General features: G+C 60.1%; 53 protein-coding genes, 3 tRNA genes and 1 riboswitch (2 of these 57 only partly in view). Of the genes, 37 read left to right on the top strand and 19 right to left on the bottom strand.

Going from position 1 to position 55,968, the window contains the following annotated elements:
- The 4 genes from J5J09_RS08475 to J5J09_RS08490 form a co-directional block, all read right to left on the bottom strand.
- Nucleotides 1–614, bottom strand: the 5' end (the start) of a protein-coding gene (locus tag J5J09_RS08475) for an O-antigen ligase family protein (RefSeq protein WP_208549213.1). 658 nt of this gene lie to the left of the window's left edge; only the first 614 of its 1,272 coding nucleotides appear in the window; the start codon lies at nt 612–614; the stop codon falls past the left edge of the window.
- Nucleotides 611–2,179: an undecaprenyl-phosphate glucose phosphotransferase gene (locus tag J5J09_RS08480; protein WP_208549214.1), complete on the bottom strand. Its 1,569-nt coding sequence runs from the start codon at nt 2,177–2,179 to the stop codon at nt 611–613. Before J5J09_RS08480 ends, J5J09_RS08475 begins: the two co-directional genes overlap by 4 nt.
- Nucleotides 2,180–2,287: 108 nt before the next feature.
- Complete coding sequence (locus tag J5J09_RS08485; RefSeq protein WP_208549215.1) at nt 2,288–3,430, bottom strand: glycosyltransferase family 4 protein; 1,143 nt, start codon at nt 3,428–3,430, stop codon at nt 2,288–2,290.
- 4 nt (nt 3,431–3,434) lie between these two features.
- A complete protein-coding gene (locus J5J09_RS08490) occupies nt 3,435–3,986 on the bottom strand; it encodes a polysaccharide biosynthesis/export family protein (RefSeq protein ID WP_246745939.1) in 552 nt (183 codons plus the stop codon).
- Between the two features lie 221 nt (nt 3,987–4,207).
- Between J5J09_RS08490 and J5J09_RS08495 the strand changes: the two genes are divergently transcribed.
- Nucleotides 4,208–6,361 carry a Wzz/FepE/Etk N-terminal domain-containing protein gene (locus J5J09_RS08495; RefSeq protein ID WP_208549217.1) on the top strand — a complete coding sequence of 718 codons (2,154 nt, stop codon included), beginning with the start codon at nt 4,208–4,210 and terminating at the stop codon, nt 6,359–6,361.
- A 6-nt stretch (nt 6,362–6,367) separates the two neighbouring features.
- Here the strand turns inward: J5J09_RS08495 and J5J09_RS08500 are convergent, their stop codons facing one another.
- On the bottom strand, nt 6,368–7,537 hold the full coding sequence (locus J5J09_RS08500; RefSeq protein ID WP_208549218.1) for a GNAT family N-acetyltransferase: 1,170 nt from the start codon (nt 7,535–7,537) through the stop codon (nt 6,368–6,370).
- 249 nt (nt 7,538–7,786) lie between these two features.
- Complete coding sequence (locus J5J09_RS08505; protein WP_208549219.1) at nt 7,787–7,996, bottom strand: DUF2842 domain-containing protein; 210 nt, start codon at nt 7,994–7,996, stop codon at nt 7,787–7,789.
- A 119-nt stretch (nt 7,997–8,115) separates the two neighbouring features.
- Here J5J09_RS08505 and J5J09_RS08510 point away from each other — a divergent pair, with 119 nt between their 5' ends.
- On the top strand, nt 8,116–9,216 hold the full coding sequence (locus J5J09_RS08510) for a COX15/CtaA family protein (RefSeq protein ID WP_208549220.1): 1,101 nt from the start codon (nt 8,116–8,118) through the stop codon (nt 9,214–9,216).
- A 1-nt stretch (nt 9,217) separates the two neighbouring features.
- Here the strand turns inward: J5J09_RS08510 and J5J09_RS08515 are convergent, their stop codons facing one another.
- The 5 genes from J5J09_RS08515 to rplM form a co-directional block, all read right to left on the bottom strand.
- Nucleotides 9,218–10,057, bottom strand: coding sequence for an aminoglycoside phosphotransferase family protein (locus J5J09_RS08515; RefSeq protein ID WP_208549221.1), 840 nt, complete (start codon nt 10,055–10,057; stop codon nt 9,218–9,220).
- A 2-nt stretch (nt 10,058–10,059) separates the two neighbouring features.
- Nucleotides 10,060–10,992, bottom strand: coding sequence for an N-acetyl-gamma-glutamyl-phosphate reductase (gene argC / locus J5J09_RS08520; protein WP_208549222.1), 933 nt, complete (start codon nt 10,990–10,992; stop codon nt 10,060–10,062).
- A 54-nt stretch (nt 10,993–11,046) separates the two neighbouring features.
- Complete coding sequence (speB, locus tag J5J09_RS08525; protein ID WP_208549223.1) at nt 11,047–12,000, bottom strand: agmatinase; 954 nt, start codon at nt 11,998–12,000, stop codon at nt 11,047–11,049.
- A gap of 140 nt (nt 12,001–12,140) precedes the next feature.
- Nucleotides 12,141–12,608: a 30S ribosomal protein S9 gene (gene rpsI, locus J5J09_RS08530; protein ID WP_208549224.1), complete on the bottom strand. Its 468-nt coding sequence runs from the start codon at nt 12,606–12,608 to the stop codon at nt 12,141–12,143.
- Nucleotides 12,609–12,610: 2 nt separating this feature from the next.
- A complete protein-coding gene (rplM, locus tag J5J09_RS08535) occupies nt 12,611–13,075 on the bottom strand; it encodes a 50S ribosomal protein L13 (RefSeq protein ID WP_208549225.1) in 465 nt (154 codons plus the stop codon).
- A gap of 623 nt (nt 13,076–13,698) precedes the next feature.
- On the opposite strand from rplM, the gene J5J09_RS08540 reads away from it, so the two are divergent.
- Together J5J09_RS08540 and J5J09_RS08545 are read left to right on the top strand one after the other, a co-directional pair.
- Complete coding sequence (locus J5J09_RS08540) at nt 13,699–14,148, top strand: CoA-binding protein (protein ID WP_208549226.1); 450 nt, start codon at nt 13,699–13,701, stop codon at nt 14,146–14,148.
- Between the two features lie 246 nt (nt 14,149–14,394).
- Complete coding sequence (locus J5J09_RS08545; protein ID WP_208549227.1) at nt 14,395–14,829, top strand: CoA-binding protein; 435 nt, start codon at nt 14,395–14,397, stop codon at nt 14,827–14,829.
- Nucleotides 14,830–14,835: 6 nt separating this feature from the next.
- On the opposite strand, the gene J5J09_RS08550 is transcribed toward J5J09_RS08545, so the two are convergent.
- A complete protein-coding gene (locus tag J5J09_RS08550) occupies nt 14,836–15,264 on the bottom strand; it encodes a DUF6455 family protein (protein ID WP_208549228.1) in 429 nt (142 codons plus the stop codon).
- A 156-nt stretch (nt 15,265–15,420) separates the two neighbouring features.
- On the opposite strand from J5J09_RS08550, the gene J5J09_RS08555 reads away from it, so the two are divergent.
- The 3 genes from J5J09_RS08555 (at nt 15,421) to J5J09_RS08565 (ending at nt 17,747) form a co-directional block, all read left to right on the top strand.
- Nucleotides 15,421–16,704 (top strand): O-acetylhomoserine aminocarboxypropyltransferase, encoded by a 1,284-nt coding sequence (locus J5J09_RS08555; protein WP_208549229.1) that lies wholly within the window; start codon nt 15,421–15,423, stop codon nt 16,702–16,704.
- A 113-nt stretch (nt 16,705–16,817) separates the two neighbouring features.
- Nucleotides 16,818–17,303 carry a GFA family protein gene (locus tag J5J09_RS08560; RefSeq protein WP_208549230.1) on the top strand — a complete coding sequence of 162 codons (486 nt, stop codon included), beginning with the start codon at nt 16,818–16,820 and terminating at the stop codon, nt 17,301–17,303.
- Between the two features lie 99 nt (nt 17,304–17,402).
- Nucleotides 17,403–17,747, top strand: coding sequence for a cupin domain-containing protein (locus J5J09_RS08565; RefSeq protein ID WP_208549231.1), 345 nt, complete (start codon nt 17,403–17,405; stop codon nt 17,745–17,747).
- Here J5J09_RS08565 and J5J09_RS08570 read toward each other — a convergent pair.
- Complete coding sequence (locus tag J5J09_RS08570) at nt 17,729–18,457, bottom strand: recombinase family protein (RefSeq protein ID WP_208549232.1); 729 nt, start codon at nt 18,455–18,457, stop codon at nt 17,729–17,731. The genes J5J09_RS08565 and J5J09_RS08570 overlap by 19 nt on opposite strands.
- Nucleotides 18,458–18,802: 345 nt before the next feature.
- Here J5J09_RS08570 and J5J09_RS08575 point away from each other — a divergent pair, with 345 nt between their 5' ends.
- Both J5J09_RS08575 and J5J09_RS08580 read left to right on the top strand, forming a co-directional pair.
- Entirely contained in the window at nt 18,803–19,450 is a 648-nt protein-coding gene (locus tag J5J09_RS08575; RefSeq protein ID WP_208549233.1) for a hypothetical protein, read from the top strand.
- Nucleotides 19,451–19,584: 134 nt separating this feature from the next.
- The gene (locus J5J09_RS08580; RefSeq protein ID WP_208549234.1) at nt 19,585–20,538 is read left to right on the top strand and encodes a trypsin-like serine protease; all 954 of its coding nucleotides are present in this window, start codon (nt 19,585–19,587) and stop codon (nt 20,536–20,538) included.
- Between the two features lie 15 nt (nt 20,539–20,553).
- On the opposite strand, the gene J5J09_RS08585 is transcribed toward J5J09_RS08580, so the two are convergent.
- Together J5J09_RS08585 and J5J09_RS08590 are read right to left on the bottom strand one after the other, a co-directional pair.
- Entirely contained in the window at nt 20,554–21,795 is a 1,242-nt protein-coding gene (locus J5J09_RS08585; protein WP_208549235.1) for a cytochrome P450, read from the bottom strand.
- A 71-nt stretch (nt 21,796–21,866) separates the two neighbouring features.
- Nucleotides 21,867–23,108, bottom strand: a complete 1,242-nt coding sequence (locus tag J5J09_RS08590) for a GGDEF domain-containing protein (RefSeq protein ID WP_208549236.1) — start codon at nt 23,106–23,108, stop codon at nt 21,867–21,869.
- Nucleotides 23,109–23,442: 334 nt separating this feature from the next.
- Between J5J09_RS08590 and clpP the strand changes: the two genes are divergently transcribed.
- The 6 genes from clpP to J5J09_RS08620 all read left to right on the top strand — a co-directional run bounded on the left by clpP (nt 23,443) and on the right by J5J09_RS08620 (nt 32,541).
- Entirely contained in the window at nt 23,443–24,075 is a 633-nt protein-coding gene (gene clpP, locus J5J09_RS08595) for an ATP-dependent Clp endopeptidase proteolytic subunit ClpP (RefSeq protein WP_208549237.1), read from the top strand.
- A gap of 280 nt (nt 24,076–24,355) precedes the next feature.
- Nucleotides 24,356–25,633 (top strand): ATP-dependent Clp protease ATP-binding subunit ClpX, encoded by a 1,278-nt coding sequence (gene clpX / locus J5J09_RS08600; RefSeq protein WP_208549238.1) that lies wholly within the window; start codon nt 24,356–24,358, stop codon nt 25,631–25,633.
- Between the two features lie 380 nt (nt 25,634–26,013).
- Entirely contained in the window at nt 26,014–28,434 is a 2,421-nt protein-coding gene (lon, locus tag J5J09_RS08605) for an endopeptidase La (RefSeq protein ID WP_208549239.1), read from the top strand.
- A gap of 207 nt (nt 28,435–28,641) precedes the next feature.
- Entirely contained in the window at nt 28,642–28,917 is a 276-nt protein-coding gene (gene hupB / locus J5J09_RS08610) for a DNA-binding protein HupB (RefSeq protein WP_246745810.1), read from the top strand.
- 140 nt (nt 28,918–29,057) lie between these two features.
- Nucleotides 29,058–29,204: riboswitch (FMN riboswitch) on the top strand.
- 144 nt (nt 29,205–29,348) lie between these two features.
- The gene (locus tag J5J09_RS08615; RefSeq protein ID WP_208549241.1) at nt 29,349–30,248 is read left to right on the top strand and encodes a DMT family transporter; all 900 of its coding nucleotides are present in this window, start codon (nt 29,349–29,351) and stop codon (nt 30,246–30,248) included.
- A gap of 94 nt (nt 30,249–30,342) precedes the next feature.
- Nucleotides 30,343–32,541: an esterase-like activity of phytase family protein gene (locus tag J5J09_RS08620; protein ID WP_208549242.1), complete on the top strand. Its 2,199-nt coding sequence runs from the start codon at nt 30,343–30,345 to the stop codon at nt 32,539–32,541.
- A gap of 68 nt (nt 32,542–32,609) precedes the next feature.
- Here J5J09_RS08620 and J5J09_RS08625 read toward each other — a convergent pair whose 3' ends face one another.
- From J5J09_RS08625 to J5J09_RS08635, 3 genes are all read right to left on the bottom strand, one after another.
- Nucleotides 32,610–33,362 carry an alpha/beta fold hydrolase gene (locus J5J09_RS08625; protein ID WP_208549243.1) on the bottom strand — a complete coding sequence of 251 codons (753 nt, stop codon included), beginning with the start codon at nt 33,360–33,362 and terminating at the stop codon, nt 32,610–32,612.
- Entirely contained in the window at nt 33,362–34,363 is a 1,002-nt protein-coding gene (locus J5J09_RS08630; RefSeq protein ID WP_208549244.1) for a 2-oxoglutarate and iron-dependent oxygenase domain-containing protein, read from the bottom strand. The genes J5J09_RS08625 and J5J09_RS08630 overlap by 1 nt, the downstream gene beginning before the upstream one ends.
- A gap of 144 nt (nt 34,364–34,507) precedes the next feature.
- Nucleotides 34,508–35,494 carry an aldo/keto reductase gene (locus tag J5J09_RS08635; protein ID WP_208549245.1) on the bottom strand — a complete coding sequence of 329 codons (987 nt, stop codon included), beginning with the start codon at nt 35,492–35,494 and terminating at the stop codon, nt 34,508–34,510.
- A gap of 507 nt (nt 35,495–36,001) precedes the next feature.
- Between J5J09_RS08635 and J5J09_RS08640 the strand changes: the two genes are divergently transcribed.
- Nucleotides 36,002–36,349 carry a hypothetical protein gene (locus J5J09_RS08640; protein ID WP_208549246.1) on the top strand — a complete coding sequence of 116 codons (348 nt, stop codon included), beginning with the start codon at nt 36,002–36,004 and terminating at the stop codon, nt 36,347–36,349.
- Between the two features lie 92 nt (nt 36,350–36,441).
- On the opposite strand, the gene J5J09_RS08645 is transcribed toward J5J09_RS08640, so the two are convergent.
- A tRNA-Val gene (locus J5J09_RS08645) sits at nt 36,442–36,517 on the bottom strand.
- Between the two features lie 302 nt (nt 36,518–36,819).
- Here J5J09_RS08645 and J5J09_RS08650 point away from each other — a divergent pair.
- From J5J09_RS08650 to mce, 21 genes are all read left to right on the top strand, one after another.
- Nucleotides 36,820–36,896, top strand: a tRNA-Asp gene (locus tag J5J09_RS08650).
- 70 nt (nt 36,897–36,966) lie between these two features.
- Nucleotides 36,967–37,043: transfer RNA gene (locus J5J09_RS08655), tRNA-Asp, on the top strand.
- A 243-nt stretch (nt 37,044–37,286) separates the two neighbouring features.
- Nucleotides 37,287–37,652: an NADH-quinone oxidoreductase subunit A gene (locus J5J09_RS08660; protein WP_208549247.1), complete on the top strand. Its 366-nt coding sequence runs from the start codon at nt 37,287–37,289 to the stop codon at nt 37,650–37,652.
- The gene (locus tag J5J09_RS08665) at nt 37,643–38,224 is read left to right on the top strand and encodes an NADH-quinone oxidoreductase subunit B (protein ID WP_208549248.1); all 582 of its coding nucleotides are present in this window, start codon (nt 37,643–37,645) and stop codon (nt 38,222–38,224) included. The genes J5J09_RS08660 and J5J09_RS08665 overlap by 10 nt, the downstream gene beginning before the upstream one ends.
- A gap of 18 nt (nt 38,225–38,242) precedes the next feature.
- Nucleotides 38,243–38,845, top strand: coding sequence for an NADH-quinone oxidoreductase subunit C (locus J5J09_RS08670; protein ID WP_208549249.1), 603 nt, complete (start codon nt 38,243–38,245; stop codon nt 38,843–38,845).
- 17 nt (nt 38,846–38,862) lie between these two features.
- Nucleotides 38,863–40,053: an NADH-quinone oxidoreductase subunit D gene (locus tag J5J09_RS08675; RefSeq protein ID WP_208549250.1), complete on the top strand. Its 1,191-nt coding sequence runs from the start codon at nt 38,863–38,865 to the stop codon at nt 40,051–40,053.
- The gene (locus tag J5J09_RS08680; RefSeq protein ID WP_208549251.1) at nt 40,053–40,295 is read left to right on the top strand and encodes a hypothetical protein; all 243 of its coding nucleotides are present in this window, start codon (nt 40,053–40,055) and stop codon (nt 40,293–40,295) included. Before J5J09_RS08675 ends, J5J09_RS08680 begins: the two co-directional genes overlap by 1 nt.
- 17 nt (nt 40,296–40,312) lie before the next feature.
- Nucleotides 40,313–41,476, top strand: a complete 1,164-nt coding sequence (gene nuoE / locus J5J09_RS08685) for an NADH-quinone oxidoreductase subunit NuoE (RefSeq protein WP_208549252.1) — start codon at nt 40,313–40,315, stop codon at nt 41,474–41,476.
- A gap of 13 nt (nt 41,477–41,489) precedes the next feature.
- Nucleotides 41,490–42,794, top strand: a complete 1,305-nt coding sequence (gene nuoF, locus J5J09_RS08690; protein ID WP_208553386.1) for an NADH-quinone oxidoreductase subunit NuoF — start codon at nt 41,490–41,492, stop codon at nt 42,792–42,794.
- A gap of 22 nt (nt 42,795–42,816) precedes the next feature.
- The gene (locus J5J09_RS08695) at nt 42,817–43,464 is read left to right on the top strand and encodes a 5' DNA nuclease (RefSeq protein ID WP_208549253.1); all 648 of its coding nucleotides are present in this window, start codon (nt 42,817–42,819) and stop codon (nt 43,462–43,464) included.
- Nucleotides 43,465–43,640: 176 nt separating this feature from the next.
- Entirely contained in the window at nt 43,641–45,722 is a 2,082-nt protein-coding gene (nuoG, locus tag J5J09_RS08700; RefSeq protein ID WP_208549254.1) for an NADH-quinone oxidoreductase subunit NuoG, read from the top strand.
- A gap of 12 nt (nt 45,723–45,734) precedes the next feature.
- Complete coding sequence (gene nuoH / locus J5J09_RS08705) at nt 45,735–46,778, top strand: NADH-quinone oxidoreductase subunit NuoH (RefSeq protein ID WP_208549255.1); 1,044 nt, start codon at nt 45,735–45,737, stop codon at nt 46,776–46,778.
- Nucleotides 46,779–46,818: 40 nt separating this feature from the next.
- On the top strand, nt 46,819–47,310 hold the full coding sequence (gene nuoI / locus J5J09_RS08710) for an NADH-quinone oxidoreductase subunit NuoI (RefSeq protein WP_208549256.1): 492 nt from the start codon (nt 46,819–46,821) through the stop codon (nt 47,308–47,310).
- A 146-nt stretch (nt 47,311–47,456) separates the two neighbouring features.
- On the top strand, nt 47,457–48,071 hold the full coding sequence (locus J5J09_RS08715) for an NADH-quinone oxidoreductase subunit J (RefSeq protein ID WP_208549257.1): 615 nt from the start codon (nt 47,457–47,459) through the stop codon (nt 48,069–48,071).
- A gap of 28 nt (nt 48,072–48,099) precedes the next feature.
- Nucleotides 48,100–48,408, top strand: a complete 309-nt coding sequence (gene nuoK / locus J5J09_RS08720; RefSeq protein WP_208549258.1) for an NADH-quinone oxidoreductase subunit NuoK — start codon at nt 48,100–48,102, stop codon at nt 48,406–48,408.
- A 7-nt stretch (nt 48,409–48,415) separates the two neighbouring features.
- Nucleotides 48,416–50,416 (top strand): NADH-quinone oxidoreductase subunit L, encoded by a 2,001-nt coding sequence (gene nuoL, locus J5J09_RS08725; RefSeq protein WP_208549259.1) that lies wholly within the window; start codon nt 48,416–48,418, stop codon nt 50,414–50,416.
- On the top strand, nt 50,416–51,927 hold the full coding sequence (locus tag J5J09_RS08730; RefSeq protein WP_208549260.1) for an NADH-quinone oxidoreductase subunit M: 1,512 nt from the start codon (nt 50,416–50,418) through the stop codon (nt 51,925–51,927). Before nuoL ends, J5J09_RS08730 begins: the two co-directional genes overlap by 1 nt.
- Nucleotides 51,928–51,945: 18 nt before the next feature.
- Complete coding sequence (gene nuoN, locus J5J09_RS08735) at nt 51,946–53,391, top strand: NADH-quinone oxidoreductase subunit NuoN (protein ID WP_208549261.1); 1,446 nt, start codon at nt 51,946–51,948, stop codon at nt 53,389–53,391.
- A gap of 5 nt (nt 53,392–53,396) precedes the next feature.
- Nucleotides 53,397–54,176 (top strand): biotin--[acetyl-CoA-carboxylase] ligase, encoded by a 780-nt coding sequence (locus J5J09_RS08740; RefSeq protein WP_208553394.1) that lies wholly within the window; start codon nt 53,397–53,399, stop codon nt 54,174–54,176.
- On the top strand, nt 54,173–55,840 hold the full coding sequence (locus tag J5J09_RS08745) for a ribonuclease J (protein ID WP_208549262.1): 1,668 nt from the start codon (nt 54,173–54,175) through the stop codon (nt 55,838–55,840). Before J5J09_RS08740 ends, J5J09_RS08745 begins: the two co-directional genes overlap by 4 nt.
- A 57-nt stretch (nt 55,841–55,897) precedes the next feature.
- Nucleotides 55,898–55,968, top strand: the 5' portion of a protein-coding gene (gene mce / locus J5J09_RS08750) for a methylmalonyl-CoA epimerase (RefSeq protein WP_208549263.1). The gene runs 334 nt beyond the window's last position; 71 of the gene's 405 nt are visible here — the first part of the coding sequence; it begins with the start codon at nt 55,898–55,900; its stop codon lies beyond the right edge, outside the window.

The following is a 55,968-nucleotide window of genomic DNA, read 5'->3' on the forward strand; positions in this document are numbered from 1 at the left end:
CCGAGCGACAGGATCAACAGTCCGGCGATCCGCATCGGTGCTCCGGCAAGTTTTCCGGTCAGAAGCCCGTGCATCAGGTAGAGCGACGGTGCGACGAGGAAGGGGCCGAAGACGTTGGGATCCTGGAACGCGCCCTTGGCGCGGTCGTAGAGTGTGAAGACATCAGAACCTGGGAAGGCGTGGAAATAGCCGAGAATGCCGAGCATGCCCGTGATAATGGCCGAGCCGACCCATGCCTGGAAGATCAGCTTCAGACGCTTGTGGCTGTCTTCGATGATGGCCGCATAGAAGACCGACGTCAGCGCCAAAAATGTTGAGACGGCAAGATACATCGGCCCGGTACCGAGATCGTCCATAACGGTCAGCGAGAGAAAGCCGCCAACATTGAAGACCATGAGTGCTGCGAGCAGAGGGGCCACGGTTCGCGAAATCTTGAGCCCGAACAGGAACCAGAGGGCGATCTGGACGACCATCAATAGTTCGTAAGGAGCCGGTTCAGAAATGACGAAGCCGGAGAGAAACACGCCGAACGCGACAAGCGCCGAGCCGAGCAGGCCAAGCGCTGCCAGTTGCGGTCTCGCAACGACCGGCCCTCGTATGTCCACCGCGCTCAATAGGCGTTCTCCGTGTTGAGCAGGCGGAACGGCGTCAGGAAAAGTATCTTGAGGTCGAACAGCAGGGACCAGTTCTCAATGTAGTAGAGATCATAGGCCGTTCGGAACTTGATCTTCTCATCGTTGTCGATCTCGCCGCGCCAGCCATTGATTTGCGCCCAGCCTGTGACGCCGGGCTTTACGCGATGACGGGCGAAGTAGCCTTCCACCACGTCCGAATAGGTTCGGTTGTGCGTTTGGGCATAGACCGCGTGTGGACGCGGGCCGACCAGCGAGAGATCGCCGCGGAGAACGTTGAAGAGCTGCGGTAGCTCGTCGATGGAAGACTTGCGGATGAACCTGCCGACGGGCGTGACACGTGGATCGTTCTTCGTCACGGCATTTCGTGCCGTGGGATCGCTCAATTCTGTATACATTGAGCGGAATTTCAGGACGTTGATGACCTCGTTATTGAAACCGTGCCGCTTCTGCACGAACAGGATCGGTCCCTTGGAGGTCATTTTTACCGCAATAGCCGTCGCGACCATGATCGGCCACAGGAGGGCGAGTGCGACGACGCTGAAGAAGATGTCGAAGCCCCGTTTAGCGACGGAATCCCAATCCCGGATCGGCTTGTCCAGGATGTCCAGCATCGGCACGGCGCCGACGTGGGAATAGGAACGCGGACGAAACCGCAAGCCGTTGGAATGCGCGGCGAGGCGAATATCGACCGGCAGGATCCAGAGCATCTTCAAGAGTTGCAGAATGCGTCCTTCGGCGGTTAGGGGCAGCGAGATGATCAGCATGTCGACGTGGGCAAGGCGTGCGAACTCGACGAGTTCCGTCACGTTGCCCAGTTTCGGATAACCGGCGATGATCGCCGGCGATCGGTCACCGGTCCGGTCGTCGAAGATGCCGCAGATGCGGATGTCATTGTCTTCTTGCTGCTCGAGGGCACGGATCAGGTCCTTTGCCGGCTGTCCGCCGCCCACGATGACAGCGCGACGCTCCATGATGCCGTTACGGGCCCACCGCCGGATGGCGAATGCGACGAGAAGCCGCTCGGCAATCAGAAAGGCGGCGCCATAGCCGTACCAGAGCATGAACCAATGCTGAAAATGCGGTGGTGTCGCATCCCCGAGAAAGAGGACGAGGCCGACAACGGCGCAGGCGAAGGTCCAGGAGGCGACGACCCGTGGAAGGAAATGCATGCGGGAACGAAGCGCCGGCAACTGATAGCAATCGCTCAACTGCATGGCGAGAACGGCGAGAAGCGCTCCGACGGTCGATACGCCAAATTGCACGATGTGATCGACCAAGGTGCCAGCCCCGATCCATGCATGCATCGCCATCCCGATGGCCAGAAGGCAGATCAATTCAAGAAGCCGGATCTGGCCGGTCACGATGATGGGAGAGTAGCTAGCCTCTTTGAATTGCTTCGCGATCTGTCGTGCCAGCGGGTTGATTTCGCCGGGTTCACCTGAAGGCTTGGCGGTTGTGTCGCCGGGTTCGTAGAGCCGCGCTTGGACGACCTTCTTACGCAGGGCCTCGGCGTCGAATTCGTCGTGATTGGGAAGCTGGCTCATTGCTAACGCACTCCTTCACCAATTTTGGTAGCATGAAGAGTCTAAGAAACGCTTATCTTCAAAGCCGGAATGGTCCCGATACGGGGCGCTTTGCTGAGGGCATAGGGATCAGTCGGTCTTGAGCCTCGACCGATAGACCTCCATGACATCGGCCGCCATGGTGGAAGCCGAAAACCGGGCGCGGAAGGTCTTTGCGTCGGGCATGATGCTTCTTGCCCATTCTGGCGAAGTGAGTGCTTTGGCCATCACGCGTGAAAGCTCCTCCGAGCTGCCGGGTGCGACGAGGGCCTCACTATCTTCACCGAGCACTTCCGGAATCCCGCCGACCCTTGTGGCGATGACGACTTTTCCGGCTCCCAGCGCCTCCAGCACGATATAGGGCATGGCCTCTGCCCTGGACGGGACGACGACGATATCGGATCGCGCGAAAGCGTCCCGAACGGGCATAGCCGGGAGCATGTCGATGCGAAGTCCAAGTCCCATCTGCGTCCGCATGCGTTCGTAGCGCTCCCGATCCGGTCCATCGCCGATGATCAATGCGGAAAGGGGGTGTCCGACGGCACGCTCGGCGCGGGCAAAGGCATCGACGAAGACGTCCGGTCCCTTCAAGTCTCGAAGCATCCCGACGTAGAGGAAACTGGCACCGTCGGGGCCTGTCGGAACGGGCGAAAGATCCTGTTCGCCGATCCCGTTGTAGACGACCTGCGCCGGGCAGCGTGGATTTCCGATCTTGCTCTCGTAGACGCTTTGTTCGTAACCGCAGACAAACAGCAACTGATCCGTAAGCCGTTCCAGCCGCCTTTCGATGAAGAAAACGGCGCGTCCCGAGAGCTTCGACGGGTCGAAATGCAGACTGCCTCCGTGAGGGGAATAAACGCGGGCGACGCGATACCTTTCGACCCGCAACACTGAGCCGATGGCGCGGGCCAGGACGCCACCCTTGGCGCCATGACCATGCAACACATCCGGCCGCAAACTTTTGATTGTCTTGTAGCTGTCCCAGACGGCCCGTACGTCGCGCACGCTGACAGACCGACGAATGGGCAGTCGGGTCAATCCGAGGGACAAATACGGTCTTATTTGCTCGAAGAGCCGCTCCTCGTGCTCTCCGCCCGTCGAGCTGTCGCACACAATTCCGACCTCGTGCCCGGCCTTACTGTGTTGCTCGGCGAGATCGCGGACGTGACGGAATATGCCGCCGACCGGTGAGCGAAAACAGTGGATGATGCGCAAAGGCTGTTCGGATGACATGATCTCAGAACAGCCGCTCGCGAATGTAGAGGGTATCTCCAGCGAGAAGGGGGTCGGTGACCGGAACAGTGCCGGTCAGGATTTCTCCGTTGATCCTGCGCGTCACATCGACGACGCGCTGGTTGGCGCGGGGCGAAAAGCCGCCGGCAACGGCGATTGCGTTAAGCACCGTCATTCCCGGGACATAGGCATACTGTCCAGGCTGCCCGACCTCTCCCATGACGAAGATGGAACGATAGCGATCGACTTCAATGCTCACGTCTGGATCGCGGAGATAACCCTGCTTGAGCTTCTGGGCGACGGCACCCTCGAGTTGCGTCAATGTGGCACCGCGAGCCGGAACCTGACCGATCAGCGGGAAGGCGATATAGCCCGCCTGATCCACCGTGTAGGTATTGCTGAGGCTTGGTTGTTCGAAGACGGTGACGCGCAGCCGGTCACCGCTGTCGAGCCGATACGGTTGGATCGTGGCTTCGTGAAAGACTTTGGGCGCGGGCCTGTAGGTGGCGCACCCGGAAATCGTCGCCAGGGCCAAGGCGGCAATCGCCACAGCCATCCATCTCGTCGCCACCGCTTTCATGCGCCGTTGCGCTCCCAGGTCAATTCATTCGAACCCGCCCGTTATCCTCCGATTAAGGTTAATGGGCGGTAAAGGCGCGGGCATGTGACGTGCGTTTCAAGTGGGCTGCCGCCCATGATTGCGGACTAAGTTTGGATTAACCCTTGAGTTACCATGTTCTTTTACGATCCGCGGATGTTTGTTGCGGGAGTGTGAGTATGACAGGCGTGGACAAGCGTCATCAGGACGTCGATATCGATTTGGTCCAACTGTTTCGTGCGGTCTGGCAGCGGAAGGCTGCCTTGCTCGCCGCAACGGCGATTGTCACGGTCGCGGCGTTTGCTGGCGCCAGCATGATTTCCCCCCGATACAAGGCGGAGACCCGCATACTCATTGAGGCGAGGCAGCCGGTGCTGACCGCGCCGGGTACGCTGAACATGGAAAACCAGCCTGTGCTGGACGAACTGAACATTGTCAGCCAGGTCCAGCTTCTTCGCTCCACGGATCTCATCCGTCAGGTGGCAAAGGATCTGAAACTCTTCGAGCTCAGGGAGTTCGATCCCGACACAGATCCGTCCGCCATATCCGATCTGCTCGTGATGCTCGGGCTCAAGAAAAATCCGCTCGACATGAAGCCTGAGGATCGCGTTCTCAAGGCCTTTCAGGAAAAGCTACAGGTCTACCAGGTCGAGAAATCGCGTGTGATCGGCATCGAGTTTACCTCAAAGGATGCGCAACTCGCGGCGGCGATTCCGAACAAGATGGCGGAAGTCTATCGGTCCGTTCAAAGCGGCGCCAAGCTCGACAGCACGTCTGAGGCGGCCCGCTGGCTTGAGCCGGAAATCGCGAATCTGCGCGAGAAGGTCGGGGAGGCGGAGAAGAAAGTCGCGGACTATCGCTCCTCCGCCGGACTGCTGCGGACCAGCGAAACGGCCAATTTTGCGACGACGCAACTGAATGACATCTCCGTCGAACTGTCTCGCGTCCGGGCGCAGCGTGCCGACGCGGAGGCAAAGGCTGAAAATCTGCGGACTGCACTCAAAGCCGGGCGGCCGACCGACACGCTGGATGTCGTTACCAATTCGCCGGTCGTGCAACGCCTGAAGGAGAACGAGTCACAGCTTCGCGCCCAGCTCAACGATCTCTCGACGACGTTGCTGGATGGACATCCGAGGTTGAAGGCGATTCGCGCCCAGCTCACCGGTTTAAGGGAGCAGATCGTAGCCGAGTCCAACAAGGTAGCAGCCTCTCTGGAGAATGAGGCGGCGGTTGCGAGGCTGCGTGAGCAGCAGTTGTTGGGTCAGCTCAATCAGGCGAAGGCAGAGTCCGCGCGCGCGGGCGACGAGGAAGTGGGGCTGAAGGCGCTCGAACGAGAGGCAGCCGCGCAGCGACAGTTGCTAGAAACCTACCTCGCGCGCTACCGGGAGGCCACCAGTAAGCTCGATCCGAATGCAAGCCCGGCGGACGCTCGCGTCATTTCACAGGCCACGCCGCCGCTGGAGCCTAGCTTTCCGAAAGTCATCCCCATCACCGTGGTTGCTGCGCTGGCGACATTGATCCTCGGCGCTGTGATTGTGATGCTGAGCGAGCTGTTCAGCGGCCGGGCTCTGCGGCCATCCGATTCCGATATGGAGGACGAGGCTGAGACTTCGGAGACAGTGCATCGCGAACCCGCACATGTGACGAAGACACCGCCGCCGAGGGACATGCCTGTGCCGTCGATCTTGAACGAGCTCGACCGGCCCCGAGCGGTGGAAGAGACGCTGGAGCCCGAGGAAGACGACCAGTTCTCGATCGAAACCGTTGCTCGATACATACTGGACGGTACGGCAAAGATCGTGTTCGCGATTTCGCCGACGGGCGACGACGGCGCCGCCGCGACGGTGATGCTCGTGCGGGAACTGGCGTCTGCCAACACACGTGTCATCCTCATCGACATGACGGGTTCCGGCTGCCCAACGGCATTGATGTCGCCTGACCCGGACTTGCCCGGGATTACGGACCTTCTGTGCGGAGAAGCGGCCTTTGCCGACGTTATCCATGCAGATCGGCTGTCGGAAGCCGATATCATTCCCCAGGGAATGAGCGACCCGCACCGCGCCATGCGTGCGGCCGAGCGCCTGTCGATGATTGCGGACGCCCTGGCTGATGCCTACGACGTGGTAATCGTCGAATGTGGACCTGCCAACGCGCAGGCTGTCGCGCGGCTATCCCGAAACGGCGAGCACGAAGTACTTTTGTCGGCGCCCGATCCGGACAAGCGGCAGCTGGCAGCGATCATGGATGAATTCGCCAAGGTTGGATACGACGATCTCGTGCTGATGACAGGCGGCAGCAAACGCGTTCGGCGGGGCAGGGCGCGCGCAGCCTGATCTGTGTCAGTCGCCTGTTCCCGTTGCCGCCGTTGGTGTTTCGTCGGCATAGGAACGCAGGCGCTGGATAATCGCGTAGAGCTGGGGATTTCCCTTGATGACGGCTTTGGTTCGGGTAACCCCGCGCTGCGCAATCGCGGCGAGCCGACCCGGCGCGGAGACCGGCAGCAGGACGTCGTGCTGGATCGTCTCCACCGTGCACCAACGTCTCTTGTAGTCCTGGTCGCCGACCCCGAAATCGAAAAGAGCAGCCCCTTCGGCACAGGACTTTTCGATCATCAGCCAAAATAGAAACTCACCGGGACTGGTATCGGCAACCAGCGTCTCGTCGATCGAGCCGAACTGGCAGATCACATGGTCGCCCTTCCGGGAGAGGCCGGCAATTGCTGCGATCTTGCCTTCGAGAGGTCCACAAAGCTCCAGCGCATGCAACTCGAGTGGCGTGTCTCTACCGTCCCGACCGGTGGCCAGGAGCATGCGGAAGAAGGCCTGCGTCTCGGGCGGTTGAAAGACATTGGGGATACCCATCGCCTTGAACCGTACCGCCTTCTGAAAAAAGAACAGATCCAGCAACCGGGTCTTGTCTGAATCGGACCGGGCGACGACATGTCTGTAACCGCCTGCGGCTTCAAGTTTGCGCTGCTGGTTACGGAAGTTCTTCCGGCGACGCTTGCCGTTCAACTGGTTGATAGTCGCCTCGAAATCTTCGAAGAGTGGGAGCTGGAAGGCGTGGTTCTGGTGCTCGATGACCGGCAGTGTCGAAAACGGATGCCGTTCTCCGCGCCAGTCGAGAGGGATGTTCTGCAGGCTGACGAGGTCGGCTTTGCCGTGAAGCTGCTTTACGATATCCGCCGTGACTTGTTCAGCCACTGCCTTGTCGCAACGTGCCCGAAAACCGCTGTCGAAGAGACCTGTATTGATGTTGTTGAAGCGGGACCCGATGAACTGGGCCGTCCGGATCATGTTATTGCGGACGATTTCCAGCGGGAGGATGAAGATGGAGCGTCCTTCCTCCATGCCGTGCAGAACCGCCAGCGGATTCGTATGTGTCTTCGCCCAGGAGGCACACCAGTCATAGCCCTGGTGCAGTGAATTCAGCCTGTCACGTTCAAGCAGTCGCCACGCGGCCTCAAGCGGCTCCACGCGCGTGTGCAGATGGACAGAAATGGGCCGCATGAAAATCTCGCGATTCGAAGTCACGGTCGGCTCCGACCACTCTTCTTCCGGGTGGTCTGGGGCGAGGCGATTAATATTCACTTGCGCGGGCTGCACGAACGTTTTCTCCGGGAAACGATTTCGCCCAAGCGTAAAACCGCCACCACTACATTGAGTTTATATCGCACGTCCCGCGCACATATTCCGAACATTGCAGTTAGTGCCGGGTTAACGGCAGCGAGCGACCGCGGCCGCTGGTCTGTCGGCGTCTCATTTCTGCACCGGTCCCGCCATCCACTTGATGATGAGCATTGCCGGAAGAATCCATAGCAGGCCGCTCAGAAGGAAGTATAGAAAGTGCACCCACCACGGCGAGGTCGCGAGCGTTGCCGAGGCGATCGCCGTGGCGACGACGGCGTATAGGAGCACAAGGACGATGATCAGGATGGTTCCGATGAACTTGCGGAGGCGAACAGGCATGAGGCGGATTCCCGATTGAGTCGGCGGGTGGCGCAGCGACGTGTTGCCGCGATCTGGACCCTTGTCTTCTATCGGCAACTGCTCCAAATCAACAAGTCGAAAAACTGAGGATTCCAAGCATGGCCAACGCTCCCGCCGCACCGGAAAACGCGATCGCACGCAAGGTCGACAAAGTCAGCCGCGACCGCGTGATGTTGCGGACGTGGTTGCTGGTGGTCGTGGCCACGTTGTTCTGTTTGGTGCTGGTGGGGGGCGCAACGCGTCTGACGGAATCGGGCCTGTCGATCACCGAATGGAAGCCGATTCATGGCGTGATCCCGCCGCTCTCGGCGGAGGAATGGGAAGAGGAATTTGCGCTCTACCAGCGCATTCCCCAGTACCAGCAGGTCAACAAGGGCATGACCGTCGAGGAATTCAAAACGATCTTCTGGTGGGAGTGGGCGCATCGCCTCCTGGCGCGGGGCATAGGCATCGTTTTTGCTATTCCCTTGCTTTTCTTCTGGCTCACGGGGCGCGTCGAACGTCGTCTGCGTGGGCCGCTGGTCGGGTTGCTGGCTCTGGGTGGATTCCAGGGTTTCATCGGCTGGTGGATGGTGTCCTCCGGCCTCGCCAACCTCGTCAGCGTGTCCCAGTACCGTCTTGCTGTTCACCTGACCATTGCCTGTCTGATCTTCGCCGGCTGTGTCTGGATCATGCGTGGACTGTCGCCCCACTCGCGCGATCGCGCGCCCGAGAGCATGCACCGTTGGGCAATGGTGATCGCCCTTCTCTGTATCTTTCAGATCTACCTTGGCGCTCTGGTCGCCGGTCTCGATGCCGGTTTGAGTTACAACACCTGGCCGCTTATGGACGGTGCCGTCGTGCCCTCTGATCTTTTTCTCCAGCAGCCCTGGTGGATCAATCTGTTCGAGAATCCGAAGACGGTGCAGTTCATCCACCGTCTTGGCGCCTACCTGCTCTGGACGGCGGTTCTGATCCACATGATCCTGTCTCTCCGGGCTGCTCCTGGAAGCACCCACGCACGTCGGACGATCGTTTTGTTCGGCCTCGTTACCATTCAGGCGCTCGTAGGGATCGTGACGCTCTTGACGCAGGTGCAGTTGCACTCGGCCTTGGCCCATCAGGGTGGTGCGCTCATCGTCCTTGGCTTCGCCGTTGCCCACTGGCGCGGCTTCATTGGCGAATATCCGCAAGAGACTCGGATTGAGGTTCGGGACTGAATTAGCTTTGACGCATCACGTTTCGGATTGCTGCGGCAACGGCAAGTTCATCGTCTCGCTCCCGACCGTGTCCGTCCTCCTCATACCATGCGGCTGACAGGCAGGCATATGCGAATGCGTAGCGAAGGATGGTTCGCGCGTCCCGTCGGAGCGTCGTTGAAAAGATGTCGGCCATCGATGCGATGCGCGTTTCGTCGCGCGTCAGGTCCTGTCGGTCGAGCGGATTGGAAAACATGTTGGCCACATCCAGCGCCGGATCACCGATCAGTCCGGCAGGATCGATAACCAGCCACCCCCGCCCGCCGCGCAGAATGTTTTCATGGTGCAGGTCACCATGAAGTGGCTTGAGGTCTTTCTGTTCGCCAAGAAGCATCTCTACCAGTTCGGCGGCTTCAACGAACAGGCTGTAGCCCTCGGCTGTCTTGTCCCGGGCCGCTCGTTTGAACAGGCTATCGAAATATCGGACCGCTGGCTGTAAGCTGATGGGCAGCAAGGCATCGGACGTGCTGTGGTAGATTTCGACAAGTTCCGCCGCGATGTGCGTCGCGTCGGTATCGCTGCTCGCAAACATCACACTGCGGAGTGTCTGGGAGCCGGCGTGCTCGAGAAGGACGGCGTCGTCCGTGCGCCCAAGAACCAGGATGGCACCAACTCCACCCCGCCATTCCAGAAAGTCGACACCGTGCTGGCTCTCGATCAGGGACTTCTTTCTGAATACCTTCACGATGTCCAGCCGGTCACCGGCGCGCTTCACTTCAAAGACGGTCCCGGCGGCGGTTTCGGCGATCTGCTTCGCTTCTTCTATCTCCCACTTGGGTGGGAACGTCGACAAATCAGCCATCCTCAGGCCGAAAGCATGAGGTCCATGTTCTGGACAGCAGCGCCGGACGCTCCTTTGCCGAGATTGTCGAGAAGCGCGACGAGATTGACATGGGCACCGCCCGGAGTTCCAAACACGAAGATCTTCATCGTGTCCTGTCCGACGAGGTCTTCGGCATCCACACGGGGAAGCTTGGCACTTTCCTCCAGTGGCACGATGCTGACGATGTTCTGACCGGCATAGTGCGCGACCAGCGCCCTATGAATGCTCTCGATCGTGGTGCCGTCCGCCATGTCGTCCAGAAACAGGGGAACCTGCACGATCATGCCCTGCGCGAAACGACCGACTGAGGGAGAGAAAAGTGGAGACCGGTCGAGCAGGCCGTGAACCTTCATTTCCGGAACGTGCTTGTGCTTGAGCGGCAGCCCATAGAGGAAGTTGTTGGCCGTGATGTGCTCCGGATGGCCTGCATCCTCCATCTGCGCAATCAACTGCTTCCCGCCACCTGTATAGCCGGAGACGGCATTCACGGTGACAGGATATCCGTCGGGAATAATCCCAGCCGCCCGGAGCGGACGCAGGAGGCCGATAGCCCCTGTCGGGTAGCATCCGGGATTGGCGACGTAACGAGCGGAGCGGATCTTCTCTGCCTGCGACTTGTCCATTTCGGCGAAACCGTAAGCCCAGTCATTGGCGACCCGAAACGCTGTCGACGTGTCGATGATGCGGACCTTGTTGTTCCCCGCCACCATCTTGACCGCCTCTTTCGAGGCATCGTCGGGAAGGCAGAGGATCGCGACATCCGCCGCGTTGAGCAGATCCTCGCGAAGCGCCGCATTCCGCCGCTCTGCTTCGGGGATCGACAGCAGTTCGACATCGCGACGGCCGGCCATGCGGGTGCGGATCTGCAACCCCGTTGTGCCGTGTTCACCGTCGATGAAGATCTTCGCTGTCATGTGTGTTGTCCTGAGAGGATTAGAGTGAGTCTCGAAGGATGGTGAATCAGTGTGTCAGCTACGTGTCGCGAGCTTCTCCGCGCGCAGGCCGAGCATATACATCGCGACCGTCGCGCCCGCAATTGCAGTGATGTCGGCATGGTCGTAGGCAGGCGCCACTTCGACGATGTCCGACCCGCGGATATCCAGCGGGCCAAGCTTCCGCAAGACGGAGAGCATCTTTGCCGACGACGGACCGCCTGCCACTGGCGTTCCGGTTCCCGGAGCATAGGCCGGATCGAGGCAGTCGATATCGAAGGTCAGGTAGCATGGAGTATCGCCGACATGCGCCAGTATCGCGTCGGCAATCGTCTGGGCCCCCATATCCTCGACCTCCCAGCCATGAATGATCCTAATTCCAAAATCCTCCGGGGCGTGCGTGCGGATGCCGATCTGGATCGAACGTTTCGGGTCGATCACGTTTTCCCGCACGGCACGGCACACGAACGAGCCGTGGTCGATGCGCTTGCCGTCATCGTCCCAGGTGTCCTGATGGGCGTCGAAGTGGACGAGAGCCAGCGGGCCGTGCTTGGCGGCGTGGGCCTTGAGCAGCGGCCAGGTCACGAAATGATCGCCGCCAAGTCCGAGAAGATAGGCGCCGGCCGCGATGATCTTCGCGGCTTCCTTCTCGATCAGGGCAGGGGTCTTCTGGTGGTTTCCGTAATCGAGCAGCACATCGCCGTAATCCACCACAGCCATCTGTTCGAAGAGGTCCCGCGAGAATGGATACTGCGGATCATTGTCGAAAATCGCGGAAGCGCGCCGGATCGCTTGTGGCCCGAAGCGGGCACCGGGCCGGTTTGAGACGGCGGCGTCGAAGGGAATGCCAAGCACCGCGGCATCCACGTCCTTGAGCGACTTGGAGTATTTCCGCCGCATAAAGGACAGGGCGCCCGCATAGGTGGGGTCGGTTGCCGCGCCCCGAACTGCTTTTGCGGTGAATGCATTGTCGATGGATTTGCTCGCCATGTTCCGTCTCTTGTTGCTCATGTCGCCTGACCATAGGCGAAGCTGGTTCGTCCACAAATTCCAAATCTCGATGAGCTGCTGAAAACAAAAAAGGCGGAGCCGAAGCCCCGCCTTGATTTCCGTTTCCGGCAGTCCAGCGATTAGCGCTTGGAGAACTGGAACGAACGACGGGCCTTCGCCTTGCCGTACTTCTTTCGCTCGACCACGCGGCTGTCGCGGGTCAGGAAGCCACCCTTCTTCAGAACCGAGCGCAGGCCCGGCTCGAAATAGGTGAGGGCCTTGGACAGGCCGTGACGAACTGCACCGGCCTGGCCGGAGAGGCCGCCGCCGGTGACGGTGGCGACGATGTCGAACTGGCCGTCACGTGCTACAGCGACGATCGGCTGCTGCAGGATCATCTGCAAAACCGGGCGTGCGAAATAGGTCTTGAATTCGCGACCGTTGATCGTGATCTTGCCGGTGCCGGGCTTGACCCAAACGCGGGCAACGGCGTTCTTGCGCTTGCCGGTGGCATAGGAGCGGCCGAGCGAATCGACCTTGCGGACGTGTGCCGGAGCAGCTGCTTCGGTCGTCGTGCCGAGGTCCTTCAGGGAAGAGAGGTCAGCCATTATCAGGCGCTCCTTACGTTCTTGCTGTTCAGCTTGGCGACGTCGAGAGCGACGGGCTGCTGTGCTTCATGGGGGTGGTTGGAACCGGCGTAGACGCGCAGGTTCTTCATCTGGCGACGGCCGAGCGGGCCGCGCGGGATCATGCGCTCGACGGCCTTCTCGAGGACACGTTCCGGGAAGCGGCCTTCGATGATGGCGCGCGCGGTGCGCTCCTTGATGCCGCCCGGGTAGCCGGTGTGCCAGTAGTACTTCTTGTCGGAATACTTCTTGCCGGTGAAGACGACCTTCTCGGCATTGATGACGATGACGTTGTCGCCGTCGTCAACGTGTGGGGTGTAGGTAGCCTTATGCTTGCCGCGCAGGCGCATGGCGATGAGGGAGGCAAGGCGACCAACAACGAGGCCTTCGGCGTCGATGATGACCCACTTCTTCTCCACCTCGGCGGGCTTCTGAACGAAGGTAGACATGGTTGTATCTTTCCATCTAATCCCTGGCATCCCGAAGGCCGCGAGGGCGTTTTTTGTTGCTTGGCTTTGCGGGCATCCGCTCACAAAGTAGTCGCCAACCCGAAGGTACGCGATCTGCGGCGTGTATATGTGGCAAACGTCTCCACGTCAATAATACGCGGATTGGCGAACGTTTATAAAAGCATTGTAAAATCAGTTGCTTATTGTTGCGGTATTATTTTACCGCTATTTTTTCTGTTTTGTACTGACAAAGAGCGCTCGCCTTTGGTGAGCCGACCTCCCGCTGTGTGTTCGGTTTACTTTCCCACTCTTGATGACGACCGCAGGTGGTGACCTCGGTATCGCTCGCGAAAAATAAGATCGATATCAACGACGACACCGAACTTGTTGTGTCGCATAACGATATCTCTTTTCGGGCATGCAACCATGAGGCGTTTCTAAAATTAACGAGAACGAATGATGTACAGATAGCGAACGCAAAGCGATCTTTGGTGCGGTTGCGTCAATTTCGGGCTGACAGCCATAGCTGGGTCTCAGGAAAAATTAAGAAATTACGAATATGGTGTCAATGGGACCGCGGATGGGAGTTTCGCTGATCCGGCCAAGGCCGGGGGAGGATTTCCATGGACCACGATCACTATACTGATGCCTATCTCGAAGCCGTGCTGGAGGATTGCAAATCAGTGGCAATCATCGGTGCGTCGATCGACGACAAGCGCCCGAGCTTCTGGGTCACCGGCTTCCTTCTTGGGAAGGGTTACACGGTTTACCCGGTCAACCCCTCGTACGCCGGGAAAACCATACTGGGCCGTCATATCTACGCATCGTTGGGCGACCTTCCCGAGCGGGTGGACCTTGTCGATGTTTTTCGACGTTTATCCGAATTCGCCGGTGTCGTGGAGGAGGTGCTGGCTCTTCGTCGCCGTCCGAAAGCTATATGGGCGCAACTTGGTGTCCGCGACGACGGTGCCGCCCGGAGAGCGGAAGAGTCCGGAATCCGGGTGGTGATGGATCGCGCGCTCGTGACTGAGTACGCCCTCGTCTACGGGAAGACCCACGGACAGGCGGCATGATCGCTGACGCTGATGCATGTGCTTAGCTGCGGGCCTAGCAAGAGCCAATGACCGATGCCGCCGCAGGGGGGGCGGTATCGCAGCATCTCTGCAACAGCGGTCCGGAAACTGGTCCTGACGTCAGGCATCCGGAATGGACGTCGGGATACGGCCGTGGGCATGATTGTCCTGTTGGCCCCATGGAGTCGGCGATGAGATATTGTCTTGTCTTCGTGGTGCCCGCGACCGATCTGGGACGAGGTGCGCATGTTGTTACCGCATGACCGATATGATGACGAACTGATCGCGACCATTCTTCGCGAGACAAGAACGATAGCTCTTCTCGGCGCGTCGCCCAATCCGGATCGGCCCAGCAACCGGGTCATGCGCTTTTTGCTGTCCAAAGGCTACGACGTCACCCCCGTTAATCCGGGGCAGGCGGGAACGGAGCTTCTGGGGCGAAAGGTATTTGCAACGCTCGGCGATATTCCCACGGCGATCGACATGGTCGACGTCTTCAGGGCGCCCGAATACCTCCCGGCAATCGTCGACGAGATGCTGGCCATGACCCCGATGCCCCGCTTCCTTTGGGGGCAACTCGGCGTCAGGGACGATGAGGCGGCTCTGAAGGCGGAGATGGCCGGTGTCGTGGTCGTAATGGACCGCTGTCCGGCGATCGAGTATCCGCGGCTGATTGGCTGACGCTCTTTATTCCGCCAGCACGGTCGGCGTTGCACGTAGCGCGTTGAGTTCGCCGGCGTTGTGGCAGTATCCGCTGAAGGCTTCCACGGCAGTGCCCTCCGCAAGATCGTGACGGCATTCCGCCTTGTTCGAACACTGCGCACAGGTGATCTGCATGTCCCGGAAGAGCGCCTTGAAGCGCGTCTCGACTTCCATAGGATCGATTCCGAGCTCGCGCATCATGTAGGGCATTTCGTCTGCCGCATCAGGACCTGCCTTCGCCAGTTCTAGAAGTTGGTCCGGCTGTATATTGCAATCCCTTGCGATCCGCCGGATCGTTTCGTCGTCCAGAGCGGCGATCAAGTCCGCCTCGGCCGTTGTTTCCCAAGCCTTCGCCACCCAGCCGAAAACGCGGGAAAGAAATGTTCCCCCTGCTTGCTCCAAAGATAGATTCATCGCCGACCTCCGTAGAATGCAGGAATTTTCACCGCTTACGGGCGGCGATGCATTGACTAAGATCAAAGGCGATCGCGGCATCGGAAATCGTGTTTGACACACGCCTCCGGACGGGCCACGGTCGCCGCCAAAGAATGAGGAAAAGGGAGGTTACACATGTCCAACGACAAGCCGGGATTTTCCACGCTTGCGATCCACGCCGGTGCCCAGCCGGACCCGACGACGGGAGCCCGGATTACGCCGATCTACCAAACAACGGCCTACGTCTTCAATGACGCGGACCATGCCGCAAACCTCTTTGCGCTCAAGGAGTTCGGCAATATCTACACCCGCATCATGAACCCCACCCAGGCGGTCCTGGAAGAGCGGGTCGCCGCGCTCGAAGGCGGCACCGCCGCTTTGGCCGTTGCCTCGGGGCATGCCGCCCAGATGCTGGTTTTCCACACGATCATGCAGCCAGGTGACAACTTCCTCGCCGCCAAAAAGCTCTATGGCGGCTCGATCAACCAGTTCGGCCACTCCTTCAAGAGTTTCGGCTGGGAAGTGCGCTGGGCCGATCCCTCTGATACGGCGAGCTTCGAATCGCAAATCGACGACCGCACCAAGGCGATCTTCATCGAGAGCCTCGCCAATCCCGGTGGCACTTTCGTGGACATCGCAGCGATTTCGGAAGTCGCCCGCAAGCACGGATTGCCGCTGATCGTCGACAACACGATGGCCAGTCCCTACCTCGTTCGTCCGCTCGAACATGGTGCCGATATCGTTGTCCACTCCGCCACGAAGTTCCTGGGTGGCCATGGAAATTCCATGGGCGGCGTCATCGTGGACGGCGGCACGTTCGATTGGTCGAAGTCGGGCAAATATCCGGCGCTCTCGGAGCCAAGGCCCGAGTACAACGGTGTCGTGCTGCATCAGGCGCTCGGCAATATCGCATTCGCCATCGCCTGCCGGGTGTTGGGTTTGCGGGATCTGGGACCCGCAATCGCCCCGATGAACGCTTTCCTGATCCTGACTGGCATCGAGACCCTGCCTCTGCGGATGCAGCGCCACTGCGACAACGCGCTGGCCGTGGCGAAGTGGCTGAAAAGTCACGACAAGGTCGCGTGGGTCAGTTATTCGGGCCTCGAAGACGATCCGAACCATGCGCTTCAGCAGCGGTATTCTCCGAAGGGTGGAGGAGCCGTCTTTACCTTCGGCGTGAAGGGCGGCTATGCGGCCGGAAAGGCGCTCGTCGAAGGGCTGCAACTTTTCTCGCATCTCGCCAACATCGGTGACACTCGCTCGTTGGTGATCCATCCAGCCTCCACGACCCATGCGCAGCTGACCGAGGCGCAGCAGGTCGCCGCCGGCGCTGGCCCGGACGTCGTTCGCCTGTCGATCGGCATCGAGGATGCGGAAGACATCATTGGCGATTTGGAGCAGTCGCTGGCGAAGGTCTGATCGGTCCACGCCAGCGCGCTGGCAAATGCGACGGCGCGTGCCTCCTCGGCCGCGCCGTCCATCTTGCCGGCGGTCAGCGCATGGCTTAACGCTTTGCTTGTCAGCGAAGAGGGATGGCGATGATCTCGGAAGGCGGCTGTTTCTGTGGCAAGGTGCGCTATCGGCTGAAGGCAGCGCCGATGTTCGTCAATTGCTGCCACTGCCGGGATTGCCAGCGGCAGAGCGGCAGTGCCTTTGTGGTCAACGGTATGATCGAGGCAGAAGAGGTGGAATTGCTGTCGGGCGAGCCGGAGCCCGTGTCGATGCGCACCGACAGCGGCCATCCCCACGATATCTTCCGCTGCCGGGAGTGCCGATCGGCGGTCTGGAGCGACTATGGCCGCCGCGGCTGGATGCTCTTCATTCGCCTGGCGACACTCGACGAACCGGGTCGGTTTCCGCCGGACGCCCACATCTTCACCTGTTCGCGGCTTCCATGGGTCAATCTGGATGGCGGTGCGCCAGCATTCGACATCTACTACGAGATGGAAAAGCTCTGGCCAGCCGAAAGCCTGGAACGTCGCCAGCGCGCGCGCCTCAGGGCCGGCGCCGAGCGCTGAGCGGCGAGGATAGCTGTTTGCGTTTACGGCGCGGACTGTTGCATGGTGCCTCAAACGGGCGGCGGGATTTGACCGGCCGAACCACGGACGGGGAGTTGCATGACGAACTATATGCGTTTCGATCTGGAGGGCGTTGTGCCTGAGGAGGGCGCGCCCGCGCCCGACAGGTTGATCGCCGGCGCGCCGCAATTCCTCACCTGGAATCTCGAGGAAGCGCCCGGCGGCATCTATGCCGGGGTGTGGCAGGCGACACCTGGAAAGTGGCGGATCAGCTATGACGAGTGGGAGTATTTCCACATCCTCGAAGGTCATTCCATCGTGACGGAGGACGGAGGTACGCCGATTCATTTGAAGGCGGGCGATCGGCTGATTCTCAGGCCGGGGTTCAACGGAACGTGGGAAGTGGTTGAAACGACTCGGAAAGACTACGTAATCCGTCTCTGACAGCTGGCGTCGGCCCGACGCCCCGGTTGACTTGCCCTTGAAGCCGCCGGTGGCGCGATCCTCGACGGAGGGGCGAGCCGTTGAAGCTGGAGCAGGAAGGCGATTTTCGCCAGCAGCAGCTCCAGCTTTGCATCTAGAAACGGTTCCTGGTCCTCGCCCAGACCTCCTCGCATGGCGCGGTACAAGGTGGCCCTGCTGACGCCAAGTCCGTGGGCTGCCGCCTTGATGCTGTCGCCCCCCTGGACCGCCGCCCGCGCCTGATCGACCTCCAGTCGCGAGAGTTTTGGAGGGCGCCCGATCGGACTGCCGCGCATCCTGGCGGCCGACATGCCCGCGCGCGTTCTCTCGGAAATCAGCGCGCGTTCGAACTCCGCGAGAGCGCCCATGATATGGAAGATGAGGATGCCGCCAGCCGATCCCGTGTCGATCGATTCCGTTACGGAATAAAGGCCGATGTCTCGGCGCCCCAGGTCACTCACCACGTCGATCAGGTGGGAGAGCGACCGCCCGAGGCGGTCCAGTCGCCAGATGACCAGCGTATCACCGGGACCGAGCATTTCCAGGGAGCTGTTGAGACCGGAGCGTGTCCGCGAGGCGCCGGAAGCGCCGTGGTCGGTGAATATCTGCTGACAGCCTGCCGCCTTCAGCGCCTGCAGTTGCATCTCGATGTTCTGATCGCTCGTTGAAACTCTCGCATAGCCGATGCGCATTGTTTGTCTCGCCGGTCGATGGATCGTGCGCCAGAAGCGTGTCGAATTCAGGAAGTGTATCAGAAAGGTTCCCTTTTGAGCACACGTTTAAGTTAAAGTCAATGATTAAAATGCACGCATAAATAAATTTGATCGAAGTTGCATAAACTTGAGCGGGCGGAGCTAACAGCCTGTTTCGAAGCCATATTTCTGGCAGCTCTGCACGGGATGGGTCTTTAAGCTTCGGTCTATGCGGCGATGTCGTCCGGTGCCGGGGAAGGCTGGGGCTTGCGCAAATAGGAACGCTTTAGAGACGGATTGGGCCGTCTCGGGCATTTCCGGCCAAGCTCTGCAAAGGAGGCAGCGATGACCACGTATTCCCTGACCCTGAACTTCGACCCGGTCGTCCTCACGAATATCAAGAGGGCGGATCAGCGCGTCGCGATCGCGAAACCCGTCAACTCGGGCGGCCCGAGCGTCATCTGGCTCGACATTGATCCATTCCCCTCGACAACGATCGAATGGGAGGAGGACTACTGGATCTATGCCTCCAACGACGAGGTTGTGAACGGCGCGACGATCACCAAGCTGACGGAGGTCTATCCGGGCCCGGCGCTGGACGCCGGTTACTATGTTCTCCAGGAAACCTGCGTCTTCGGTGGCTTCACCAAGAGCAACGGCATCCTGCCGGTCCCGCCCGGCACCTATGCCGCAATCAACCAGGTCCCGTATGACGACTACAACAGCCTCACCTTCGGGCTGGCCCAGACCGCGTTGATCAACAAGAAGCCGGAGGAACGCAAGCCGATCTCGGCTCAGTCCGTGCTCGCCACCCAGCACATCAAGATGACGCCGTTCGTCACGCTTTACATCTGGCTCGAGAGCGAGTTCCGCAGTCAGACGATTATCACCGACGTTGCCGGCAACGCGTCCTCGGCGGTTTTCGGTGGTGGCGTGACGGAACTGGATCTCACCTACGATCCCATCCACGGCATCTTCTCGCCGTCGTCCTAAGCTGTCGCGTCCCTGGCGATGTCTAAGCGATGGCCTGCGGAGGGCGGGCCATCGTCTCCCCAAAAACGAATATCAGCAACAGCGCGCAGCGTCGCGCCTAGCCGGCACGCGGCCGGCTACCAGGAGGATTTCCGATGCACTCAGTTCATTTTCATTCGCGACTGTCGACGATCGTATTGGCGGCAACCGCCGCGTTTTCGATGGCATTGCCAGGCGTTGCAGCCGACCTCAAGATCGATGACCTCGATAACACCGGTTCCCGCACGTTCTTCACGCAGAAGGAACTCGAAGGCGCCGAACCTGTCGAAGAGGTCGTCACGCCGGAAGAACTCGAGCAGATGAAGCAACGCTTCGAGGAACTGTACCCGCAGTCGACGACAATACCCGAACGCGATCACGGTGCCCTTGAAGACAAGGGTGTTCCGCAACCGGTTACCGATCCGGGTGCCGGCAGTCCCTATTGGAGCACGGGCAAGCTCGTCTTTAAGAAGCAGGGCGAAACCAGCCTCAAGCGTTGCACGGCGCAGTACGTCGCGAACAATGTCCTGATGACTGCCGCCCATTGCGTCTACAATATCGAAGCGCAGACGTGGAACTCTGACTTCAACTTCCTTCGCGCCTTCGATGATGGCACCTATCAGCAGTCGGTCGGCTGGATGTGTGTCTCCATCTTCGACGCATACCATACGCCTGCCAAGAACTATGCCTTTGACTACGCCTTTATCCTTGTGGATGCGCCGGACCAGAAGAAGCCGCTTGCGGTAAAGACCGGTGTGCCCGCGACAACGCCGCTGACGGCCGTCGGCTACCCGAGAAACTTCGGCGACGGCAAGAGACTCTACGAAGTGAATGGTGACTGGGGCTCGGTCGCTCGCGGGATCGTCACCATGAGCGGCAATCCCATGCGCAGCGGCAACAGCGGCGGCGCCTGGTTCAGCGAGTTCAAGGTGAACGGTGACGACAGCAACAATCTCATCGTAAGCCTGAACTCGCATCACTTGACTGGAAACACGACCGACGAGAATGGTCCGCTGCTGACGGCGGACACGGATCGGCTTTTCAAGCACGTTCAGGCCGGGTGCAAATAGACCTTTGTGAGCGGCTCACCAGGCCAGGTCGAGCCGCTCCAGCCCGTGGAAGTGATAGACGTCCTTGACTACTGGCGCCGCCGCGATGCGCAAGTTCGGCAGTCGCCGGAACAGCAGGGGTAACACGATGTTGAGCTCCAGCCGGGCGAGCGGCGCACCAATGCAGAAATGAATCCCGGCACCGAAGGACAGATTAGCGCCCTCGTTGCGGTCCGGCTTGAAGGTGAGCGGATCGCTGAACTTGAGCGGATCCAGGTTGGCGGCAGCGAGAATCAGCCCCACCTTGTCGCCGAACTGAAAGCGTATCCCGTCGATCTCGACCGGCTCCAGGCACCAGCGCTCGAAGATGTGCACGGGTGCGCAGATACGCAGCGTTTCCTCGACCGTCCGTTCAGTGGTCGATTCATCGGCAAAAAGAACGGCTGGATCGAGCCCGCTTTCCAGGATGATCCGCACCGAGTTTCCGATCTGGTGGACAGTTGCTTCGTGGCCTGCATTGAGAAGAACGATCGTTGTGGAAACGAGTTCGTCCTCGGTCAGGAACTGGCCCTTGTGTTCCGTGTGGATCATATGGCTGAGAAGGTCGTCCCGCGGAAGGGCGCGACGCTCCGCGATCACTTTGCGGACATAGTCGGCGAATTCCTTCGCCGAGCGGTCGGCAGCCTCTTCGTCGGCTCGGGTCCGCTTGAACATGTACATCCCGACATAGTCATGGCTCCATTTGAGGAGCTGCGGTCCCATGTCCTCGGGGATGCCGATCATCCTCGCGATCATGGTGACCGGGATGATGTCTGCGAATGTGGAAAGAAGTTCCGTTCCGTTTTTGCCGAAGCCGTCGATCAGCCTGTTGGCGAGCTCCTCGATCTCCGGCTTCATCTTTTCGACATGCCGCGACACAAAGGCTCTGTTGACGAGGGTGCGAAGCCGTGTGTGTTCCGGTGGTTCTATTTCCAGAAGGGAGTGTTCTTCCGCCTTGTCGAAATGCGCCGTGTGCGCTGCCGGCGTCGGCAGTCCCAACTGGTCTCGCGTCGCGACGTGGAGGACCTGGCGCCCGAAACGCCTGTCCCGCAGCAGCGCGTTGACGTGATCATAGGACGTGAAGAACCACTGCCGCTGTTCTTTCCAATAGAACGTCGGGCAGGCGGAATGGAGCGCTGCATAGGCTCTATTGGGATTGCAATAGAAGGCGGGGTCACGCGCATCGAGCCCAACCTCGCGGGTGGCGCGCTCGATGGAAAGAAAGGGGAGTTCGCTCATGGCGTTCTCTCTAGCTCACCGCCCACACGGACGAAAGCGCGTTGGCGACATTTCCAAGCTCGTGCGGCCCGTCAGGCGTGCTTCTCGCCGCCTGCAACGGACAACCGGCGAAGAACGGCAACCTGACGATCCGCGCGATCGTCGATTGCCTGTGCCAGGTCCTCGTGAATGTCCGTGGCCTTGTTGTCGTTCCAGATCGTCGTGCAGTTCCTGCCGCGCTCCTTCGCCCGATAGAGGGCACGGTCCGCATCCGACAACAGCTTGTCGAGACCGGCGTTTTCCGTGGCGACTGCCGCAATGCCTATACTGACAGTGACAGATACCGTCCTGCTCCTCGTGTTTACGGGCTGCGTCGCCAGAGAATGCCGGATCGCCTCCGCGTAAAGAGCGGCGTCCTTGACCCTCTCGATCGGCAAAGCGACCGCGAATTCTTCCCCACCGGTCCGGCCGAACACGCCGTCTTTCGGCAGAAGCTTGAGGCATAGGTCTGCAAAAGCAACGAGAACGTCGTCGCCCGTGTCGTGGCCGAAGGTGTCGTTGATCCGCTTGAAATGATCGAGATCGAAAATCGCGACGGCGGTAAGCGGGGAGGGAGCTTTCGACCGGATGGCGCGGAATGCATCGATGAACCCGCGTCGATTGAGCGCGCCGGTCAGCGGGTCTGTCCTGACGAGCGTCCGCAAATGTTCTTCGGACATCTCCATGAACATCTTCGTCAGAACGGCGATGGCCGCGACGAAACAGATGACGTTCACCACGCCCGCGCTCGTATTGTAGTGAACCTGTGTAAAGGTGAGCGGATCCGCCATGATCACGGAGACCCCGAGAAGCAGGCTGGTCGAGGACTGTATCGTCCAGATGCCGGCCAGCGCCCATCGCAGCTGGCGACTGCTTTCGCCATTCTTCAAGACCATGAAGGCGAGCAGGCCGAACCCGACGGCAGCGGCAACATTGAAAAGCGCCGCCCTGTTTGAAAGGTCATCGCGTATGAACGGCAGCAGATTGCCTGTCAGCCAGAGGGCAAGCGGTAGAAACGACAGTGGTCGTATCCGCTTCCGGTCCAGTTGCGCCAAGGCAGTACCCCAGAAGGCGAATGCCGCAAGGGAGAGGCTGTTCGCCAGCTGTATCGAGACCAGATCCGGGATCTGGCCGCGTAGCGCAACGAGCCCGAAGCCGATCCCGTGCGCGGCAAAACCAACGCCAAAATTGAGATAGAAGTATTTGCTTCGATCGTGAAGCCAGACGGCGACGAGCAACAGGGCGAGGGTGCCGGCCTGCGTGGTCCAGAGGAGAAAAGCCGTCTTTAGATCCATAAGGGATGCCGCTGGGAGAGTGAAAACGTCGGGCAAGTATGCCGTCCAATTGTTAATTCCGCGCTAGTGCCGACGTTGTTTTGAGGAGCGGGCCAAGGGTTGTATCGTAGCACTTCGTTCACCATATCCGCTGGCTGCTGTTGACCCGCTCGGCTGTCGCGTCGCTTCTCGGCGACATCAGGCGTATCTCCTTGTCAGGCGGCACGTGTGCATTAAGGATATCGGATGCTCGCGTCTTGAAGTGCAGGGCACTGACACTCTATGTAGGGATTGACAGGTTTTACGATGATTCCCGCCGCGCCACGCGATAGGAATGAGGCTACAAAGGACGGACATGAGAAATCCAGTAGATACCGCCATGGCACTCGTGCCGATGGTCGTGGAGCAGACCAATCGCGGCGAGCGGTCCTATGACATCTATTCGCGGCTGCTGAAGGAGCGGATCATCTTTTTGACCGGCCCGGTCGAGGACTACATGGCGTCGCTGGTTTGTGCGCAGCTTCTCTTCCTCGAAGCCGAAAACCCGAAGAAGGAAATCGCGATCTATATCAATTCTCCCGGTGGTGTTGTCACCGCCGGTATGGCGATCTACGACACGATGCAGTTCATCCGTCCTGCGGTTTCGACGCTGTGCATCGGACAAGCCGCATCGATGGGGTCGCTCCTGCTCGCCGCCGGCGAGAAGGGCATGCGTTTCACCACGCCGTATTCCCGCATCATGGTCCACCAGCCCTCGGGCGGTTTCCAGGGGCAGGCATCCGACATCGAGCGCCATGCCCGCGACATCATCAAGATGAAGCGCCGCCTCAACGAAGTGTACGTCAAGCATACTGGCCGTAGCTACGACGAGGTAGAGGCCACGCTAGACCGCGACCATTTCATGGAGGCGGAGGAGGCAAAGGAGTGGGGCCTGGTCGACAAGATCCTGACCTCGCGCCAGGAGATCGAGGGCGTGACCGGCGGCTGACGCCGCCGTACTCCCGCCGCTATTACTTTGTGTGATCGCGTGGGGGGTTTAAACGGTCGGCGAAAGCGCTAATAGTTGCATTAAGGCTATGTTGAATTTTTGTGACATAGTCTGCGATTTGGAGGGGTCTTGCGTTGCATCCGTTTGACGAGCCGGTCTCGGAGACGGAAATTGCCCCCGCCGATGTCGAAGCAGACCCGCTTCGCGAGTGCGCGGACCGGGTGAATAAGTGGACCGCCGCCCCTGGACTGGGCGTGTGGCGTGCTGGAAGGAAGAAGACATGAGCAAAGTCAGCGGAAGCAACGGCGGTGACTCGAAGAATACCCTCTATTGTTCTTTCTGCGGAAAGAGCCAGCACGAAGTCCGGAAGCTGATCGCCGGGCCGACCGTATTCATCTGCGATGAATGCGTCGAATTGTGCATGGACATCATCCGCGAGGAAAATAAGAGCTCGATGGTGAAGTCCCGTGACGGCGTTCCCACGCCGCAGGACATCATCAAGATACTCGACGAATACGTCATCGGCCAGCGTCAGGCGAAGAAGATCCTGTCGGTCGCCGTGCACAACCATTACAAGCGCCTGTCGCACGCCTCGAAGGGTGGTGATGTAGAACTGGCGAAGTCGAACATCCTGCTCGTCGGACCGACCGGTTGCGGTAAGACCTATCTTGCCCAGACGCTCGCGCGCATCATCGACGTCCCGTTCACGATGGCCGATGCCACGACGCTGACCGAGGCAGGTTACGTCGGCGAGGATGTCGAAAACATCATCCTGAAGCTTCTGCAGGCGGCCGACTACAACGTCGAACGCGCCCAGCGCGGCATTGTCTATATCGACGAGGTCGACAAGATTTCCCGCAAGTCGGACAATCCGTCGATCACCCGAGACGTCTCGGGCGAGGGTGTTCAGCAGGCGCTGCTCAAGATCATGGAAGGCACTGTCGCTTCGGTGCCGCCACAGGGCGGTCGGAAGCATCCGCAGCAGGAATTCCTGCAGGTCGACACGACGAACATCCTGTTTATCTGCGGCGGGGCATTTGCTGGCCTGGACAAGATCATCTCAGCCCGCGGCGAGAAGACCTCCATCGGCTTCGGTGCGACGGTGTCGGCTCCGGATGATCGACGTGTTGGCGAAGTCCTGCGTGAGCTCGAGCCCGAAGACCTGGTCAAGTTCGGCCTCATTCCCGAGTTCATCGGTCGTCTGCCCGTGCTGGCAACGCTCGAAGACCTCGATGAGGACGCGCTGATCCAGATCCTGTCGGAGCCGAAGAACGCGCTCGTGAAGCAGTACCAGCGCCTGTTCGAGATGGAAGACGTCGAGTTGACCTTCCACGAGGATGCCCTGCGCGAGATCGCTCGGAAGGCGATCATCCGCAAGACTGGCGCCCGCGGCCTGCGTTCGATCATGGAGAAGATCCTGCTCGACACGATGTTCGAACTGCCGGAACTCGAGGGCGTGCGCGAAGTCGTGATTTCCGACGAGGTCGTCAACGGCAACTCCCGGCCGCTCTACATCTATGCAGACCGTCAGGAAGAGAAGGCGAACGCCTCGGCGTGACGCTGTCCGTTTCGTGAATCAAAAGAGGCTCGCTTTGGCGGGCCTTTTTTTGTTTTGGGTCGGCTGTCGCATCTCTTTCACAAATCCGTTTGCTCCGCTGCTGCGTTGGGCTAGATAGAAGGGGACTGCTTCGTCGGCAGGCTGAGCGTTTGGCGCGGCATCACGTCGGAGCGCATTTGGGTCCACCAGTTTCGCGTCAGCTGGATCTGTCTAACTGTAATCTTGAGTATTGCTTCTCGATGGCTGTCGGTGGGGCGGCAGTTGCAAGGCTTGAATTCCTGCCGCCGGCACTCCATTTCAGCCGGGAACGAACCTAGTACCATCCTCTATCGAGGACAGGGTATCCGCTCCCGGAAACGGGACGATCGAAAGGAAATGAAATGACGAATGTGACGTCTGCTGCGGGCGAGACCAATGTCTATCCGGTACTGCCGCTGCGCGACATCGTGGTCTTCCCCCACATGATTGTGCCTCTCTTCGTCGGTCGTGAAAAATCCATTCGCGCGCTTGAGGAAGTGATGGGGTCCGACAAGCAGATCATGCTTGCCACCCAGATGAACGCAGGCGACGACGATCCGGAACCCGACGCGATTTACGCCGTCGGTACCGTCGCCAATGTCCTGCAACTGCTCAAGCTGCCGGACGGCACCGTGAAGGTGCTGATCGAAGGTCGCGCGCGCGCCAAGATAGAGACTTACACCAGTCGCGAGGATTTCTACGAAGCCGGTGCCACCATTCTCGCAGAACCTGCCGAGGATGCCGTGGAGATCGAGGCGCTGTCGCGCTCGGTCGTCTCGGAGTTCGAGAACTATGTGAAGCTCAACAAGAAGATATCTCCTGAAGTCGTTGGCGCTGCCAGTCAGATCGAGGACTACTCGAAGCTGGCGGATACCGTCGCATCGCATCTTTCGATCAAGCTGACGGAAAAGCAGGAGATGCTGGAAACCGTCAGCGTGAAGATGCGTCTGGAAAAGGCGCTCGGCTTCATGGAGGGCGAGATTTCTGTCCTGCAGGTGGAAAAGCGCATCCGCTCGCGCGTCAAGCGCCAGATGGAGAAGACCCAGCGCGAGTATTACCTCAATGAACAGATGAAGGCGATCCAGAAGGAACTCGGCGACGGCGAGGACGGCCGTGACGAGATGGCCGAACTGGAAGAGCGCATCTCCAAGACCAAGCTTTCCAAGGAAGCCCGCGAAAAGGCAGATGCGGAACTGAAGAAGCTGCGCCACATGAGCCCCATGTCGGCGGAAGCCACCGTTGTCCGCAATTATCTGGACTGGCTGCTTGGCCTTCCCTGGGGCAAGAAGTCCAAGGTCAAGGTCGATCTCAACGCCGCCGAGAAGATCCTGGACGAGGATCACTTCGGTCTGGACAAGGTCAAGGAACGCATCGTCGAGTATCTCGCCGTCCAGGCCCGTGCGACCAAGATCAAGGGGCCGATCCTGTGCCTCGTCGGTCCTCCCGGCGTCGGCAAGACCTCGCTTGCCCGTTCAATCGCCAAGGCGACCGGCCGCGAGTACGTTCGTATGGCGCTAGGTGGCGTCCGTGACGAAGCCGAAATCCGCGGTCACCGCCGCACCTATATCGGCTCGATGCCCGGCAAGATCGTGCAGTCGATGAAGAAGGCCAAGAAGTCGAACCCGCTCTTCCTGCTCGACGAGATCGACAAGATGGGCATGGATTTCCGTGGTGATCCGTCTTCGGCCCTGCTCGAGGTGCTGGATCCGGAACAGAACTCGACCTTCATGGATCACTACCTGGAAGTCGAATACGATCTGTCCAACGTGATGTTCGTCACGACGGCCAACACGCTGAACATCCCCGGCCCGTTGATGGACCGTATGGAGATCATCCGGATCGCCGGCTACACCGAGGATGAAAAGCGCGAGATCGCCAAGCGTCACCTGCTGCCGAAGGCGATCAAGGAACATGCCCTGCGCCCCGAAGAGTTCTCGGTCAGCGACGAGGCGTTGACAGCCGTCATCCAGCAATACACCCGCGAGGCCGGTGTCCGCAGCTTCGAACGCGAGTTGATGAAACTGGCGCGTAAGGCTGTTACCGAGATCATCAAGGGCAAGGTCAAGTCGGTTGCTGTCACCAAAGACAACATCCATGACTTCCTGGGCGTTCCCCGTTTCCGTCACGGTGAGGCCGAGGGCGAGGACCAGGTGGGCGTCGTAACCGGTCTGGCCTGGACCGAGGTTGGTGGCGAGCTTCTGACGATCGAAGGCGTCATGATGCCGGGCAAAGGCCGCATGACGGTCACCGGTAACCTCAAGGACGTGATGAAGGAGTCGATCTCGGCTGCTGCCTCCTACGTTCGTAGCCGCGCCGTTGATTTCGGTGTCGAGCCTCCGCGGTTCGACAAGGCGGATATCCACGTTCACGTTCCGGAAGGCGCAACGCCGAAGGATGGTCCGTCCGCCGGTATCGCGATGGCCACCGCGATCGTATCGATCATGACCGGAATTCCGGTCTCGAAGGATATCGCGATGACGGGCGAAGTGACGCTTCGTGGGCGGGTTCTGCCGATCGGCGGTCTGAAGGAAAAGCTGCTCGCAGCGTTGCGTGGCGGCATCAAGAAGGTGCTTATTCCGGAAGAGAACGCCAAGGATCTGGCCGACATTCCGGACAATGTGAAAAACAACCTGGAAATCGTCCCGGTTTCGCGGATGGGCGAGGTTATCAAGCACGCCCTGATCCGTCAGCCGGAGCCGATCGAGTGGGACGGGACGGTTGAAACGCCTGCCGTCGGCACCGTCGAAGGTGCCGAAGAATCGGGCGTCACAATCGCGCATTGACCTTATTGGCGCCCTGACTTTGCCAAAATGACACACTGACGTGAAAAAGGCTGGCAAAAAAGCCAGCCTTTTTTGTGTAAACTCTACGGAGTGCCTTGTATTTCAGGCGTTCCGGGTGCTTTTCAGTTGCCTAGGGCGAAAGCATCCGTAATGTCCGCCCGGCTTAATCCTTTGAGTCGTTTCATGCCAATCAGAAAGGGTGGAAACATGAACAAGAACGAACTCGTATCCGCAGTTGCCGAAAAGGCCGGCCTGACAAAGGCTGATGCCCTGTCTGCGGTTGACGCAGTTTTCGACACGGTCCAGGCCGAGCTGAAGAAGGGTGGCGACATCCGTCTCGCTGGCTTTGGCGCTTTCACGGTATCCCGTCGTGAAGCTTCGAAGGGCCGCAACCCGTCGACCGGCGCGGAAGTCGATATCCCGGCTCGCAACGTTCCGAAGTTCACGGCCGGCAAGGGCCTGAAGGACGCCGTCAACAGCTAAGGCTGTCCGGTCGCCACCTTTGGCACCATCGATCTATGAGAATTGAAGGCCCGCCACCCTCGTGTGGCGGGCCTTCGACGTTTCTGGCCTTGCAGTGTTCGCCGCCATTGACTATCTCGCAGCTGGCCGGATGTTCCGGCTTTCGTTCTCAGGGCGGGGTGAAAGTCCCCACCGGCGGTAGGGGGCCTGTCCCCGAGCCCGCGAGCGCCTCCGGCAAAGTCGGAGGGTCAGCAGATCCGGTCGAAATCCGGAGCCGACGGTCACAGTCCGGATGATAGAGAATGTGGAGTGCAGCGCTGCGGCAGTCCTCTCCTTCGGAGACGGGCTCCATCGCGCAGGTCAACGTCGATCGTCCGCATGGTTCCGGGCGATGGTCGTTGCGGCGTTCCCCATGCGTCCTGATTTGTGTTGGTCCTGAAAGGGAAAATGGCATGAATCAGTTTGTCCCCTCCTTGTTTCGTTCCCGTGCGGTCGCCGGGGCGCTTTACATGATCCTTGCAGGCGTGGCGTTCGCTGCGCTGAACGTTGTCACGCAGTGGCTGGCGATGACACTTTCGTTTCCCCCGGCCTCCGTCGCCTTCTGGCAGTACGGTTTCGCGCTCGTCCTGTCGTTGCCCTTGCTCTGGAAGCTTGGCGTGAAAGCAATGAGAACACGCCATCCCTGGCGGCACATACTCCGGGTGCTTCTCGCGGCGCTCGGCGTCCAGGCGTGGCTCACCGGCCTCGCGACGGTACCGATCTGGCAGGCGATCGCGCTGGTGATGACCTCACCGTTCTTCATCATCATCGGGGCCCGGATGTTCTTGGGAGAGGCAGTCGGCCCCGCCCGATGGTTCGCGACCCTTGCCGGTTTCATCGGCGCCATGATCATCCTGCAGCCGTGGTCCGATGCCTTCACGCCTGCCGCTCTGCTGCCGGTCCTGTCTGCCTTCCTGTGGGGCGGTTCATCCTTGCTGATGAAGAACCTGACGTCTTTCGAACCGCCGGAAACCATTACCGTGTGGCTGCTTGTCCTGCTGACGCCGATCAATTTCGGGCTGGCAGTGGCCTCCGGCTTCGTCGTTCCCGGCGGGACGGCGCTGATCCTTCTGATCGGAGCGGGGATACTGACGGCGCTCGGGCAGTATCTGCTGACTTTGGCTTACACTGTCGCCGATGCCGCCTACGTGCAGCCGTTCGATGACCTCAAGCTGCCGCTCAACGTCTTTGCGGGCTGGATTGTCTTCGGATACGCACCGACCGGATATCTTTGGTTCGGCGCCATGCTGATTCTTGTCGCTTCGTTGACGCTGATGAAAATCGAGCTTGGACGCGAGCGGGCAGCCAACTGAGCACTGCATCGGAAAATCACGAAACTGTCACGCGTTTGTAATGGACGTGCCGCAAAAGCCTCCTGTTCCATTTTCGGAAACAGGAGGTTTCCCCATGAAGTCTGGCTTTTCCCGCGCTGCGCTGACTGTTGCGCTGCTGACATCCGTTGCTCTTCCGGCAGGTGCTGCCGAAGTTTTCAATCGCATTGCGTCGTTTCCGGTCGCATCCAACCTGCCTTCGGACAAGGATAAGCTCACCGGCACATCGGCCGAGATCGTCACGGCCTCGGAGGATGGCAATACGCTGATCTATTCGGACAGCCCGCTTGGCGGCATCGGCTTTATCGACATCACCGACGCCAAGGCGCCCAAGGCTGCTGGCGCGTTGATGATGGGCGGCGAGCCGACATCGGTCGCCGTTGCCGGCGGCAAGGTCCTCGTCGGCGTCAACACGTCGGAGAGCTACACCAATCCATCGGGAAAGCTTGCGGTTGTCGATATCGCCTCGAAGACCGTTGACGCCACCTGCGATCTCGGTGGTCAGCCGGACTCGGTCGCCGTTGCCAAGGATAACAGCTTCGTCGCCGTCGCCATCGAAAACGAGCGCGACGAAGACGTCAATGACGGCGACCTGCCGCAAATGCCGGCGGGAGATCTGGTCATAATCTCGCTGAAGGACGGCGTCGCCGATTGCGCGACGACCAAGCACGTCGCGATGACCGGCCTGGCCGAAATTGCGCCTGAAGATCCCGAGCCCGAATTCGTCGCGATCAACAGCCTCGGCGAGATCGCAATGACCATGCAGGAAAACAATCACATCGTGATCGTCGACGGCAAGACCGGCGAAGTGAAGAGCCATTTCTCGGCCGGTAAGGTCGATCTCGCTGGCATCGACACCAAGTCGGATGGGGCGCTGAAGTTCACGGGCTCCAAGGAAGGCGTTCCTCGGGAGCCTGACGCCGTCAAGTGGCTCGACGACAATCGCATCGTGATTGCCAATGAAGGCGATTGGAAGGGCGGTTCGCGCAGCTTCACAATCTTCGACAAAAGCGGAAAGGAACTCTACGAGTCCGGTCCATCGCTGGAAATGGCAATTGCTCAGATCGGTCATTTCCCCGACAAGCGTGCCAAGTCCAAGGGTGTCGAGCTGGAGGGTCTGGAAGCTGCAAACTTCGGTGACCAGAAGTACTTCTTCGTCCTCTCCGAGCGCGCCTCTATCGCTGCCGTCTACAAGGACACAGGCGCTGAGCCGGAACTGCTGCAGCTGCTGCCGTCGGGTGTGTCGCCGGAGGGCGCGGTTGCCATCCCGTCGCGTAATCTGCTCGTTACCGCGAACGAGCTCGACCTCGGCGAAGATGGTGGCGTACGGTCCCACGTGATGCTCTATGAACTGGCCGAGGGTGAGCCGGCTTACCCGATGATCAAGTCTGCCACGGTCGATGGCGCCCCGATCGGCTGGGGTGCGTTGTCCGGTCTCGTCGGCGACGCCGAAAAGGCCGGCACGCTCTATGCCGTGAATGACAGCTTCTACAGCATGCAGCCGACGATCTTCACGATCGATGCCACCCAGAAGCCGGCCATGATCACCGCTGCTCTGCCCGTGACCCGTGGCGGACAGCCGGCTCAAAAGCTGGATATGGAAGGCATCACGCTCGATGGCAATGGCGGTTTCTGGATCGCATCGGAAGGCGATTCGGCCAAGCTCGTCGGCCACGGCCTCTACAACGTCGATACCAAGGGCGAGATCAAGGCCGAAGTCGGCTTCCCGACTGAACTGCTCGCCGGTCAGACCCGCTTCGGCCTTGAAGGCATCACGTCGATCGGCGAAGGTGACGACATGACGCTGTGGATGGCCGTACAGCGCGAATGGGGCGACGACGAGAAGGGCTCTGTCAAGCTTCTGTCCTACAATCCGAAGGCCAAGGAATGGGGCGCCGTGCGCTACCCGCTCGAAAAGGCCGAGGCAGGCTGGGTCGGCCTTTCGGAAATCACCGCCCACGGCGACTACGTCTATATCGTCGAGCGTGACAACCAGATCGGCGACAACGCCAAGCTCAAGAAGCTCTACCGCGTCGCCATCGCCGACCTGAAGCCCGGCAAGATCGGTGAGGAACTGCCTGTGGTCGCCAAGGAGGAAGTCCACGACTTCATCCCGGACCTGAAGGCCGCCACCAACGGCTATGTCGTCGACAAGCTCGAAGGCTTTGCCTTCGATGCCGCCGGCAAGGCCTTCGCGGTGACCGACAACGACGGCGTGGACGACTCGTCCGGTGAGACTCTGTTCTGGGAAGTAAACCTGCAGGGCACCAACTAAGCTTCGTCCTCCCAAGACGATGATCCCGGAGGCCGGGCGGGTAACCGCCCGGCCTCTGTCGTTGCGGATCAGACCATACGGTGCAGGAAGGCGATGACGGGTGCAGCCAGCAGGGCGGGGGCAGAGACATGCGGTGCGTGCCCCGTGGCGAGCGTCGCCACCTCCGCACCCGGCACGAGCGCCTGCATCCGCCTTTGCAGGAAGATGTAGACCGACCTGTCATCCGTCGCCTCTACATAGAGGCGGGGTACTCGTCCGAAGCGCCCCGGCGTCAGCCTTGCGACCAGGGCGCGACCGCCCTCAGCCTGAGGCGTGAGCCTGGCTGCAGCATACGCTGCTTCTTCCTCGGGAAGATCGTTGAAAAAGTGCCGGATCGCCGCTTCGGTGGGAACACGACTGAGCAGACCATCGTCGGACCAGATAAGATGCGGGGAGATTCCGGCCGCTTCGGGATGGTCCGGCAGTGCGGATCGGACGAGGTCGCCGTATCCCAAGCCCGATGGCAGCATCATGCCCGCGATGTAGACGATCCCGGCGATTTTGTCTGGAGCGGCTTCCGCGAGCGCCGACGCGACCACGCCACCGCCCGAGTGGGCGATGACCGCGACCCGTCCGCCTGTTGCGTCGAGGACCCTCCTCAGACGCGTCAGGTAAAGGTCAAGGCTGACCTTTTCAGCGGGGGTATCGTCTGCGCCGTTACCGGGCAGATCAACGGCTATTGGCCGAAAACCGGCGGCCGCAAGAGCGGGGGAGAACTTCTCCCACACCCAGGAGCCTTGCCAGGCGCCGTGGAGCAGGATGACGGGGAGGGGGGAGGCCATCAGTTCGCGGTTGAGGGTGGCGTGTAGGTTCGCTGATACATAGCCTTCAGATGATCCTCCACGGTTGTGGGCGGATATTTCGGCGTCTCGCCGGTCTGGAGGCAGTTGGGCAGGCACTCGACCCTGTGATCCGGATTGCCAACGAAGAAGAACGGAACCGAGTAACGCTCGCGGCCGCTGTCGTTGACGACGCGGTGAAGCGTCGAGCGGTAACGGTCGTTCGTCCACCGGGCGATCATGTCGCCAAGGTTGACCACGTAAGTGCCGGGAATGGGATCAGCATGAATCCAGTTCCCGGTCGTCGAATCGTGGACCTGCAAGCCGCCAACCTGATCCTGCATCAAAAGCGTCAGCCCACCGAAATCGGTATGCGCACCGGCGCCCTTTTCGTTCGGGGCGGCGTCGGGCGGCTGAGGTGGATAATGGAGAAGCCTGAGCGTGCCGAGAGGATCGCGGCTGTAGCCGTCGAAATAGGTTTCCGGCAGTCCGAGCGACAGCGCCATGCCCCGCATTAGCCGCTCTCCGAGCTCCAGCATTGCGGCAAAATACGCCATCATAACCGGCCGGAACCCCGGCTGGTCGTCCGGCCACTGGTTCGGACCGCGGTTGAAGCGTCTTGCAACGACCCTCGGATCGTCCTCGGCCAATTCCACGCCGACGTAATAGCCTTCCTTGAGATCCGGCGGCGCCCCGGCTTCCAGCGTCTGGCCGCGCAGGATTTCATAGCCGCGATTGCAGAAGGATTTTGTTTTATCGACCGCAAGCTTCTCTTGCTCCGGGCGGCTGAAGAAGGCCTTCATCTCGTCGAACACAGCATTGATCAGCCCTTCCGGAATACCGTGACCGGAGCAGTAGAAGAAGCCTTTGTCGAGGCAGGTTTGCCGCAGGGCGTCGCCAACCTCTGCGCGCTTCTCCTGGCGGGATGAAGACAGACCCGCAATATCGATCACGGGCAGGTTTGCGGCGCCGACGGAACGCGCTGCGAGCGGCAGGACTGTCACGTAAGTCTCCTTTCTTCGGGTGGAGAAAGCAGAAGTTTGAGGTGATCGCTGGACCGCGCATAGATGTGCAATTCGCACCGGGGTGTTGTTCGAAACAAAACAGCCGGGCTGTGGCCCGGCTGTTTCCCCGATGACTAACCGCTTCTACCAGCGATGATGGACGTAGGGCGCGATCATTCGTTCGTAGACATCGCGCGTCGCGTCCATCACGTCCGCGCCAAGAGGCGCGATGTCGGATGCTGCTGCATTGGCTGCAGCCTGCTCAGCATTGCGTGCGCCCGGAATGACGACGGTGACAGCCTCGTGCATGAGGGTCCACCGGAGCGCGAGCTGGGCCATGCTGGCGCCGGCGGGAACGAGCTTGCTGATTTCCTCGACCGCCTTCAAGCCGATCTCGAACGGCACGCCGGCAAAGGTCTCGCCAACGTCGAAAGCCTCGCCGTGGCGATTGAAATTGCGGTGATCGTCGGCTGCAAAGGTTGTCTGGGAGTTGATCTTGCCGGAGAGCAGCCCGCTGGCAAGCGGGACTCGCGCGATCACAGCGACGTTGCGGCGCTTTGCCTCGGCGAAGAAGAGGCCGGCCGGGCGTTGGCGGAAGATGTTGAAGATGATCTGGACGCTCTCGACGCCGGGATATTCGATGGCTTTGAGCGCCTCCTCGACTTTCTCGACGCTGACGCCGTAGTGACCGATCTTGCCCGCGCGTTTGAGCTCATCGAGCGCGTCGAACAGGTCCGGTTGGTAATAGGCATCCGTCGGCGGGCAGTGAAGTTGCACAAGGTCTAGCCGCTCTACGTCGAGATTTTTCAGCGAACGGTCGATAAAGGACTCCAGGTTGGCCTTTGTATAGCCTTGGGCGGCATGCGGGTTGAGACGCCGTCCGGCTTTGGTGGCAACCATCGGGCGACTTCCGCCGCGCGATTTCAGGACGTCCGCGATGATTCGTTCCGAACGTCCATCGCCGTAGACATCTGCGGTATCGACAAAGGTCATCCCGGAATCGAGCGCCGCGTTGAGAGCTGCCCTGCCATCGGCTTCGGACACTTCACCCCACGCCCCGCCGATCTGCCATGCACCGAAGCCGATATCACTGACTGTGAAGTCGGTTCGGCCAAATGAATGTTCTCGCATGAAATACTCTCCTTCTGCTGGCACGCTGCTACCAACTGGGGCTGGAGAGGACAAGGGCAAGGTTATCGGCCGAGAACTGGCGCGGGGAGGGAGGGCAGTCACAGGCGGCCGACAAAATAAAACCGCCCGTGCTTGAACGGGCGGTCGTCATCCTGAAGCGTCGATCTATTTCTCGGAATTGTCCGCTACGACGGTTAAACGCGGGCGCGAGGGGCGCCTGTCGCCGCTACTGGATCCGGACGTGTCCGCCTCGCGAGACGGAGGTTCGCGGTCTTCCTTGTTTTCGCCGATGGCAATCAGGTCACCTGCGCCATCATAGTAGTATTTGCATGCCATTTCGATCTCTCGCTTTCCTTAGGGAGTGACATCCCCCATGTGGAAGCAAGCCTCTGACAAGCGAAATGTTCCGAATTAAGGCGCTATCGAGACTTTCTGTCGCGCCGGCCCTGCGGAACTCCCAACGCTAATGCACGTTCTTGTTTCGACAATTCACAAAGGAGTTTCATCATGCAGATCGTAGGTACGCAGGTTCACGAAGAAATGGGCGGTCGACGCCTCACCGTCGAGTTCGTGGCCGAGGGCGGCGACGTGATCTCGGTGCAGCTGACGCGCGGCGAGTCGGACGACGTCAATCGCAACAACGCTGTGGAGAAGGCCAAGGTCATGCTCCTTCATGCCGCCTCGTTCGATGAAGCAGAAAGCAACGGACAGCGCGTGCAGGAAGAGCTTTCCGCCCGCAGGGCAGGAGATGATCAGGAACTCGAAAGCCAGCTTGATGAGGGGCTTGAGGATACGTTTCCGGCTTCGGATCCGGTTTCCGCGTCCTACAGTTCAACGGCTGGCGCAAAGCACTAACGTATACGCAGCGGGCGCATGGAGAAGCTTGCGCCCGCCGAAACTTCCAAAGCCCGGCACTAATGCGATCTTACGAAGGGTAGATGGGAAAATGGTGGGCGATGAGAGACTCGAACTCCCGACATCCTCGGTGTAAACGAGGCGCTCTACCAACTGAGCTAATCGCCCGTTCGCGTCGCGGGTCGTGCCCGCCGCGTCGGTGGCAGTGATCTATGCGGATCGAAAAAAAACCGCAAGAGTGTTTCGTGAAGTTTTTCCGGTTTTTTTGAAAACTATTGGAAACGTCGACTCGGAAAGCGTGCCGCTGGGGCTATGATTGCGGGTCGGTGACCGGGGCGGCGTGGAAAACGCGCCCGCTCATCGAATTGTCTGTGATCGTGCTTGACACCAAAACACGAACGTCATAGTTAGCCGCTCATCGAACGGCCCAGCCGGTCGACGGAGAGGGCGACGAGCCTTTTTGGGAAAATGCGGGTGTAGCTCAGTCGGTTAGAGTGCCGGCCTGTCACGCCGGAGGTCGCGGGTTCGAGCCCCGTCACTCGCGCCATCTCAATTCTCCATGACTTGCCTCCCACAAAATGGTTGGCTGTCGGACCGCGGGGACGCGGTCACAATGCGCGGGTGTAGCTCAGTCGGTTAGAGTGCCGGCCTGTCACGCCGGAGGTCGCGGGTTCGAGCCCCGTCACTCGCGCCACTTCTCCTCTTTGGATTTGGAAAATTATTGCTCCGCAAAGCAGTAATATACCGTTTGCCACGCCGGCATTTTTACGTCTTGATAAAGTCCGTCGGGTATCGGGTGATAAAGGCCTTGTTGGGCTTGCGCTGACTGCCTGCCTGCGCTAACCACGGCTCGTTGCAACTCTTCTTTCGGCTTGCCGACCTTCGGGTCAATCAAGAGTGCCGCCCGGCATTTTTAACGCAAGCAGGGATGGATATGATGACTGAAGTGCTCAGCTCCTACATTCCGATCGCAATCTTTATCGGCATTTCCCTGGTGATTGGAATAGCGCTGCTGATTGCGCCGTTCGCCGTTGCCTTCAAGGCGCCCGATTCGGAAAAGCTTTCGGCCTACGAGTGCGGCTTCAATGCGTTCGACGATGCCCGCATGAAGTTCGACATTCGATTCTACCTTGTGTCGATTCTGTTCATCATCTTCGATCTTGAAGTCGCCTTCCTCTTTCCCTGGGCAGTGTCCTTTGGCGAAATCGGCTGGTTTGGTTTCTGGTCGATGATGGTCTTCCTTGCCGTTCTCACCATCGGCTTTATTTACGAGTGGAAGAAGGGAGCGCTGGAATGGGAATGACCGCTTCGGGCACAACAATGGTCGCGCCGCAGCCGAAGGGGATTATCGATCCCAACACCGGCAAACCGATTGGATCGGATGACGCATTCTTCGGCGAGATCAATAACGAACTGGCCGACAAGGGGTTCCTTGTTACCTCCACCGATGAACTCATCAACTGGGCTCGCACCGGCTCGCTGATGTGGATGACGTTCGGTCTCGCATGTTGCGCGGTGGAAATGATGCAGTTGTCCATGCCGCGCTACGACGTCGAGCGCTTCGGTTTTGCTCCGCGCGCTTCGCCGCGCCAGTCCGATGTGATGATCGTCGCCGGCACGCTGACCAACAAGATGGCGCCCGCGCTCCGCAAGGTCTACGACCAGATGCCGGAGCCGCGTTACGTCATCTCGATGGGGTCGTGCGCGAATGGTGGCGGTTACTATCACTATTCCTATTCGGTCGTGCGCGGCTGCGATCGCGTCGTGCCGGTGGACATCTACGTTCCAGGCTGTCCCCCCACGGCGGAAGCCCTCCTTTACGGGGTGCTTCTGCTGCAGAAGAAGATCCGCCGCACCGGCACGATCGAGCGCTAAGGGAAGGGACTGACCGATATGAGCGAAGCCCTGAACGAGCTTGCCTCCTACCTGCAGGAAGTGCGCGGCAGCCTGATGACCTCTGCGGAGGTGAAGTTTGGTGAACTGACTCTGACCGCGACCGCCGACAAGGTGATCGCGCTTCTGACCTTCCTGCGCGACGACGTGCAGTGTGGATTCGTCAATCTGATCGACATTTGCGGTGTCGATTATCCGAAGCGTGAAGATCGCTTCGACGTGGTCTACCATCTTTTGTCGCCGCGCCAGAATTTGCGCATCCGCGTCAAGGTTCCGACCTCCGAAGACAAGCCGGTGCCGTCCGCCTGTCCGGTGTTTCCGGGTGCCGACTGGTTCGAACGCGAAGCCTGGGACATGTACGGCATCATGTTCACCGAACACCCGGACCTGCGCCGCATCCTGACGGACTATGGTTTCGAGGGGCACCCCCTGCGCAAGGATTTCCCAACGACGGGCTTCGTAGAGGTTCGTTATGACGACGCCGCCAAGCGCGTTATTTATGAGCCTGTCGAGTTGAAGCAGGAATTCCGTAATTTCGACTTCCTCTCGCCCTGGGAAGGCACGGACTACGTGCTGCCCGGTGACGAAAAAGCGGCCAAGTGAGCGGAAGGGCAGGGACCATGACTGAACACAACGTCCGCAACTTCAACATCAACTTCGGCCCGCAACACCCGGCGGCGCACGGCGTTCTACGCTTGGTTCTTGAACTCGACGGCGAAATCGTCGAACGCGTCGATCCCCACATCGGCCTGCTGCATCGCGGCACCGAAAAGCTGATCGAGACGAAGACCTATCTGCAGGCTCTGCCGTACTTCGATCGCCTCGACTACGTCGCGCCGATGAACCAGGAGCATGCTTATTCGCTCGCCGTCGAGAAGCTTCTCGGCATCGAGATCCCGATTCGTGGCCAGTTGATCCGGGTGCTTTACTCGGAAATCGGCCGTATCCTGTCGCACCTTCTCAACGTCACCACTCAGGCGATGGACGTAGGCGCGCTCACACCGCCGCTATGGGGCTTCGAAGAGCGTGAAAAACTCATGGTCTTCTATGAGCGTGCGTCGGGCTCTCGCATGCATGCGGCCTATGTTCGTCCGGGCGGAGTGCATCAGGATCTTCCGCCGGAGTTGGTCGAGGATATTGGCAAGTGGTGCGACGAGTTCCCTGCCAAACTTGACGACATCGAGGGCCTTCTGACCGATAACCGTATTTTCAAGCAGCGAAACGTCGACATTGGGGTCGTGTCTCTTGAAGATTGCTGGGCCTGGGGTTTCTCCGGCGTGATGGTTCGCGGTTCGGGCGCTGCCTGGGACCTTCGCCGTTCGCAGCCCTACGAGTGCTATTCCGAACTCGATTTCGATATCCCCGTCGGAAAGAACGGCGACTGCTATGATCGCTATCTCATCCGCATGATCGAAATGCGCGAGTCGGTGAAGATCATGAAGCAGTGCGTGAATCGTCTACTTGGCGACGCGCGCGTCGGGCCGTTTTCATCACTCGATGGCAAGGTCGTTCCGCCGAAGCGCGGCGAGATGAAGCGCTCGATGGAAGGCCTGATCCACCACTTCAAACTCTACACCGAAGGCTACCACGTGCCTGCCGGCGAGGTTTATGCCGCTGTTGAAGCCCCGAAGGGCGAGTTCGGCGTGTACTTGGTGTCGGACGGGACAAACAAGCCGTATCGCTGCAAGATCCGCGCTCCGGGTTATGCCCACCTCCAGGCCATGGATTTCATGTGCCGGGGGCACCAGCTCGCCGACGTATCGGCGGTTCTTGGCTCGCTCGACATCGTGTTCGGAGAGGTGGATCGCTGATGCGCGTGGCGGCCCTGACGTTAGCAGTCTGCCTTGCCGCGAGCGCCGCGCTCGCGCAGGCCGTCAGCGGCTCGTCGGTGTCGTCCAGCGCTACGATGGCCACTCTGCTGGCCGACGGCTACGAGATCAAGGCCGCGGTGCCAAACGGCTCCAGCTTCGTCGTGTTTCTGCAGAAAGACAAGTCTGCCTATGCCTGCGAGTTCAACTCGGTAACGAGCTCGCGGTGCAGGTCCATAAACTAGAATAAGGCTCAAGAAGAATGTCCGTTCGTCGACTAGCCGAAGATCAGGTCCAGCCCGCCGGTTTTGCCTTCAGCGCGGAGAATGCAGCCTGGGCGGAAGCCACAATTCGCAAGTACCCCGAAGGCCGCGAGCAATCGGCGGTAATCCCGCTTCTGATGCGGGCGCAGGAACAGCAGGGCTGGGTTTCGCGCGCGGCGATCGAGTTCGTCGCCGAAAAGCTCGGGATGCCTTACATTCGCGTGCTTGAAGTCGCGACATTTTATACGCAGTTCCAGCTGAAGCCGGTTGGTACGCGTGCCCACGTACAGGTGTGCGGAACCACGCCCTGCATGCTGCGCGGCGCAGAAGACCTCATCAATGTCTGCAAGAAGAAGATCCACCATGATCCCTTCGAGCTGAACGCGGATGGAACATTGTCCTGGGAAGAGGTCGAGTGTCAGGGCGCCTGCGTCAATGCGCCGATGGTGATGATATTCAAGGACAGCTATGAGGACCTGACGGCCGAACAGCTCGAAGACATCATTGACAAGTTCCAGGCAGGCAAGGGAGCCGAGGTGAAGCCGGGCCCTCAGACGGACCGCATCTACTCGGCGCCCGCCGGTGGATTGACGTCGCTTCTCGAGGCCGACAAGCCGGTCTCGGCGAAACGCAAGGAAACGCCGGCGCCGGCCGCTGCTGTTCCGCCGGCCAACGCCGCCAAGCCTGTTACGCTGGCAGAAGAAACCAATCCGGCGCTGAAGACGCCAGCCGATGGCAAGTCCGCAACGCCATCCGGCCCCGCTGCCAAGCCCGCGCGCAAGGCGACGAAGCCGGCCAGCGACGAGGTTACTGGGCCGATATCCAATACGGCCGCCGCTGATTCCGCCGGTAAGGCCGCGAAGCCCGCCCAACCATCGCTGGATGACAAAAATCGCCCCGCTGGCATCGAAAAGCCCGCGTCTCCGGACGACCTCAAGCTTATCTCGGGCGTCGGTCCGAAGATCGAGGGCATCCTCCACGAGCTTGGCATCTATACTTTTGCGCAGGTGGCGGGTTGGAAGAAGGCCGAGCGCGAATGGGTCGATAGCTACCTGAAATTCTCCGGTCGGATCGAGCGGGATGACTGGGTCAAGCAGGCGAAGGTCCTCGCCAAGGGCGGCGAGGCCGAATACATCAAGGTCTTCGGCAAGAAGCCGCGTTGAGAGGTAGATGGATATGTTGAAGGATCAGGATCGTATCTTTACCAATATCTACGGCCTCAAGGACAAATCCCTGAAAGGCGCCATGGCGCGCGGCCATTGGGATGGTACCAAGCAGCTTCTCGAGAAGGGTCGCGACTGGATTATCAACGAGGTCAAGGCCTCGGGTCTGCGGGGTCGCGGCGGCGCGGGCTTCCCGACCGGTCTGAAGTGGTCCTTCATGCCGAAGGAATCCGATGGCCGTCCGCATTATCTCGTCGTCAATGCTGACGAATCGGAGCCCGGCACCTGCAAGGACCGTGATATCATGCGCCACGATCCGCATACCCTGATCGAGGGCTGCGTGATCGCGTCCTTCGCGATGGGTGCTCACCATGCCTACATTTACGTACGCGGTGAATTTATGCGCGAGCGCGAGGCGCTCCAGGCCGCGATCGACGAATGCTATGACTATGGCCTTCTGGGCAAGAACAACAAGCTCGGCTACGACATCGACATCATCGTGCATCACGGTGCAGGCGCCTACATATGCGGTGAGGAAACTGCGCTGCTCGAAAGCCTGGAAGGCAAGAAGGGCCAGCCGCGTCTGAAGCCGCCGTTCCCGGCGAACATGGGTCTCTACGGCTGTCCGACGACGGTCAATAACGTTGAGTCGATCGCCGTGACCCCGACGATCCTGCGTCGTGGCGCCGGTTGGTATTCGAGCTTCGGCCGGGCCAACAATGCCGGCACCAAACTTTATTCGATCTCCGGACATGTCAATCGGCCGTGCACCGTCGAGGAAGCCATGTCGATCCCGTTCCACGAACTGATCGAGAAGCACTGCGGCGGCATCCGTGGCGGCTGGGACAATCTGTTGGCTGTCATTCCCGGTGGATCCTCGGTTCCCTGCGTGCCGGGCGACCAGATGAAGGACGCCATCATGGACTATGACGGCCTGCGCGAGCTGGGATCCGGTCTCGGCACGGCTGCCGTCATCGTCATGGACAAGTCGACCGACATCGTGAAGGCGATCTGGCGTCTGTCGGCTTTCTACAAGCACGAGAGCTGCGGCCAGTGCACGCCTTGCCGCGAAGGCACGGGCTGGATGATGCGCGTCATGGAGCGCATGGTGAAGGGCAATGCGCAGAAGCGCGAGATTGACATGCTGTTCCAGGTGACCAAGCAGGTCGAGGGCCACACGATCTGCGCTCTCGGCGACGCGGCAGCCTGGCCGATCCAGGGTCTCATCAAGCATTTCCGTCCGGAAATGGAGGCTCGTATCGATCAGTATACACGTAACGCCATGGCGCATGGCGTGGTGATGGAAGCAGCCGAATAGGCTAGGCCGATAGGGCGGGCAAATGGGCAAGGCGAAGGACAGAAGCGGGGAGGGACGACCGGTCGAACCGGTTGACGCTTCTCGTGCGCCCGACGCTCTGCCGGAGATGGCAGCGCTTCCGCTCCACCCGCTTCTGGCTCACCCGACGGCCGCCTTCATGGCGGCGACGGCCGTGGGTTTCGGCGTGGCAAGCCAGTTGGCAGGTGTCATGCTCGGGGCGTTCCAGAGTGCCGTCGATGCCAGCAACCGGGCGGCGCGTGATGCCAATCCTTATGATCAGCCTGAGGCTGAAGCTCGGACGCTCTCGCGCGAACAGGAACGGGTTGAGGCGCAGCCGGAGACTGAGACTGAGATAGTCAGAGCTAAGACTGTCTCGCCAAAGGCAGCGGCAGGAAAGACGGCGGCAAAGACCTCGTCCAAGCCTGTAGCGAAACCAAAGGCCGTTGCGAGACGCAAGGCGACCAGACCGGACGATTTGAAAAAGATCGCCGGTATCGGCCCGAAAGCCGAGCAGGTATTGAATGCTCGGGGCATGGTTCGGTACGCGGACATCGCGGCATTGACCGAAGCAGAGGCGGCGCGTCTCGACAGCGAGCTCGGCTTCGGCGGCAGGATCGGCCGGGACGACTGGGTTGGTCAGGCCAAGACATTGGCGGGTGGAAAGCCATGATGGTGGACACCGGCAGGAAAGAATTAGGAGCTCAAACGTCTGCGGACCTGAAAAACAGAGTATTCGCAGGAGTTTGGCTCGGAGAATTGAACAAACACGGCAACGGCGGGCGGTCAGAGGATCGCGCGCAGCTGTCCTCCCGGCAGTCGCGGTGTGCGTGAGACAGGAAGGCGAATATGGCAAAGCTGAAGGTCGACGGTAAGGAAATCGAGGTTCCGGATCATTTCACGCTGCTGCAGGCGTGTGAGGAGGCCGGTGCCGAGGTTCCGCGTTTCTGTTTCCATGAGCGGCTTTCGGTCGCCGGCAACTGCCGTATGTGTCTGGTCGAGGTAAAGGGCGGCCCGCCAAAGCCGGCTGCTTCCTGCGCCATGGGCGTGCGTGATATTCGCGGCGGCCCGAACGGCGAATTGCCGGAGGTCTACACCAACACGCCGATGGTCAAGAAGGCCCGTGAAGGCGTGATGGAGTTCCTGCTGATCAACCACCCGCTGGATTGCCCGATCTGCGACCAGGGTGGTGAATGCGACCTCCAGGACCAGGCGATGGCCTTCGGTATCGATAGCTCCCGCTATACCGAGAACAAGCGCGCCGTCGAGGACAAGTATATCGGCCCGCTGGTCAAGACCGTGATGAACCGCTGCATCCACTGCACGCGTTGCGTCCGCTTCACCACCGAAGTCGCTGGCATCGCCGAACTTGGTCTGATCGGCCGCGGCGAAGATGCCGAAATCACCACCTATCTTGAGCAGGCGATGACGTCGGAACTGCAGGGGAACGTTGTCGACCTTTGCCCGGTCGGCGCGCTGACCTCCAAGCCGTTCGCGTTCACCGCCCGGCCGTGGGAACTCGGCAAGACCGAATCGATCGACGTCATGGACGCACTCGGTTCGGCGATCCGTGTCGACACCCGCGGTCGCGAAGTGATGCGCATCATGCCGCGCGTCAACGAGGAGATCAACGAAGAGTGGATCTCCGACAAGAGCCGCTTCGTCTGGGACGGCCTGAAGACGCAGCGCCTCGACCGGCCTTACGTCCGCAAGGGCGGCAAGCTGCAGCCGGCCACCTGGGGCGAGGCGTTTGCGGCGATCAAGTCTGCCGTCGCAGCGACTTCAGGATCGAAGATTGCCGCCGTTGCCGGCGATATGGCTTCGGTCGAGGAAATGTATGCGCTGAAGGAACTGCTGGCCGCGCTCGGCTCGACCAGCATTGACTGCCGCCAGGACGGAACGCTTGTCGATCCGTCGCTCGGTCGCGCCAGCTATCTGTTCAATCCGACGATCGCCGGTATCGAGTCTGCCGATGCGCTGCTGATCATCGGCTCCAATCCGCGCTTCGAGGCGGCTGTTCTCAACGCCCGCATTCGCAAGCGCTGGCGCCGTGGTGGCTTCCCGATCGGCGTGATCGGTGAAGGCGGCGAACTGCGCTACGAATACGAATATCTCGGCGCAGGCGCGGATACGCTGTCCGCTGTCGTCGGCGGCAAGAACAGCTTCGCCGAAAAGCTCCAGGCCGCCCAGCGTCCTCTGATCATCGTCGGCCAAGGTGCGCTAACGGGTGAGGATGGCGCGGCGGTTCTTGCCAATGCCGCGAAGCTCGCTCAGTCCGTTGGCGCCGTTGCCGAAGGCTGGAACGGTTTCGCCGTCCTGCACACCGCAGCCTCCCGCGTTGGCGGGCTTGATCTTGGCTTCGTCCCGGGCGAGGGCGGTCTGACCGCGGCCGACGCGCTTGCCTCGTCCGATGTGCTCTTGCTGCTCGGTGCCGATGAACTCGACTTTTCGAAGAAGGGTGCGAAGTTCACCGTATATATCGGCAGCCACGGCGACGCCGGCGCACACAACGCCGACGTCATCCTTCCTGGCGCTGCCTACACAGAGAAGTCGGGCACTTGGGTCAACACCGAAGGTCGCGTCCAGATGGGCAACCGCGCCGGTTTCGCACCCGGCGAGGCCCGCGAGGATTGGGCGATCATCCGTGCACTTTCGGACGTGCTCGGGAAAAAATTGCCCTTTGATTCGCTCGGCGCGCTGCGTGCAACGCTGTACGCGAAGTACCCGCATTTCGCCGAGTTGGACGAAATCGCTGCCGGCAATTCCGGGGATATTGCCGCACTTGCGAAAAAAGCCGGGAAGTTGGGCAAATCCGGATTTGCGTCTCCGGTAAAAGACTTCTATTTGACGAACCCGATAGCACGCGCTTCGGCCGTCATGGCCGAATGCTCGGCTCTGGCGCGGAACAATTTCAAGGCTGCGGCGGAATAAGGGCAGGGGATTATGGACTCGTTCGTTTCAACCTATCTCTGGCCGGCGCTGATCATGGTGGGGCAGTCTGTCCTTCTGCTCGTCTGTCTGCTGGTTTTCATCGCCTACATCCTGCTTGCGGACCGCAAGATCTGGGCGGCGGTGCAACTGCGTCGCGGCCCGAACGTTGTCGGTCCCTTCGGCCTGTTCCAGTCCTTTGCCGACCTTTTGAAGTTCGTCTTCAAGGAGCCGATCATTCCGGCGGGCGCAAACAAGGGCGTATTCCTGCTGGCTCCGCTCGTTGCCGTGACACTGGCGCTCGCGACCTGGGCCGTGATCCCGCTCTCCGATGGCTGGGTAATCGCCAACATCAACGTCGGCATCCTGTACGTCTTCGCCATTTCCTCGCTTGAGGTTTACGGCATCATCATGGGCGGTTGGGCGTCGAACTCGAAATACCCGTTCCTCGGCGCGCTTCGCTCCGCCGCGCAGATGGTATCCTATGAAGTGTCGATCGGCTTCGTTATCGTGACCGTCCTGCTTTGCGTTGGGTCGCTGAACCTGACCGATATCGTGAACGCGCAGAGCGACGGCCTCGGCACCATGCTCGGCCTGCCGGCCTCGTTCCTCGACTGGCATTGGCTTGCGCTATTCCCGATGTTCATCATTTTCTTCATTTCGGCTTTGGCCGAAACGAACCGCCCGCCCTTCGACCTTCCGGAAGCGGAATCCGAACTCGTTGCCGGCTTCATGGTCGAGTATGGCTCGACCCCCTACATGATGTTCATGCTCGGCGAATATGCTGCCATCTGTTTGATGTGCGCGCTGACGACGATCCTCTTCCTCGGCGGCTGGCTGCCTCCGGTTGATATCGCGATCCTCAACTGGGTCCCCGGCATCATCTGGTTCGTGCTCAAGGCGTCGCTCGTGTTCTTCATGTTCGCGATGGTGAAGGCCTTCGTCCCGCGCTACCGCTATGACCAACTGATGCGTCTCGGCTGGAAGGTCTTCCTTCCGCTGTCTCTCGCCATGGTCGTCATTGTTGCATTCGTGCTGAAACTGGCGGGTTGGGCTTGATCATGGCCCACCTGTCGATCAGCGGATTTGGAGGTTGAAGATGGCTGGTGTTGCTCAGGCTATCAATTCCCTGTTCCTGAAGGAGTTCGTCGGCGCCTTCTTCCTGTCGATGCGCTACTTCTTTACGCCCAAGGCGACGATCAACTACCCGTTCGAGAAGGGTCCGGTTTCGCCGCGCTTCCGTGGCGAACACGCACTGCGCCGCTATCCGAATGGCGAGGAGCGTTGCATCGCCTGCAAGCTCTGCGAGGCGATCTGTCCTGCCCAGGCCATTACCATTGAGGCGGGGCCTCGCAGGAACGACGGCACCCGCCGTACTGTCCGTTACGATATCGACATGGTGAAGTGCATTTACTGCGGCTTCTGCCAGGAAGCCTGCCCGGTCGATGCGATCGTGGAAGGTCCGAATTTCGAATTCGCGACGGAAACACGCGAAGAACTCTACTTCAACAAGGAGCGGCTCCTGGAGAACGGGGACCGTTGGGAGCGGGAAATCGCGCGTAACATCGCGATGGACGCCCCGTATCGCTGATAATTCAGCGAAACCGTCCTGGCGCTGAAGCGGCGGGTCGGAACTTGGAACCGAGGCACCCGGCCGTTGGGGATAGCGGCTTTGGGACGCCAGTCGGATCGCGGCACCTCCTCGCCGCATCCGGGGGAAGATGAAAAGGCACGACGATGGGTCTGCAGGCAATATTTTTCTATCTCTTCGCCATTGTCGCGGTGGCGTCGGCATTCATGGTCATCTCGGCAAGGAACCCGGTCCACTCGGTCCTGTTCCTCATCCTGACCTTCTTCAATGCCGCCGGTCTTTTCCTGCTCACGGGTGCCGAGTTCCTGGCGATGATTCTCCTCGTCGTTTATGTCGGCGCGGTGGCGGTTCTCTTCCTCTTCGTGGTGATGATGCTGGACATCGATTTCACCGAATTGAGGGCAGGGGCGCTGAAATATGCTCCGGTCGGCGCTTTGATCGGGCTCGTCGTGGCGGCTGAGCTCGTGTTCGTGATCGGCGGTAGCACTCTCTCGCCGGAAGCGCTGAACGCGATCAAGATGCCGATCCCCGCGGCGGCCGAGCGGACCAACACGGCGGCTCTCGGCGATGTGCTTTACACCAACTACGTCTATTTCTTCCAGATCGCCGGCCTGGTTCTTCTGGTCGCGATGATCGGCGCCATCGTGCTGACGCTCCGCCACCGGCAGAACATCAAGCGGCAGGATATCTCCCAGCAGGTTGCCCGTACGCCGGCGACCGCCGTGAAGGTGGTCAAGGTCAAGCCGGGCCAGGGCGTCTGAGGCAGCGGAAAGGTCAAGGAACAAGAATATGGAAATCGGTCTTTCCCACTACCTGACGGTCAGCGCCATCCTCTTCACGCTCGGCGTCTTCGGCATTTTACTCAACCGCAAGAACGTCATCGTCATCCTGATGTCGGTCGAACTGATCCTGCTCGCGGTGAACATCAATATGGTGGCCTTTTCGGCCTTCCTCAACGACATCGTGGGTCAGGTCTTTGCCCTGTTCATCCTGACGGTGGCGGCCGCGGAAGCCGCGATCGGTCTCGCGATCCTCGTTGTCTTCTATCGCAACCGCGGTTCGATCGCCGTGGAAGACGTCAATATGATGAAGGGCTGATACGGCTATGCTTATCTACAAGGCTATTGTCTTTCTGCCGCTGATCGGTTCGATCATTGCTGGCCTTTTCGGACGCCAGATTGGCGCCAAGGCGTCGGAGTATATCACCACGGGCCTGATGATCATCGCGGCCGCGCTGTCGTGGGTTGTCTTCATCAATGTCGGCCTCGGTCACGGCGAAGGCCACGAAGTCATCAAGGTCTCGGTACTGCGCTGGATCCAGTCCGGCGGCATCGACGTCGAGTGGTCGCTGCGTATCGACACGCTGACAGCAGTCATGCTGGTCGTGGTCAACAGCGTGTCGACGCTCGTTCACCTCTATTCGATCGGCTACATGCATCACGATCCGCATCGGCCGCGCTTCTTCTCCTACCTGTCGCTGTTCACCTTCGCCATGCTCATGCTGGTGACGTCCGACAACCTGCTGCAGATGTTCTTCGGCTGGGAAGGCGTGGGTCTGGCGTCGTATCTGCTGATCGGTTTCTGGTTTAAGAAGCCGTCGGCCAACGCAGCTGCGATGAAAGCCTTCATCGTCAACCGCGTCGGTGACTTTGGCTTCATCCTGGGTATCTCCGGCGTCTTCGTGTTGTTTGGTTCGATTAATTTCGAAACCATCTTCGCTGCCGCGCAATCCTACCTGCCGGCTGAGGGTGCCGAAGCCGGCGAGGCGATCATCAACCTCTTCGGTATGAGCCTCGACAAGGGACATGCGATCACAGCTGTCTGCCTGCTGCTCTTCATGGGCGCCATGGGCAAGTCCGCGCAGTTCCTGCTGCACACCTGGTTGCCGGACGCGATGGAAGGCCCGACCCCGGTGTCGGCGCTCATCCACGCCGCGACCATGGTTACCGCCGGCGTCTTCCTCGTCGCCCGCATGTCGCCGTTGTTCGAACTGTCGCCCGATGCGCTGACCTTCGTTACTATCATCGGCGCGATCACGGCCTTCTTTGCCGCGACCGTGGGTCTCGTTCAGAACGATATCAAGCGCGTCATCGCTTATTCGACCTGCTCGCAGCTCGGCTACATGTTCGTGGCGCTGGGTCTGGGCGCCTATGGCGCCGCCATCTTCCACCTCTTCACGCACGCCTTCTTCAAGGCGCTTCTGTTCCTTGGCGCCGGCTCCGTTATCCATGCCGTCGACGGCGAGCAGGACATGCGCTACATGGGCGGCCTTCGGAAGCACATTCCTTGGACGTTTGCGGCGATGACCGTTGGAACCCTCGCTCTGACGGGTGTCGGTATTCCCGGGACGATGATCGGCTTTGCCGGCTTCTTCTCGAAGGACGTTATCATCGAATCCGCCTACGCGTCGCATTCGTCGGTCGCTGGGTTCGCCTTCGCTCTGCTCGTGATAGCCGCGCTGTTCACAAGTTTCTACTCCTGGCGTCTGGCGTTCCTGACGTTCTTCGGCAAGCCACGGGCCTCCGCCGATGTCATGCATCATGTTCATGAATCGCCGATGGTCATGCTCTTCCCGCTGGCCGTTCTCACCGTCGGTGCCGTGCTGGCCGGTCTTGTCTTCGAAGGTTACTTCTTCGGCCATCACTATGCCGAATTCTGGAAGGGCGCGTTGTTCACGCTGCCGGAAAACGAGATTCTGGAAGAGTTCCACCACGTACCGGTCTGGGTGAAGTGGAGCCCGTTCGCGGCGATGCTGATCGGTTTCCTGACGGCCTGGTACATGTACATCAAGTCGCCTGAAACGCCGAAGGTCCTCGCCCGCCAGCACCACGTGCTCTACCAGTTCCTGCTGAACAAGTGGTACTTCGACGAACTGTACGACTTCCTGTTCGTCCGCTCGGCCAAGGCGCTCGGCTACTTCTTCTGGAAGAAGGGTGACGTCGGCGTCATCGACACCTACGGCCCGAATGGCGTGGCTGACGCGGTCACCTCGACGACGCAGCGTATCGTCCGCCTGCAGTCCGGTTACCTTTATCATTATGCCTTCGCGATGCTGATCGGCATCGCCGCCCTTGTTACCTGGATGATGCTCGGGAGTTCCCTCTGATGACCGCTTGGCCCATTCTCTCGACGGTCACGTTCCTGCCGCTCGTCGGCGTGCTGCTTCTGCTTCTGACGCGTGACGACACCAACCTCGGCAAGCGCAACGTCAAGAATGTCGCGTTGCTGACGACGGTCTTCACCTTCGTCGTTTCTCTGTTCGTCTGGCTCGGTTTCGACAACGCCAATCCGGGCTTCCAGATGGTGGAGAAGCATGAGTGGCTGAACACGGGCATTTCCTATCACGTCGGAGTCGACGGCATCTCGATGCTGTTCGTTATCCTGACAACGTTCCTGATGCCCTTCTGCATCCTGGCGAGCTGGTTCTCGATCGAGAAGCGCATCAAGGACTACATGATCGCCTTCCTGCTGCTCGAGACGCTGATGATCGGCGTGTTCGTGTCGCTAGACATTGTGCTGTTCTACGTCTTCTTCGAAGCCGGCCTGATACCTATGTTCATCATCATAGGTGTCTGGGGTGGCAAGGATCGCGTCTACGCGTCCTACAAGTTCTTCCTCTACACCTTGCTCGGTTCGGTTCTGATGCTGCTCGCCATCATGGCGATGTACTGGGAAGCCGGCACGACCGACATCACACAGCTTTTGACGCACCAGTTCCCGGCTGGCATGCAGACATGGCTGTGGCTTGCCTTCTTCGCTTCCTTTGCGGTGAAGATGCCGATGTGGCCGGTGCACACCTGGCTTCCGGATGCGCACGTGCAGGCACCGACTGCGGGCTCGATGATTCTCGCGGGCATCCTGCTGAAGCTCGGCGGCTACGGTTTCCTGCGTTTTTCGCTGCCGATGTTCCCGTTGGCATCGGACTATTTCGCGCCGTTCGTCTTTACGCTGTCAGTGATCGCGATCATCTACACCTCGCTGGTCGCCCTGATGCAGGAGGATATGAAGAAGGTCATCGCCTATTCGTCCGTCGCTCACATGGGCTACGTCACGATGGGTACGTTTGCCGCCAACGCGCAGGGCGTTCAGGGCGCCATCTTCCAGATGATCAGCCACGGCTTCGTCTCGGCCGCGCTCTTCTTCTGCGTTGGCGTCATCTACGACCGCCTTCACACCCGTGATATCGCGGCCTATGGCGGCCTGGCGAACAACATGCCGAAATATGCCGTCGCTTTCATGATCTTCACGATGGCGAACGTCGGCCTTCCGGGCACCTCCGGTTTCGTCGGCGAGTTCCTGACCCTGATCGGCGTCTTCCGCGCCAATACCTGGGTGGCGCTCTTCGCGGCGACGGGCGTGATCCTCTCGGCAGGCTACTCGCTCTGGCTCTATCGCCGCGTGGTGTTCGGGGCTCTTGAGAAGGAAAGCCTCAAGGCTATGCTCGACCTCAGTGGCCGGGAAAAGCTCATCCTCTACCCGCTGATCGCGCTGACCATCCTCTTCGGCGTCTATCCGGCTCCGATCTTCGATGCGACGGCGGCTTCGGTCGATCTCTTGATCAACAACTATACGGCTGCATTGCAGGCGGCGCAGAACGTTGCGCTCACGGTGAACTGACGACAGGACCCATTGGACATGACCGCAGAAACTCTCGTTGCTAGCCTGCATCTGATCGCGCCGGAGCTGATCCTCGCGGTTGGCGCCATGGTTCTCCTGATGATCGGCGTCTTCTCTGGCGAGAAGTCGGCGACGACAGTCACCGGGCTCGCCGTTGCGCTCCTCATCGCCTCCGGGATGTGGATGCTGCTGGTTCCCGCGCAGGGCGAGGCCTTTGGCGGCGCCTATGTCGCCGATGGCTTCGGGACCTTCATGAAGGTTCTGGCACTCGTCGGCTCCATCACCGCCATGATCATGGCCGTCGGACATGCCCGCTTCGACCATCTCGACAAGTTCGAGTTCCCAGTCCTGCTGGTGCTGGCGACGCTCGGCGTCATGCTGATGATCTCCGCCAACGACATGATCTCGCTCTACCTGTCGCTCGAGCTGCAGTCGCTGGCGCTGTATGTCGTCGCCGCAATCAACCGTGACAGCCTTCGGTCTACCGAAGCGGGCCTGAAGTATTTCGTACTCGGTGCTCTGTCGTCGGGCATGCTGCTGTACGGTATGTCTCTGATCTACGGTTTCACCGGCAATACCGGTTTCGACGAGATCGCACGCGTTCTGACTTCGGGCGAACCGCAGCTTGGCTTTATCTTCGGCCTCGTGTTCGTTCTCGCCGGCCTTGCTTTCAAGATATCCGCCGTTCCCTTCCATATGTGGACGCCGGACGTCTACGAGGGCGCACCGACGCCGGTCACCGCATTCCTGGCCGCCGCGCCGAAGGTCGGCGCGATGGCGATCCTCGTGCGCATCGTCATTGAAGCCTTCCAGCCGGTCTTCGCCGAATGGCAGCAGATCGTCGTTTTCATTTCGATTGCCTCCATGGTGCTCGGTTCGTTCGCCGCGATCGGCCAGCGAAACATCAAGCGCCTGATGGCATACTCCTCGATCGGTCACATGGGCTACGCGCTCGTCGGCCTGGCCGCCGGCTCGAAAACCGGCGTGTCCGGCGTGATACTCTACATGCTGATCTATCTCGTCATGACGCTCGGCACCTTTGCCTGCATCATGGCGATGCGCCGCAAGGAAGGCGGCAATGTAGAGAACATCGAAGATCTGGCCGGCCTTTCGACGACCAAGCCGTTCATGGCAGTGGTTCTGACCGCCCTGATGTTCTCGCTCGCTGGCATTCCGCCACTCGCCGGTTTCTTCGGAAAGTACTTCGTCTTCATCGCGGCGATCGAAGCCAAGCTTTATGCGCTGGCCATCATCGGCGTACTCGCTTCGGTCGTTGGCGCTTATTACTACCTGCGCATCGTCAAGGTCATGTGGTTTGACGAAGCGAGCGGCGAGTTCGCGCGTATCGCAGGTGAACTGCGTCTTGTCTTCGGCCTCTCCGGTGTCTTCGTGATCGGCTATGTCCTGTTCGGCGGTCCGATCGGCAATGCGGCTGACGTCGCCGCCCAGTCGCTCTTCTATTGAGCCGGCTGGTGGCTGACCGGGCGCTGTCGCTCGGGGACTTCCGGCACGAGGCATTGGGCGAGGTGTCGTCCACCAATGCCGAGTGCCTGGAAAGGGCAAGGCAAGGCGATCCCGGAAATCTCTGGCTTACGGCGACCGCCCAAACGGGCGGTCGTGGCCGTAGAGGACGGACCTGGCACTCGGCGCCGGGAAACCTTTACGCCTCGCTCCTGTTGATCGATCCTGCGCCGATGGAGGCTCTTGGATCTCTACCGCTTGCAGTGGCTCTGGCCGTTTATGGTGCGGTGCGTCGTGTCGTTCCGCCTGGCTCTGATTTGGTCGAAATCAAGTGGCCGAATGACATCCTTATTGGTCGTCGAAAGACCTGCGGCATTCTCATTGAGGGAGAGCGGCTTACGGATGGCCGCCAGGCCGTGGTGGTCGGCATCGGTGTCAATATTGCTTTCAAGCCCGACCTCTCTAATTATCCCGTGACATGCCTTCGCGAGCATGGGGCGTCCGCCTCTCCCGAAGAAGTGTTTGCAGGGCTGTTCTCCAGCATGGTCGATGCGCTGTCGCTCTGGAAAAAGGGCGTGGGCGTCGCAGCTGTCGTGTCGCGCTGGCGATACGCGGCTTGCGGCATGGGAGAGAGAATTACGGTGAATCTCACCGATCGCGCGATTTCCGGCCTATTTTCCGGAATCGATGATAAAGGCCTTCTTCTGCTGACGCAGGATGACGGGCGAAGAATGACGATCGCCGCGGGCGACGTCTTCTTTGAACAAACTGGACTAGAAAAAGAATGAGCAACAAAGACGAACTGGTGTTTCTGCCGCTGGGCGGTGTTGGCGAGATCGGGATGAACCTCGCCCTATACGGTTACGGGCCGCCGACGAACCGCCAGTGGATCATGGTCGACTGCGGTGTGACCTTTCCCGGTCCGGACCTGCCCGGCGTCGACCTCGTGCTTCCTGACATCCGCTACATCGCTGCAGAGCGTAAGAACCTGAAGGCGATCATCATCACCCACGCTCACGAGGATCACTTCGGCGGGCTGAACGATATCTGGCCCGGCCTCAATGTGCCTGTGTACGCTTCTGGCTTCACGGCAGGCCTCCTGGAGGCCAAGCGCGACTACGAAGGGTCGAGAGCCGATATTCCGATCACGCCGTTCAAGGCAGGCGATGTCATCAATATAGGCCCGTTCTCGGTCGAGGCTGTCGGCGTCAATCACTCGATCCCCGAGCCGATGTCGCTGGTCATCCGCACGCCACTGGGTAATCTCGTCCACACCGGAGACTGGAAGATTGACCACGCGCCGTCCTTGGGGCCGCTGACCGATGAACAGAAGTTCCGTGCCGTCGGCGACGAGGGCGTCCTCGCACTGATGTGCGACAGCACCAACGCCATGCGCGACGGCATCTCACCATCCGAGAAAGAGGTATCTGCCGGGCTGCGCAAGATCATCGAAAGCGCCGAGGGCAGGGTGGCGATCACCACCTTCTCGTCCAACGTCGGTCGTATCCGCTCGATTGCCCAGGCTGCGGAGGCTGCAGGCCGCGAGGTGCTGCTGCTCGGCAGCTCTCTGAAGCGCGTCGTCGCGGTTGCCGACGATCTCGGACTGATGGAGGGGCTTAAGCCCTTTATCGCGGAAGACGAATACGGCTACATCCCGCGTGATCGTGTGGTCGTGATTTTGACCGGAAGCCAGGGCGAGCCCCGCGCGGCGCTCGCTAAGCTCTCGCGCGACGAGATGCGCAATGTCGCGCTGGCCTCGGGCGATACGGTCGTGTTCTCCTCGCGGGCGATCCCGGGCAACGAAAAGGCCATCCTCGACATCAAGAACGGCCTCATCGAGCAGGGCGTGCATATTGTGACCGACAGCGATGCGCTGGTGCACGTTTCCGGCCATCCGCGTCGCAACGAATTGCTGCAGATGTACCAGTGGGTTCGACCGCAGATATTGGTGCCCGTTCATGGAGAGGCGGCGCATCTGATGGCGCAGGCCGAACTGGGACGCCAGGCCGGCATCCAAAGCGTGCCGAAGGTTCGCAACGGTGATGTTCTTCGTCTTGCTCCCGGCCCGGCTGAAGTGATCGACCACGCGCCGTTTGGCCGCATCTACAAGGATGGCAAGCTGATCGGCGATATGGACGAGATGGGCATCTCCAATCGCAAGAAGCTTTCTTATGTGGGCCATGTCGCGGTCAACGTGCTTCTCGACAGTCGTTACGATTTCATGGGCGACCCCGAGGTGGTGCCGTTCGGCCTGCCGGTCTATGACGACGAGGGAGAGGACATGGAGGATGTGCTTTACGACGCCATTCTCGGCGCTGTCGAAAGCATACCCCGCGCGCGACGCAAGGATCTTGAAGGATTGCGCGAGTCCATCCGCCGGGCGGTGCGCTCGGCCGCCAACGAGACCTGGGGCAAGAAGCCCATCGTTACGGTCTTCATAACGAAAGTCTGATGGCAGGCGGCAGATCGCGGCGTTAGGGTCGTGGCACGTTCGCTGAGGAGGTTCCCCATGCTAGGTCGCGTCAACCATGTCGCAATCGCGGTTCCGGATCTGACGGCCGCCACGGCGGCTTACCGGGA

It is taken from the genome of Ciceribacter sp. L1K22 (genome assembly GCF_017599385.1).
Taxonomy (GTDB): domain Bacteria; phylum Pseudomonadota; class Alphaproteobacteria; order Rhizobiales; family Rhizobiaceae; genus Allorhizobium.

Coding starts and splice junctions, on each gene's coding strand:
- J5J09_RS08480 (WP_208549214.1), bottom strand. CDS start 2,179: ATGAGCCAGCTTCCCAATCACGACGAATTCGACGCCGAGGCCCTGCGT.
- J5J09_RS08485 (WP_208549215.1), bottom strand. CDS start 3,430: ATGTCATCCGAACAGCCTTTGCGCATCATCCACTGTTTTCGCTCACCG.
- J5J09_RS08490 (WP_246745939.1), bottom strand. CDS start 3,986: ATGGCTGTGGCGATTGCCGCCTTGGCCCTGGCGACGATTTCCGGGTGC.
- J5J09_RS08495 (WP_208549217.1), top strand. CDS start 4,208: ATGACAGGCGTGGACAAGCGTCATCAGGACGTCGATATCGATTTGGTC.
- J5J09_RS08500 (WP_208549218.1), bottom strand. CDS start 7,537: ATGCGGCCCATTTCTGTCCATCTGCACACGCGCGTGGAGCCGCTTGAG.
- J5J09_RS08505 (WP_208549219.1), bottom strand. CDS start 7,996: ATGCCTGTTCGCCTCCGCAAGTTCATCGGAACCATCCTGATCATCGTC.
- J5J09_RS08510 (WP_208549220.1), top strand. CDS start 8,116: ATGGCCAACGCTCCCGCCGCACCGGAAAACGCGATCGCACGCAAGGTC.
- J5J09_RS08515 (WP_208549221.1), bottom strand. CDS start 10,057: ATGGCTGATTTGTCGACGTTCCCACCCAAGTGGGAGATAGAAGAAGCG.
- argC (WP_208549222.1), bottom strand. CDS start 10,992: ATGACAGCGAAGATCTTCATCGACGGTGAACACGGCACAACGGGGTTG.
- speB (WP_208549223.1), bottom strand. CDS start 12,000: ATGGCGAGCAAATCCATCGACAATGCATTCACCGCAAAAGCAGTTCGG.
- rpsI (WP_208549224.1), bottom strand. CDS start 12,608: ATGGCTGACCTCTCTTCCCTGAAGGACCTCGGCACGACGACCGAAGCA.
- rplM (WP_208549225.1), bottom strand. CDS start 13,075: ATGTCTACCTTCGTTCAGAAGCCCGCCGAGGTGGAGAAGAAGTGGGTC.
- J5J09_RS08540 (WP_208549226.1), top strand. CDS start 13,699: ATGGACCACGATCACTATACTGATGCCTATCTCGAAGCCGTGCTGGAG.
- J5J09_RS08545 (WP_208549227.1), top strand. CDS start 14,395: ATGTTGTTACCGCATGACCGATATGATGACGAACTGATCGCGACCATT.
- J5J09_RS08550 (WP_208549228.1), bottom strand. CDS start 15,264: ATGAATCTATCTTTGGAGCAAGCAGGGGGAACATTTCTTTCCCGCGTT.
- J5J09_RS08555 (WP_208549229.1), top strand. CDS start 15,421: ATGTCCAACGACAAGCCGGGATTTTCCACGCTTGCGATCCACGCCGGT.
- J5J09_RS08560 (WP_208549230.1), top strand. CDS start 16,818: ATGGCGATGATCTCGGAAGGCGGCTGTTTCTGTGGCAAGGTGCGCTAT.
- J5J09_RS08565 (WP_208549231.1), top strand. CDS start 17,403: ATGACGAACTATATGCGTTTCGATCTGGAGGGCGTTGTGCCTGAGGAG.
- J5J09_RS08570 (WP_208549232.1), bottom strand. CDS start 18,457: ATGCGCATCGGCTATGCGAGAGTTTCAACGAGCGATCAGAACATCGAG.
- J5J09_RS08575 (WP_208549233.1), top strand. CDS start 18,803: ATGACCACGTATTCCCTGACCCTGAACTTCGACCCGGTCGTCCTCACG.
- J5J09_RS08580 (WP_208549234.1), top strand. CDS start 19,585: ATGCACTCAGTTCATTTTCATTCGCGACTGTCGACGATCGTATTGGCG.
- J5J09_RS08585 (WP_208549235.1), bottom strand. CDS start 21,795: ATGAGCGAACTCCCCTTTCTTTCCATCGAGCGCGCCACCCGCGAGGTT.
- J5J09_RS08590 (WP_208549236.1), bottom strand. CDS start 23,108: ATGGATCTAAAGACGGCTTTTCTCCTCTGGACCACGCAGGCCGGCACC.
- clpP (WP_208549237.1), top strand. CDS start 23,443: ATGAGAAATCCAGTAGATACCGCCATGGCACTCGTGCCGATGGTCGTG.
- clpX (WP_208549238.1), top strand. CDS start 24,356: ATGAGCAAAGTCAGCGGAAGCAACGGCGGTGACTCGAAGAATACCCTC.
- lon (WP_208549239.1), top strand. CDS start 26,014: ATGACGAATGTGACGTCTGCTGCGGGCGAGACCAATGTCTATCCGGTA.
- hupB (WP_246745810.1), top strand. CDS start 28,642: ATGAACAAGAACGAACTCGTATCCGCAGTTGCCGAAAAGGCCGGCCTG.
- J5J09_RS08615 (WP_208549241.1), top strand. CDS start 29,349: ATGAATCAGTTTGTCCCCTCCTTGTTTCGTTCCCGTGCGGTCGCCGGG.
- J5J09_RS08620 (WP_208549242.1), top strand. CDS start 30,343: ATGAAGTCTGGCTTTTCCCGCGCTGCGCTGACTGTTGCGCTGCTGACA.
- J5J09_RS08625 (WP_208549243.1), bottom strand. CDS start 33,362: ATGGCCTCCCCCCTCCCCGTCATCCTGCTCCACGGCGCCTGGCAAGGC.
- J5J09_RS08635 (WP_208549245.1), bottom strand. CDS start 35,494: ATGCGAGAACATTCATTTGGCCGAACCGACTTCACAGTCAGTGATATC.
- J5J09_RS08640 (WP_208549246.1), top strand. CDS start 36,002: ATGCAGATCGTAGGTACGCAGGTTCACGAAGAAATGGGCGGTCGACGC.
- J5J09_RS08660 (WP_208549247.1), top strand. CDS start 37,287: ATGACTGAAGTGCTCAGCTCCTACATTCCGATCGCAATCTTTATCGGC.
- J5J09_RS08665 (WP_208549248.1), top strand. CDS start 37,643: ATGGGAATGACCGCTTCGGGCACAACAATGGTCGCGCCGCAGCCGAAG.
- J5J09_RS08670 (WP_208549249.1), top strand. CDS start 38,243: ATGAGCGAAGCCCTGAACGAGCTTGCCTCCTACCTGCAGGAAGTGCGC.
- J5J09_RS08675 (WP_208549250.1), top strand. CDS start 38,863: ATGACTGAACACAACGTCCGCAACTTCAACATCAACTTCGGCCCGCAA.
- J5J09_RS08680 (WP_208549251.1), top strand. CDS start 40,053: ATGCGCGTGGCGGCCCTGACGTTAGCAGTCTGCCTTGCCGCGAGCGCC.
- nuoE (WP_208549252.1), top strand. CDS start 40,313: ATGTCCGTTCGTCGACTAGCCGAAGATCAGGTCCAGCCCGCCGGTTTT.
- nuoF (WP_208553386.1), top strand. CDS start 41,490: ATGTTGAAGGATCAGGATCGTATCTTTACCAATATCTACGGCCTCAAG.
- J5J09_RS08695 (WP_208549253.1), top strand. CDS start 42,817: ATGGGCAAGGCGAAGGACAGAAGCGGGGAGGGACGACCGGTCGAACCG.
- nuoG (WP_208549254.1), top strand. CDS start 43,641: ATGGCAAAGCTGAAGGTCGACGGTAAGGAAATCGAGGTTCCGGATCAT.
- nuoH (WP_208549255.1), top strand. CDS start 45,735: ATGGACTCGTTCGTTTCAACCTATCTCTGGCCGGCGCTGATCATGGTG.
- nuoI (WP_208549256.1), top strand. CDS start 46,819: ATGGCTGGTGTTGCTCAGGCTATCAATTCCCTGTTCCTGAAGGAGTTC.
- J5J09_RS08715 (WP_208549257.1), top strand. CDS start 47,457: ATGGGTCTGCAGGCAATATTTTTCTATCTCTTCGCCATTGTCGCGGTG.
- nuoK (WP_208549258.1), top strand. CDS start 48,100: ATGGAAATCGGTCTTTCCCACTACCTGACGGTCAGCGCCATCCTCTTC.
- nuoL (WP_208549259.1), top strand. CDS start 48,416: ATGCTTATCTACAAGGCTATTGTCTTTCTGCCGCTGATCGGTTCGATC.
- J5J09_RS08730 (WP_208549260.1), top strand. CDS start 50,416: ATGACCGCTTGGCCCATTCTCTCGACGGTCACGTTCCTGCCGCTCGTC.
- nuoN (WP_208549261.1), top strand. CDS start 51,946: ATGACCGCAGAAACTCTCGTTGCTAGCCTGCATCTGATCGCGCCGGAG.
- J5J09_RS08745 (WP_208549262.1), top strand. CDS start 54,173: ATGAGCAACAAAGACGAACTGGTGTTTCTGCCGCTGGGCGGTGTTGGC.